Source organism: Sabulicella rubraurantiaca, assembly GCF_017355885.1.
In the GTDB taxonomy this organism is placed as follows: Bacteria; Pseudomonadota; Alphaproteobacteria; order Acetobacterales; family Acetobacteraceae; genus Roseococcus; species Roseococcus rubraurantiacus.
Window position 1 is genome coordinate 51,134 of sequence record NZ_JAFEUU010000013.1, and the last position, 53,677, is coordinate 104,810.

General features: G+C 70.3%; 56 protein-coding genes and 1 tRNA gene (1 of these 57 only partly in view). 34 read left to right on the top strand and 23 right to left on the bottom strand.

Annotation, left to right across the window (positions count from 1 at the left end; translation table 11 throughout):
• Window positions 1-108: 108 nt before the first annotated feature.
• From coaE to JTJ31_RS18930, 4 genes are all read right to left on the bottom strand, one after another.
• Window positions 109-708, bottom strand: a complete 600-nt coding sequence (gene coaE / locus JTJ31_RS18915) for a dephospho-CoA kinase (protein ID WP_207540293.1) — start codon at window positions 706-708, stop codon at window positions 109-111.
• Window positions 705-1,529 (bottom strand): shikimate dehydrogenase, encoded by an 825-nt coding sequence (locus JTJ31_RS18920; protein ID WP_207540294.1) that lies wholly within the window; start codon window positions 1,527-1,529, stop codon window positions 705-707. The genes coaE and JTJ31_RS18920 overlap by 4 nt, the downstream gene beginning before the upstream one ends.
• Before the next feature lie 136 nt (window positions 1,530-1,665).
• Window positions 1,666-2,094 (bottom strand): PaaI family thioesterase, encoded by a 429-nt coding sequence (locus JTJ31_RS18925; protein WP_207540295.1) that lies wholly within the window; start codon window positions 2,092-2,094, stop codon window positions 1,666-1,668.
• A 3-nt stretch (window positions 2,095-2,097) separates the two neighbouring features.
• Window positions 2,098-2,844, bottom strand: a complete 747-nt coding sequence (locus tag JTJ31_RS18930) for a class I SAM-dependent methyltransferase (protein ID WP_207540296.1) — start codon at window positions 2,842-2,844, stop codon at window positions 2,098-2,100.
• Between the two features lie 66 nt (window positions 2,845-2,910).
• Here JTJ31_RS18930 and mutM point away from each other — a divergent pair, with 66 nt between their 5' ends.
• The 7 genes from mutM to gyrB all read left to right on the top strand — a co-directional run bounded on the left by mutM (window position 2,911) and on the right by gyrB (window position 11,637).
• On the top strand, window positions 2,911-3,807 hold the full coding sequence (gene mutM, locus JTJ31_RS18935) for a bifunctional DNA-formamidopyrimidine glycosylase/DNA-(apurinic or apyrimidinic site) lyase (protein WP_207540297.1): 897 nt from the start codon (window positions 2,911-2,913) through the stop codon (window positions 3,805-3,807).
• A gap of 8 nt (window positions 3,808-3,815) precedes the next feature.
• Window positions 3,816-4,589, top strand: a complete 774-nt coding sequence (locus JTJ31_RS18940) for an enoyl-CoA hydratase (protein ID WP_207540298.1) — start codon at window positions 3,816-3,818, stop codon at window positions 4,587-4,589.
• A gap of 106 nt (window positions 4,590-4,695) precedes the next feature.
• On the top strand, window positions 4,696-4,971 hold the full coding sequence (gene rpsT / locus JTJ31_RS18945) for a 30S ribosomal protein S20 (RefSeq protein ID WP_207540299.1): 276 nt from the start codon (window positions 4,696-4,698) through the stop codon (window positions 4,969-4,971).
• A gap of 241 nt (window positions 4,972-5,212) precedes the next feature.
• Window positions 5,213-6,673 (top strand): chromosomal replication initiator protein DnaA, encoded by a 1,461-nt coding sequence (gene dnaA, locus JTJ31_RS18950; RefSeq protein ID WP_207540361.1) that lies wholly within the window; start codon window positions 5,213-5,215, stop codon window positions 6,671-6,673.
• 96 nt (window positions 6,674-6,769) lie between these two features.
• Complete coding sequence (dnaN, locus tag JTJ31_RS18955; protein ID WP_207540300.1) at window positions 6,770-7,897, top strand: DNA polymerase III subunit beta; 1,128 nt, start codon at window positions 6,770-6,772, stop codon at window positions 7,895-7,897.
• Window positions 7,898-8,009: 112 nt separating this feature from the next.
• Complete coding sequence (gene recF, locus JTJ31_RS18960; protein ID WP_236020436.1) at window positions 8,010-9,152, top strand: DNA replication/repair protein RecF; 1,143 nt, start codon at window positions 8,010-8,012, stop codon at window positions 9,150-9,152.
• Window positions 9,153-9,207: 55 nt separating this feature from the next.
• Window positions 9,208-11,637, top strand: a complete 2,430-nt coding sequence (gene gyrB, locus JTJ31_RS18965) for a DNA topoisomerase (ATP-hydrolyzing) subunit B (RefSeq protein WP_207540301.1) — start codon at window positions 9,208-9,210, stop codon at window positions 11,635-11,637.
• A gap of 51 nt (window positions 11,638-11,688) precedes the next feature.
• Here the strand turns inward: gyrB and JTJ31_RS18970 are convergent.
• The 3 genes from JTJ31_RS18970 to JTJ31_RS18980 form a co-directional block, all read right to left on the bottom strand.
• Window positions 11,689-11,764, bottom strand: a tRNA-His gene (locus JTJ31_RS18970).
• A 42-nt stretch (window positions 11,765-11,806) separates the two neighbouring features.
• Window positions 11,807-12,130, bottom strand: coding sequence for an NIPSNAP family protein (locus JTJ31_RS18975; protein WP_207540302.1), 324 nt, complete (start codon window positions 12,128-12,130; stop codon window positions 11,807-11,809).
• A gap of 98 nt (window positions 12,131-12,228) precedes the next feature.
• Window positions 12,229-13,035, bottom strand: a complete 807-nt coding sequence (locus tag JTJ31_RS18980) for a ferredoxin--NADP reductase (RefSeq protein WP_207540303.1) — start codon at window positions 13,033-13,035, stop codon at window positions 12,229-12,231.
• 56 nt (window positions 13,036-13,091) lie between these two features.
• Here JTJ31_RS18980 and JTJ31_RS18985 point away from each other — a divergent pair, with 56 nt between their 5' ends.
• The 4 genes from JTJ31_RS18985 to JTJ31_RS19000 all read left to right on the top strand — a co-directional run bounded on the left by JTJ31_RS18985 (window position 13,092) and on the right by JTJ31_RS19000 (window position 17,059).
• A complete protein-coding gene (locus JTJ31_RS18985; protein ID WP_207540304.1) occupies window positions 13,092-13,799 on the top strand; it encodes a GNAT family N-acetyltransferase in 708 nt (235 codons plus the stop codon).
• A 96-nt stretch (window positions 13,800-13,895) separates the two neighbouring features.
• Window positions 13,896-15,269: an esterase-like activity of phytase family protein gene (locus JTJ31_RS18990; RefSeq protein ID WP_207540305.1), complete on the top strand. Its 1,374-nt coding sequence runs from the start codon at window positions 13,896-13,898 to the stop codon at window positions 15,267-15,269.
• A gap of 66 nt (window positions 15,270-15,335) precedes the next feature.
• Window positions 15,336-16,541: an amidase gene (locus JTJ31_RS18995; RefSeq protein WP_207540306.1), complete on the top strand. Its 1,206-nt coding sequence runs from the start codon at window positions 15,336-15,338 to the stop codon at window positions 16,539-16,541.
• Window positions 16,538-17,059, top strand: a complete 522-nt coding sequence (locus tag JTJ31_RS19000) for a GNAT family N-acetyltransferase (protein ID WP_207540307.1) — start codon at window positions 16,538-16,540, stop codon at window positions 17,057-17,059. Before JTJ31_RS18995 ends, JTJ31_RS19000 begins: the two co-directional genes overlap by 4 nt.
• Here the strand turns inward: JTJ31_RS19000 and JTJ31_RS19005 are convergent, their stop codons facing one another.
• A complete protein-coding gene (locus JTJ31_RS19005) occupies window positions 17,060-18,052 on the bottom strand; it encodes a GDP-mannose 4,6-dehydratase (RefSeq protein WP_207540308.1) in 993 nt (330 codons plus the stop codon). It abuts the gene before it with no gap.
• A 63-nt stretch (window positions 18,053-18,115) separates the two neighbouring features.
• Between JTJ31_RS19005 and JTJ31_RS19010 the strand changes: the two genes are divergently transcribed.
• The gene (locus tag JTJ31_RS19010; protein WP_207540309.1) at window positions 18,116-19,072 is read left to right on the top strand and encodes a Bug family tripartite tricarboxylate transporter substrate binding protein; all 957 of its coding nucleotides are present in this window, start codon (window positions 18,116-18,118) and stop codon (window positions 19,070-19,072) included.
• 15 nt (window positions 19,073-19,087) lie between these two features.
• Here the strand turns inward: JTJ31_RS19010 and JTJ31_RS19015 are convergent, their stop codons facing one another.
• A complete protein-coding gene (locus tag JTJ31_RS19015) occupies window positions 19,088-19,267 on the bottom strand; it encodes a hypothetical protein (protein ID WP_207540310.1) in 180 nt (59 codons plus the stop codon).
• Window positions 19,268-19,427: 160 nt separating this feature from the next.
• Between JTJ31_RS19015 and JTJ31_RS19020 the strand changes: the two genes are divergently transcribed.
• Together JTJ31_RS19020 and JTJ31_RS19025 are read left to right on the top strand one after the other, a co-directional pair.
• Window positions 19,428-21,515: a sensor histidine kinase gene (locus tag JTJ31_RS19020; RefSeq protein WP_207540311.1), complete on the top strand. Its 2,088-nt coding sequence runs from the start codon at window positions 19,428-19,430 to the stop codon at window positions 21,513-21,515.
• A 50-nt stretch (window positions 21,516-21,565) separates the two neighbouring features.
• Window positions 21,566-22,177: a response regulator transcription factor gene (locus JTJ31_RS19025; RefSeq protein ID WP_207540312.1), complete on the top strand. Its 612-nt coding sequence runs from the start codon at window positions 21,566-21,568 to the stop codon at window positions 22,175-22,177.
• Window positions 22,178-22,229: 52 nt separating this feature from the next.
• On the opposite strand, the gene JTJ31_RS19030 is transcribed toward JTJ31_RS19025, so the two are convergent.
• The 3 genes from JTJ31_RS19030 to JTJ31_RS19040 are packed head-to-tail and all read right to left on the bottom strand — an operon-like array spanning window position 22,230 to window position 23,787.
• A complete protein-coding gene (locus JTJ31_RS19030) occupies window positions 22,230-22,499 on the bottom strand; it encodes a YMGG-like glycine zipper-containing protein (protein ID WP_236020437.1) in 270 nt (89 codons plus the stop codon).
• Window positions 22,500-22,517: 18 nt separating this feature from the next.
• Window positions 22,518-22,769 (bottom strand): GlsB/YeaQ/YmgE family stress response membrane protein, encoded by a 252-nt coding sequence (locus tag JTJ31_RS19035; protein WP_207540313.1) that lies wholly within the window; start codon window positions 22,767-22,769, stop codon window positions 22,518-22,520.
• A gap of 4 nt (window positions 22,770-22,773) precedes the next feature.
• Window positions 22,774-23,787, bottom strand: a complete 1,014-nt coding sequence (locus tag JTJ31_RS19040) for a YihY/virulence factor BrkB family protein (RefSeq protein ID WP_207540314.1) — start codon at window positions 23,785-23,787, stop codon at window positions 22,774-22,776.
• A 161-nt stretch (window positions 23,788-23,948) separates the two neighbouring features.
• Between JTJ31_RS19040 and JTJ31_RS19045 the strand changes: the two genes are divergently transcribed.
• On the top strand, window positions 23,949-24,215 hold the full coding sequence (locus JTJ31_RS19045; RefSeq protein WP_207540315.1) for a hypothetical protein: 267 nt from the start codon (window positions 23,949-23,951) through the stop codon (window positions 24,213-24,215).
• A 96-nt stretch (window positions 24,216-24,311) separates the two neighbouring features.
• Here JTJ31_RS19045 and JTJ31_RS19050 read toward each other — a convergent pair whose 3' ends face one another.
• From JTJ31_RS19050 to JTJ31_RS19065, 4 genes are read right to left on the bottom strand one after another with little or no spacing between them, the layout of a single operon-like run.
• Window positions 24,312-25,289, bottom strand: coding sequence for a S1C family serine protease (locus JTJ31_RS19050; RefSeq protein WP_207540316.1), 978 nt, complete (start codon window positions 25,287-25,289; stop codon window positions 24,312-24,314).
• A 22-nt stretch (window positions 25,290-25,311) separates the two neighbouring features.
• Complete coding sequence (locus JTJ31_RS19055; RefSeq protein ID WP_207540317.1) at window positions 25,312-25,794, bottom strand: CinA family protein; 483 nt, start codon at window positions 25,792-25,794, stop codon at window positions 25,312-25,314.
• Window positions 25,791-26,219 carry a phosphatidylglycerophosphatase A family protein gene (locus tag JTJ31_RS19060; protein WP_207540318.1) on the bottom strand — a complete coding sequence of 143 codons (429 nt, stop codon included), beginning with the start codon at window positions 26,217-26,219 and terminating at the stop codon, window positions 25,791-25,793. The genes JTJ31_RS19055 and JTJ31_RS19060 overlap by 4 nt, the downstream gene beginning before the upstream one ends.
• Complete coding sequence (locus JTJ31_RS19065) at window positions 26,207-28,129, bottom strand: lytic transglycosylase domain-containing protein (protein WP_207540319.1); 1,923 nt, start codon at window positions 28,127-28,129, stop codon at window positions 26,207-26,209. The genes JTJ31_RS19060 and JTJ31_RS19065 overlap by 13 nt, the downstream gene beginning before the upstream one ends.
• A gap of 110 nt (window positions 28,130-28,239) precedes the next feature.
• Here JTJ31_RS19065 and dapA point away from each other — a divergent pair, with 110 nt between their 5' ends.
• The 13 genes from dapA to JTJ31_RS19130 all read left to right on the top strand — a co-directional run bounded on the left by dapA (window position 28,240) and on the right by JTJ31_RS19130 (window position 41,519).
• A complete protein-coding gene (gene dapA / locus JTJ31_RS19070) occupies window positions 28,240-29,136 on the top strand; it encodes a 4-hydroxy-tetrahydrodipicolinate synthase (protein WP_207540320.1) in 897 nt (298 codons plus the stop codon).
• On the top strand, window positions 29,136-29,621 hold the full coding sequence (gene smpB, locus JTJ31_RS19075; RefSeq protein ID WP_207540321.1) for an SsrA-binding protein SmpB: 486 nt from the start codon (window positions 29,136-29,138) through the stop codon (window positions 29,619-29,621). Before dapA ends, smpB begins: the two co-directional genes overlap by 1 nt.
• Window positions 29,622-29,871: 250 nt before the next feature.
• Window positions 29,872-31,395 (top strand): calcium-binding protein, encoded by a 1,524-nt coding sequence (locus JTJ31_RS19080; RefSeq protein WP_207540322.1) that lies wholly within the window; start codon window positions 29,872-29,874, stop codon window positions 31,393-31,395.
• Window positions 31,396-31,438: 43 nt separating this feature from the next.
• On the top strand, window positions 31,439-32,548 hold the full coding sequence (locus tag JTJ31_RS19085) for a glycosyltransferase family protein (protein WP_207540323.1): 1,110 nt from the start codon (window positions 31,439-31,441) through the stop codon (window positions 32,546-32,548).
• Window positions 32,541-33,413: a hypothetical protein gene (locus JTJ31_RS19090; RefSeq protein ID WP_207540324.1), complete on the top strand. Its 873-nt coding sequence runs from the start codon at window positions 32,541-32,543 to the stop codon at window positions 33,411-33,413. Before JTJ31_RS19085 ends, JTJ31_RS19090 begins: the two co-directional genes overlap by 8 nt.
• 92 nt (window positions 33,414-33,505) lie before the next feature.
• Window positions 33,506-33,631, top strand: a complete 126-nt coding sequence (gene ykgO / locus JTJ31_RS19095; protein WP_007003646.1) for a type B 50S ribosomal protein L36 — start codon at window positions 33,506-33,508, stop codon at window positions 33,629-33,631.
• 98 nt (window positions 33,632-33,729) lie between these two features.
• Window positions 33,730-34,263: a hypothetical protein gene (locus tag JTJ31_RS19100; RefSeq protein WP_207540325.1), complete on the top strand. Its 534-nt coding sequence runs from the start codon at window positions 33,730-33,732 to the stop codon at window positions 34,261-34,263.
• 99 nt (window positions 34,264-34,362) lie between these two features.
• Window positions 34,363-35,802, top strand: coding sequence for an FAD-linked oxidase C-terminal domain-containing protein (locus JTJ31_RS19105; protein ID WP_207540327.1), 1,440 nt, complete (start codon window positions 34,363-34,365; stop codon window positions 35,800-35,802).
• Window positions 35,799-37,007, top strand: a complete 1,209-nt coding sequence (locus JTJ31_RS19110) for an FAD-binding protein (RefSeq protein ID WP_207540332.1) — start codon at window positions 35,799-35,801, stop codon at window positions 37,005-37,007. Before JTJ31_RS19105 ends, JTJ31_RS19110 begins: the two co-directional genes overlap by 4 nt.
• 12 nt (window positions 37,008-37,019) lie before the next feature.
• Window positions 37,020-38,321 carry a glycolate oxidase subunit GlcF gene (glcF, locus tag JTJ31_RS19115; RefSeq protein ID WP_207540333.1) on the top strand — a complete coding sequence of 434 codons (1,302 nt, stop codon included), beginning with the start codon at window positions 37,020-37,022 and terminating at the stop codon, window positions 38,319-38,321.
• Window positions 38,318-39,295: an ADP-glyceromanno-heptose 6-epimerase gene (gene rfaD / locus JTJ31_RS19120; RefSeq protein WP_207540334.1), complete on the top strand. Its 978-nt coding sequence runs from the start codon at window positions 38,318-38,320 to the stop codon at window positions 39,293-39,295. The genes glcF and rfaD overlap by 4 nt, the downstream gene beginning before the upstream one ends.
• A gap of 7 nt (window positions 39,296-39,302) precedes the next feature.
• Window positions 39,303-40,229 (top strand): GDP-mannose 4,6-dehydratase, encoded by a 927-nt coding sequence (locus JTJ31_RS19125; protein WP_207540335.1) that lies wholly within the window; start codon window positions 39,303-39,305, stop codon window positions 40,227-40,229.
• A gap of 33 nt (window positions 40,230-40,262) precedes the next feature.
• Window positions 40,263-41,519 carry a LysM peptidoglycan-binding domain-containing protein gene (locus JTJ31_RS19130; RefSeq protein ID WP_207540336.1) on the top strand — a complete coding sequence of 419 codons (1,257 nt, stop codon included), beginning with the start codon at window positions 40,263-40,265 and terminating at the stop codon, window positions 41,517-41,519.
• On the opposite strand, the gene JTJ31_RS19135 is transcribed toward JTJ31_RS19130, so the two are convergent.
• Window positions 41,471-41,875 (bottom strand): hypothetical protein, encoded by a 405-nt coding sequence (locus JTJ31_RS19135; RefSeq protein WP_207540337.1) that lies wholly within the window; start codon window positions 41,873-41,875, stop codon window positions 41,471-41,473. The genes JTJ31_RS19130 and JTJ31_RS19135 overlap by 49 nt on opposite strands.
• A 46-nt stretch (window positions 41,876-41,921) precedes the next feature.
• On the opposite strand from JTJ31_RS19135, the gene JTJ31_RS19140 reads away from it, so the two are divergent.
• Window positions 41,922-42,602, top strand: a complete 681-nt coding sequence (locus JTJ31_RS19140; RefSeq protein ID WP_207540338.1) for a phosphatidylserine decarboxylase — start codon at window positions 41,922-41,924, stop codon at window positions 42,600-42,602.
• The gene (locus JTJ31_RS19145) at window positions 42,602-43,477 is read left to right on the top strand and encodes a CDP-alcohol phosphatidyltransferase family protein (protein WP_207540339.1); all 876 of its coding nucleotides are present in this window, start codon (window positions 42,602-42,604) and stop codon (window positions 43,475-43,477) included. Before JTJ31_RS19140 ends, JTJ31_RS19145 begins: the two co-directional genes overlap by 1 nt.
• Window positions 43,478-43,508: 31 nt before the next feature.
• Here JTJ31_RS19145 and JTJ31_RS19150 read toward each other — a convergent pair whose 3' ends face one another.
• From JTJ31_RS19150 to JTJ31_RS19160, 3 genes are read right to left on the bottom strand one after another with little or no spacing between them, the layout of a single operon-like run.
• Complete coding sequence (locus JTJ31_RS19150; protein WP_236020438.1) at window positions 43,509-44,747, bottom strand: CaiB/BaiF CoA transferase family protein; 1,239 nt, start codon at window positions 44,745-44,747, stop codon at window positions 43,509-43,511.
• Window positions 44,744-45,496 carry a CoA-transferase gene (locus JTJ31_RS19155; protein WP_207540340.1) on the bottom strand — a complete coding sequence of 251 codons (753 nt, stop codon included), beginning with the start codon at window positions 45,494-45,496 and terminating at the stop codon, window positions 44,744-44,746. Before JTJ31_RS19155 ends, JTJ31_RS19150 begins: the two co-directional genes overlap by 4 nt.
• Window positions 45,493-46,302 (bottom strand): CoA transferase subunit A, encoded by an 810-nt coding sequence (locus tag JTJ31_RS19160; RefSeq protein ID WP_207540341.1) that lies wholly within the window; start codon window positions 46,300-46,302, stop codon window positions 45,493-45,495. The genes JTJ31_RS19155 and JTJ31_RS19160 overlap by 4 nt, the downstream gene beginning before the upstream one ends.
• Window positions 46,303-46,396: 94 nt before the next feature.
• On the opposite strand from JTJ31_RS19160, the gene JTJ31_RS19165 reads away from it, so the two are divergent.
• Window positions 46,397-47,224: an MBL fold metallo-hydrolase gene (locus JTJ31_RS19165; RefSeq protein WP_207540342.1), complete on the top strand. Its 828-nt coding sequence runs from the start codon at window positions 46,397-46,399 to the stop codon at window positions 47,222-47,224.
• A 12-nt stretch (window positions 47,225-47,236) separates the two neighbouring features.
• Here the strand turns inward: JTJ31_RS19165 and JTJ31_RS19170 are convergent, their stop codons facing one another.
• Entirely contained in the window at window positions 47,237-48,451 is a 1,215-nt protein-coding gene (locus JTJ31_RS19170) for an aminotransferase (RefSeq protein ID WP_207540343.1), read from the bottom strand.
• Between the two features lie 36 nt (window positions 48,452-48,487).
• Between JTJ31_RS19170 and JTJ31_RS19175 the strand changes: the two genes are divergently transcribed.
• Window positions 48,488-49,018 (top strand): GNAT family N-acetyltransferase, encoded by a 531-nt coding sequence (locus tag JTJ31_RS19175; protein ID WP_207540344.1) that lies wholly within the window; start codon window positions 48,488-48,490, stop codon window positions 49,016-49,018.
• On the opposite strand, the gene JTJ31_RS19180 is transcribed toward JTJ31_RS19175, so the two are convergent.
• The gene (locus tag JTJ31_RS19180) at window positions 49,015-50,682 is read right to left on the bottom strand and encodes a gamma-glutamyltransferase family protein (protein ID WP_207540345.1); all 1,668 of its coding nucleotides are present in this window, start codon (window positions 50,680-50,682) and stop codon (window positions 49,015-49,017) included. The genes JTJ31_RS19175 and JTJ31_RS19180 overlap by 4 nt on opposite strands.
• Before the next feature lie 47 nt (window positions 50,683-50,729).
• Between JTJ31_RS19180 and JTJ31_RS19185 the strand changes: the two genes are divergently transcribed.
• Both JTJ31_RS19185 and JTJ31_RS19190 read left to right on the top strand, forming a co-directional pair.
• On the top strand, window positions 50,730-51,524 hold the full coding sequence (locus JTJ31_RS19185) for an enoyl-CoA hydratase-related protein (protein WP_207540346.1): 795 nt from the start codon (window positions 50,730-50,732) through the stop codon (window positions 51,522-51,524).
• A gap of 67 nt (window positions 51,525-51,591) precedes the next feature.
• On the top strand, window positions 51,592-53,214 hold the full coding sequence (locus JTJ31_RS19190; protein WP_207540347.1) for a histidine kinase famiy protein: 1,623 nt from the start codon (window positions 51,592-51,594) through the stop codon (window positions 53,212-53,214).
• Here JTJ31_RS19190 and JTJ31_RS19195 read toward each other — a convergent pair.
• Window positions 53,186-53,677, bottom strand: the 3' portion of a protein-coding gene (locus JTJ31_RS19195) for a nucleoside 2-deoxyribosyltransferase (RefSeq protein ID WP_207540348.1). The gene runs 42 nt beyond the window's last position; 492 of the gene's 534 nt are visible here — the last part of the coding sequence; its start codon lies off the right edge, out of view — the gene reads right to left on this strand; its stop codon occupies window positions 53,186-53,188. The genes JTJ31_RS19190 and JTJ31_RS19195 overlap by 29 nt on opposite strands.

A 53,677-nucleotide genomic window follows, 5' to 3' on the forward strand; every position in this document is an offset into this window, starting at 1 on the left:
GCGCGCGCGTTCCGCGCGCTTGGCTTGCGCGCCTCGGACATGGTGCGCTGGTTGATGGGTTGCGAGGCGCGCGGCTTGCCCTTTGGGCGGCGCGGATTGGGGCGTGTGTCATAGCCCTTCCTTTCGCAGCAGGCGGCGCAGCTGGGCGACGGTGTGGAAGTGGGACAGGCCGGTGCGGATCACGTGGGTGGCGCGGCGGCGCTTCTCGGCATCTGGCGTCTGGCGGGCGCGGATCGCTTCCAGACGCGCCTTCGTCATGCCGGGGCGGCGCAGCACGCGCTGGGCTTGCACCTTGGCCGGCGCGGAAACAACGAAGATGGCGTCGAAGGGGAGGAGGCTCTTGCGGGTCTTGCGCGTCTCGAACAGGAGCGGGATGTCCAGCACCGCCGCCCGTGCGCCATGAGCCCGCGCGCGGGCCAGGAAGCGCGACTCGGCCCGGCGCACCAGCGGGTGGACAATGCGCTCCAGCCGGGTCAGTGCCGCGGGGTCGGGCAGGACGACGCGGCGCAGCGCCTCGCGGTCCACCGCGCCGTCGCGCACCGTGCCGGGAAAGGCGCGGTCGATAGGCCGCACCGCCGCGCCGCCCTTGGCCTGCAGGGCGTGCACCGCCTCATCCGCATCGAAGACCGGGATGCGGCGGGAGCGGAAGACGCGGGCAGCCGTGGACTTGCCCATGCCGATGCCGCCGGTGAGGCCCCACACCTTCATCGCGGTGGGATATCGGCGGCCACCGCCTCACGCAGCGCGTCATCCACCACCGGGTCGGGGCCGAACCACGCATGGAAGCCGGGGCGCGCCTGATGCAGCAGCATCCCCAGCCCATCCACGCCGCGCAGGCCGCGCCCGCGCGCTGCGCGCAGCAATGGCGTTTCCAGCGGCACATAGACGATGTCCGCCACCACCGCATGGTCGGGCAGGGGGGCAAGGTCGAGTTCCAGGGGCGGCTGCCCCGCCATGCCGAGGCTGGTGGCGTTCACCAGCAGCGCCGCGTCTTCCAGCTTCGGCTGCTCCGCCACCTCCACCGGCCCGCCCAGCGCTTCCGCCAGCGCCTCGGCCCGCGCGCGGGAGCGGTTGACGAGGAGGAGGCGCGGGCAGCCCGCGTCGAGCAGCGCCGCCGCGATGGCCCGCGCCGCGCCACCCGCCCCCAGCACCACGGCGGGGCCGGAGGCGGGGTCGTAACCGCCCAGCGACTGGAGGAAGCCGTAGCCGTCGGTGCAGTCGCCCTCGATGCCCTCTTCGCGGAAGATCAGCGTGTTCACCGCCCCGGCGCGGCGGGCGCGCGGCGTCAGCATGTCGGCCAGGGCGAAGGCGGCTTCCTTGTGCGGGATGGTGACGTTGCAGCCGCGAAACCCGGCGAGGCGCAGCCCGCGCATCGCCTGCGCGAAATCCTCCGGTCGCACCGGCAGCGGCACATAGGCGGCATCCAGCTCGTGCCGCACGATCCAGTGCCCGTGAAGGCGGGGCGAACGCGAATGCGCCACCGGCCAGCCCGTCACCCCCGCCAGCATCGCCTTGCCGGTCAGGGGCATGGGCTGCTCCCACCGCGCGAACAAGGCCGTCCGGCCGCAAAGCGGCCGGCGCCGCCAGGCCAACCGTGCAAGCGGCACGCCCGTGGCGCGGCGAAGCCCAGCCGGCGGAGCCGGCGCCCGGCGCCTGAGGTCACAATCAAATGGCGACGCTCGGAACGAGCGTCGCCTGCATGGCGGCGCAGAGCACCTCTGCCCCGTCCTCGCCGCGCATCCACACCTCGGCGCGGGCCACGGTCAGGGTGCGGCCCGGCTTCAGCACCTCGGCGCGGGCAATGGCCAGCACGCCGCGCGCCGGGCGCAGGAAGTTCACCTTCAGCTCGGCCGTCAGCACCTCCTGCCCCGCCGGCAGCAGGGAAAGCGAGGCGTAGCCGCAGGCATTATCGGCCAGCGTCGTCAGCACCCCGGCATGGAGGAAGCCGTGCTGCTGCGTCAGCGTCTTGCGGAACGGCGCCTCGATTACGCAGCGGCCGGGCCGCACCTCGGCGATGCGGGCCTCGATCACGCGCATCAGCCCCTGCTGCGCGAAGCTCGCGTCGATACGGCGCTGCAGTTCCTCATGGGGCATGCGTCAGAGCTTCCAGCCGGTGTGGAGGGCGACGATGCCGCCCGACAGGTTGCGATAGGCCACGCGCTCCAGCCCCGCCTCGCGCATCATAGCGGCCAGCGTCTCCTGGTCGGGGAAGGTGCGGATGCTCTCGGCGAGGTAGCGATAGCTTTCCGCATCGCCTGCCAGGCGCTGGCCCATGCGCGGCAGCACCTTGAAGCTCCAGGCATCGTAGAGCGGCTGCAGCGCCGAGATCTCCAGGCGGGAGAATTCCAGCACATGCGCCCGTCCGCCGGGCTTCAGCACGCGCCGCATCTCCCGCAGCACCGCGTCCTTGTTCGTGCAGTTCCGCAGGCCGAAGGCCATAGTGATCTTGTGCACGGAGGAATCCGGCAGCGGCAGGCGCTCCGCATCGGCGCAGAGGAAGTCCAGCCCGGCGACGAGGCCACGCTCGGCCGCCCGGTCGCGCCCGACGCGCAGCATCTCGTCATTGATGTCGGAGCAGATGACGCGCCCCGCCCCGCGCGGCAGCGCCAGGAAGGAGATGTCTCCCGTCCCGCCCGCGAGGTCGAGCAGCACCTCATTCGGGCGCGGCGCCACGGCGTTGATAAGTATGCGCTTCCACACCCGGTGGATGCCGAGCGACATGGTGTCGTTCATCAGGTCGTAGCGCGGGGCCACGCTGTCGAAGACGCGGCGGACCAGCCCCGCCTTCTCCCCGGTCGGGACCTCGCGGAAGCCGAAATCGGTGGTGCGGTCGTCTGCTGTCATGCCCGGCCAGCATAGGCGGGACGCGCCGCCCTTGCCACCCGCGCCGCCCCGCGCCAAACCGCCCCGATGCCTGAGCTTCCGGAGGTCGAGACGGTGATGCGCGGCCTCGACGCCGTGCTGACCGGAGAGGTGATCCGCACCGCCGAGACGCGGCGCGACGGGCTGCGCTGGCCCTTTCCGGACGGGATGGCGGCGATGCTGCAGGGCGCGAGGGTCGAAGGCTTCCGGCGCCGCGGCAAGTACATGCTGATGCGGCTGGCGGACCGACCCTCGCTGCTGATCCACCTGGGCATGTCGGGGCGCATGGTGGCGCGGCGCCTAGGCGCGCCGCCCGTCCCCTCGCTGGGCCCGCACGGCGCTGTCTCCGACGCGCGCGGCCACAACAGCCCGCCCGAGGCGCACGAGCATGTCGTGATGGAGACCGAGGGCGGCTGGCGGGTCGGCTTCGTGGACCCGCGCCGCTTCGGCTGCATGGATTTCGCCCCGCGCGAGGCGGAGGACAGCCACCCCCTTCTCGTCGGCATGGGGCCGGAGCCGCTGGAGGAAGGGTTCGACGTCCCCGCGCTGGAGGCGGCCCTGGCGGGGCGGCGCACCCCCATCAAGGTGGCGCTGCTGGACCAGCGCATCGTCGCGGGGCTGGGCAACATCTATGTGTGCGAGGCGCTGTTCCGCGCCGGCATCGCGCCCACGCGCCTGGCCGCCACCGTGCCCGGTCCGGACGCCACGCGGCTTGTGCCCGCGATCAAGGCCGTGCTGCAGGAGGCCATCGCGGCCGGAGGCTCCTCTCTGCGCGACTATGTGCGCGCGGATGGCGAGGTGGGGTTCTTCCAGGAGCGCTTCGACGTCTACGACCGCGAAGGCCAGCCCTGCCGCCTCTGCCCCGGGCCGGATTCCTGCCCCGGCATCGCCCGGCTTGTGCAGTCCGGCCGTTCGACCTTCTACTGCCCGCAAACCCAGACATAGGGACGCCCATGGCCTTCGAGATGATCCTGACCGAGACGCATGGCCGCACGGCCCTGATCCGCCTCAACCGCCCGCAGGCGCTGAACGCCCTGTGCGACGGGCTGATGGCGGAGATGGCCGAGGCCCTGGCCGGGTTCGACCGGGACGACAACATCGCGGCCATCGTCATCACGGGCAGCGAGAAGGCCTTCGCCGCGGGCGCCGACATCAAGGAGATGAAGGACCGCACCTTCCCCGGCGTGCTGGCCGAGGATTTCATCGGCAAGTGGGAGGCGGTGACGACGATCCGCAAGCCGGTGATCGCGGCCGTCGCGGGCTTCGCCCTGGGCGGCGGCTGCGAGCTGGCGATGATGTGCGACATGATCATCGCCGCCGACACGGCGAAGTTCGGCCAGCCCGAGATCAACCTGGGCATCATCCCCGGCGCCGGAGGCACGCAGCGCCTGACACGCGCCGTGGGCAAGAGCAAGGCGATGGACCTGGTGCTGACCGGCCGCATGATGGACGCGCAGGAGGCGGAGCGCGCCGGCCTCGTCGCCCGCATCGTCCCGGCCGCCGACCTCCTCACGGAGGCGCTGAAGGTCGCAGAGAAGATCGGCCAGCTCTCCGGCCCCTCCGTCGCCACCGCGAAGCAGGCGGTCAACGTCGCCTTCGAGACGACGCTGCGCGAGGGGGTGCGCTTCGAGCGCGGCGTTTTCTATGCCCTCTTTGCCACGGAAGATCAGAAGGAAGGCATGGGCGCCTTTGCCGAGAAGCGGAAGCCCGCCTTCCGCAACCGCTGAGGCACCGTGCGCTTGACGCGGCGGGGCAGGGGTCCTAGAACCCCGGCCTCCCGCGGCGGGCAAGTCCCGCTCCCGTACACTCAAGAAGCAAGTTCACCGATCGCCCATGGCCAACACCGCTTCCGCGCGCAAGCGCATCCGCCAGACCGAGAAGCGCACCGAGCGCAACCGCATGCGCCGTTCGCGCGTGCGGACCTTCCTCCGGAAGGTTGAGCTGGCCCTGGCCGGTGGCAACAAGGAAGAGGCGCAGTCCGCCTTCCAGGCGGCGGCGCCCGAGATGCAGCGCGCCGTGACCAAGGGTGTGCTGCACCGCAACACCGTGGCCCGCAAGCTGTCGCGCCTGTCCGCCCGTATCAAGGCGGCAGCGCCCAAGACGGCCTGATTCCAGCCAAGTAACCATCGGCGAAGCTGCAATCACCGGTAAGCCAACTGGCTTTCCGGTGATTTCGCTTGCCTGCGTTGTAACCCTTCTGAAACGCGTCTTGTTTGCCACAGGTCCCGTCTCTCCCCGTTATCCACAGGGGGGAGGCGTTTTTTTCCGGGGCCGAACGCGTTAGCCTGACCAGAAGGGACCCTTGGCATCTCGCCGAGGGTGGTGCTGTCGAAAGGGGCCGATGAGCGGAATGGAGACAGCGCCGGACGATTTCTCCCACCTTGGGGCCGAAGCCGTTTCCGTTGCGGCCGGTGACCTGTCCACCGCCTGGGCCCGCATCCGCGGCCGGCTGCGGCAGGAAGTGGGGGATGTCGAGTACCGGACCTGGCTGCGCCAGATGACGCTCCAGGGCGTCGAGGACGGCACGGCCCTCATCTCCCTGCCGACCCGCTTCCTGCGCGACTGGGTGCGCGACCATTACGGCGATCGCCTGCGCCTGCTGGTCCAGGCCGAGATGCCGGGGATGCGCGGCGTCGAGCTTCGCGTCGCCTCCGCCCGCCCTGCTGCGGCCGAAGCCGCCACCCCCGCCGAGGCGCCGCTGGCGGAGAGCCTCCTGGTCCCGCCCGCGCCTCCGCCCGCCATGGCCGTCCCGGCCGCCGCGAGCAACGGGGCAGGGGGGAATGAGTGGGTCGCGCCGCTCGACCCGCGCTACACCTTCGACACCTTCGTGGTGGGCAAGCCCAACGAGTTCGCCCATGCCTGCGCCCGCCGCGTCGCCGAGGCGCCGGCCATGGCAGGGTTCAACCCGCTCTTCCTCTATGGCGGGGTGGGGCTGGGCAAGACGCACCTGATGCACGCCATCGCCTGGGCGCTGCGCGAGGGGAACCCGCACCTCCCGGTCGCCTACATGTCGGCCGAGAAGTTCATGTACCGCTTCATCGCCGCGCTGCGCTCGCACAATACGACGGAGTTCAAGACCCAGCTCCGCTCCGTGCAGGTGCTGATGGTGGACGACCTGCAGTTCCTGATCGGCAAGGACAACACGCAGGAAGAGTTCTTCCACACCTTCAACGCGCTGATCGATGCCGGCAAGCAGATCATCCTTTCCGCCGACAAGGCGCCGACCGACCTTTCCGGCATCGAGGACCGCCTGCGGACGCGACTTTCCGCCGGCATCGTGGCCGACCTTCACGCCACCACCTATGAGCTGCGCCTGTCCATCCTCCAGGCCAAGGCGCACGATGCCGGCGTGGAGATCCCGCCGCGGGTGCTGGAGTTGCTGGCCCGCAAGATCGCCTCCAACGTGCGCGACCTGGAGGGGGCGCTGAACCGCCTCGTCGCCCATGCCCAGCTCTTCGGGCGGCCGATCACGCTGGAAACCGCGCCGGAGGTGCTGGCGGACATCCTGCGCTCCCATGATCGCAAGCTGTCCATCGACGACATCCAGCGCAAGGTGGCCGAGCACTACAACATGCGCCTGACCGAGATGGCCTCGGCCCGCCGCTCCCGCGCCGTGGCGCGGCCGCGCCAGGTGGCGATGTACCTGTCAAAGCAGCTGACCCAGCGCTCCCTGCCCGAGATCGGCCGGAAATTCGGCAACCGGGACCACACGACGGTGCTGCACGCGGTGAACAAGGTGACCGAGCTCATGGAGGCGGACGCCGCCTTCGCCGAGGAGGTCACGCTGATCCGCAAGATGCTCGAGACCTGAGCAGGGGGGCGCAGCGCGCCCCTTGGGGCCGCAAGGCCTTCCTGCTAAAGGGAATCCGGAAAATCGGCACGAGAAGTCTCTGGGGGACAGGGCACCATGAAGTTCAGCGTCGAGCGCGCCATCCTGCTCAAGGCCCTGGCCCACACGCAGTCGGTGGTGGAGAAGCGCAACACCATCCCCATCCTCGCCAATGTCCTGCTGGATGCGCGCGAAGGCGGTCTGAAGCTGACGGCCACCGACATGGAGATCGCCATCGTCGAGGAAGTGCCCGGCGTGCAGGTCAGCCGCCCCGGCCGCACCACCGCCCCGGCCGCGACTCTGTATGAGATCGTCCGCAAGCTGCCCGACAGCGCGACGATCGAGCTGGACCACAAGGGCGGTGACGCGCCGCTCGCCCTGCGCGCGGGCCGTTTCCAGACCAGCCTCTCCGTCCTGCCGGTCGAGGACTACCCGGCCATGACCGAGGGGGCGCTGCCGCACGGTTTCCGCCTGGAGGCGGCGCGTCTGCGCGGCCTGATCGACCGCACGCGTTTCGCCATCTCGACCGAGGAGACGCGCTACTACCTGAACGGCATCTACCTCCACGCCGCCGAGGTTGAGGGCCGCAAGGTGCTGCGCGCCGCCGCGACGGACGGGCACCGCCTCGCCCGCGTGGAAGAGGACTTGCCCGAGGGCGCGGGCGGGATGCCCGGCGTCATCATCCCGCGCAAGACCGTGGCCGAGCTTCGCAAGCTGGCCGAGGAGACGCGGGACGAGGTCGAGATCCGCCTCTCCGAGACCAAGATCTCCTTCCGCATAGGGCCGGTCGTGCTCACCTCCAAGCTGATCGACGGCACCTTCCCGGATTATGAGCGCGTCATTCCCAAGGCGAATGACAAGGTGATGGAGGTGGACACCAAGGGCTTCGCCCAGGCGGTGGACCGCGTGGCCGCCATCTCCAGCGAGCGTTCCCGCCCGGTGAAGCTCTCCCTCGGCAAGGACTACCTGGAACTGACGGCCAACAGCGCCGAGGCCGGCAATGCGCGGGAGGAGCTGGACGGGGACCTCGTCCGCTACGACGCCGCGCCGCTGGAGATCGGCTTCCAGGCCCGCTACCTCGCCGACATCACCGGCCAGGTCGGGGAGACGCTGGTCTTCCGCTTCTCCGATGGCTCCGCCCCCACGGTGGTGCAGGACAAGGCGGATGACGCCGCGCTCTATGTCCTGATGCCGATGCGCGTGTAGCGCCACGGCGTTGCTGCGAAATGCAGCGGGGATCCCCATATACGGGCATTGATCCTCGCAACGGGCGCCACCCGGCGAAGCCACGCTTCGCCGGGCCGCCGAAGGCGTCTGGTTGGACACTTCCCCCGAACTTCCCATTCCCCGTCTCACCCGGCTGCGGCTGACCCGGTTCCGCTCCTACCTCGCGGCGGAGTTCCGGCTGGGCGGGCGTCTGGTGCTGCTCACCGGACCGAACGGCGCCGGCAAGACCAATCTGCTGGAGGCGATCAGCCTGCTCGCCCCCGGGCGCGGGCTGCGCGGCGCGCGTCTGTCCGACGTGGCGATGCGCGGCGCCCCCTCTTGGGCCGTGTCCGGCCGCTTCGAGGACGGGGCCGGGGGGTTCGAGGTCGGCACCGGCGCGCTGGATGAGGCGACGGCAGAACGCCGGGCCTTCCGCTTGGATGGCGAGAAGCTTCCGACCCAGGCCGAGCTGGCGGAGCGCCTCGCCATGGTCTGGCTGACCCCGCAGCAGGACCGGCTCTTCGGCGATCCGGCCAGTGCCCGCCGCCGCTTCCTGGACCGCCTTGTCCTGGCCTTCGAGCCACGCCACGCGCGGGAGGTCGGCGCCTATGAGCGCGCCATGGCCCATCGCAACCGCCTCCTCGCCGAAGGCGGAGCAGACCCGGCCTGGTTGGGCGGGCTGGAGGAGGCGTTGGCCCGGCACGGCACTGCCATCGCCGCGGCGCGCCGGGCACTGGTGGGGCGGCTGGATCAGGCACTGGAAGGCGGGGTGGCAGGGGCCTTCCCGGCCGCCCGCCTAGCCCTGGAATGCCCGGCAGCCGGCCTCCTGGACACCATGCCCGCGCTGGAGGCCGAGGAGGCGCTGCGCGAGGGGCTGCGCGAAGGCAGGCGGCGCGACGCCGCCGCCGGCGCCACCCTGACCGGCCCGCACCGCGCCGACCTGCTCTTCACCCATGCGGAGAAGGACCTGCCCGCCGCCCTGTGCTCCACGGGCGAGCAGAAGGCGTTGCTGGTCTCCACCGTCCTGGCCCATGCCGGGCTGATGACGGCGCTGCGCGGCACCGCCCCCCTCCTGTTGCTTGACGAGGCGGGGGCGCATCTGGATTCCGGGCGCCGGCGGGCCCTGGTCGGGGCGCTGGCGGCCCTGCCGGTCCAGGCCTTCCTGACGGGGACGGAGTCGGCGGCCTTCGCGGGGGCGGAAATCGAGCATTTCCTTGTGGAATCGGGGGAAATCCGACCGGCCCCCCTGCCGTAACCCCCCCCGCAATGCCATATAAGGCAGGAGTTTTCCGCGGGTTTTCCTATCCTCGATGAGCGACATCTCTCCCATCCCCAACGGGGACGACTACACCGGTGCATCCATCACCGTGCTGCGCGGCCTCGAGGCCGTGCGCAAGCGGCCAGGCATGTATATCGGCGACACGGATGATGGCTCGGGCCTGCACCACATGGCCTTCGAGATCATCGACAACTCGGTGGACGAGGCGCAGGCCGGTTTTGCGAGCCGCGTGGACGTGGTGCTGAACGGCGACGGCTCCGTCACCGTGCGCGACGACGGGCGCGGCATCCCGGTGGACATCCACGCGGAGGAAGGGGTGAGCGCGGCCGAGGTGGTGCTGACGCGCCTCCATGCCGGCGGCAAGTTCAACCAGAACTCCTACAAGGTCTCGGGCGGCCTGCACGGCGTCGGCGCGGCGGTGGTGAACGCCCTGTCCGAGTGGATGGAGGTCCGCATCCGCCGCGAGGGCAAGGAGCACTTCATTCGCTTCGAGCACGGCGACACGGTGGAGCCGCTGCGCGTGGTCGGCGAGCAGGGCGACCGCTCCAACGGCACGGAGGTCACCTTCAAGCCTTCCGCCGCCACCTTCACCAAGACCGAATACGACTTCGCGGTGCTGGAGCGGCGGCTGCGCGAGCTCGCCTTCCTGAACAGTGGCCTGCGTATCACCCTGCGCGACGACCGGCATGTCCCGGCGCAGGAGGCGGAGTTCTGCTTCGAGGGCGGGCTGCGCGCCTTCGTGGAGTGGCTGGACAAGGGCAAGGAGCCGCTCTTCAAGCCGCCCATCAGCGTGGCCGCCAAGGAAGGCGAGGGCATCCGCGTCGAGCTGGCGATGTGGTGGACCAGCTCCCCGCGCGAGGTGATGCTCTGCTTCACCAACAACATCCCGCAGCGCGATGGCGGCACGCACCAGGCCGGGTTCCGCCAGGCGCTCACGCGCGTGGTGGCCAAGTACGCCGAGGAATACGCGAAGAAGGAGAAGGTCGAGCTGTCCGGCGAGGACATGCGCGAAGGCCTGACCTGCGTGCTCTCGGTGAAGGTGCCCGACCCGAAGTTCAGCAGCCAGACCAAGGACAAGCTGGTCTCCTCCGAGGTGCAGCCCGTGGTGCAGGTGGCCGTCGCCGACGCGCTCTCCCATTGGTTCGAGACGCATCCCAAGGAGGCGAAGCACGTCCTCGACCAGGTCGTGCTCTCCGCCGTGGCGCGCAAGGCGGCGCAGCTGGCGCGGGAGAAGGTGGGGCGCAAGAACGCGCTCGACATCAGCACGCTTCCTGGAAAGCTGGCCGACTGCCAGGAGAAAGACCCGGCACGAAGCGAGATCTTCATCGTCGAGGGTGACTCGGCCGGTGGTTCCGCCAAGCAGGGGCGCAACCGCGCCAACCAGGCCATCCTGCCGCTGAAGGGCAAGATCCTGAACGTGGAGCGGGCGCGCATCGACAAGATGCTCTCCTCCGCCGAGATCGGCACGCTGATCACGGCGCTGGGCACGGGCATCGGCCCGGGCGACCCGAACAAGGGCGGGTTCTCGGCCGACAAGCTGCGCTACCACAAGATCGTCATCATGACGGACGCGGACGTGGACGGCTCCCACATCCGCACGCTGCTGCTGACCTTCTTCTTCCGCCAGATGCCCGAGTTGATTGAGCGCGGGCACCTCTTCATCGCGCAGCCGCCGCTCTACCGCGCAAAGCGCGGGCAGGAGGAGCGCTACCTCAAGGATGACCGCGCGCTGGAGGATTACTTGCTGGAGAAGGCAGGGCACGGGGCGCGGCTGGTCCTGGGCGACGGGACCGAGGCTTCGGGCGACGACCTCGCCGCCGAGGCGGAGCGGCTGCGCCAGGTCGCCTCGCGCATCCGGCGCCTCGCGGCCGAGGTACCGACGGAGATCGTCGAGCAGGCAGCGCTGGCGGGCGTGCTGACCCCCGATACGCAGCGTGCCCTGGAGGGCGCGCCCGACCTCGCGGCGCGGCTGGACGCCATGGCACCCCCGGCCGAGCGCGGCTGGAAGGTGACGGTGGACGAGGCCGGCATCCACCTGCACCGCGTCGTGCGCGGCGTGGCGGAGCGCCACCACCTGACCGCCGCCGCCCTGCGCTCCGCCGAGGCGCGCTGGCTGGACGAGCGGCGGGATGCGCTGCGGGCGGCCTATGGCCAGGGCGCGAAGCTCGTGCTGGAGGCGAGCGAGGCGCCGCTGCGCGGCCCGCTGGCGGCGCTGGAGCGTCTTCTGGCTCAGGGCCGCAAGGGGCTGACCATCCAGCGCTTCAAGGGGCTGGGCGAGATGAACCCCGACCAGCTCTGGAAGACCACGCTGGACCCGGCGGTGCGGACTCTGCTGCAGGTGCGGGTGGACGACGCCGAGGATGCGGAGAGCGTCTTCTCGACCCTGATGGGCGACGTGGTGGAGCCGCGGCGCGAGTTCATCGTCGGCAACGCGCTCAAGGTGGCCAACCTCGACGTGTGAGGCCCCGCAAAGCGAAAGCCCCGCCCGAGGATGAACCTCGGACGGGGCTTTTGGGGCGATCGACGGGACTCGAACCCGCGACATCCAAGACCACAACCTGGCGCTCTACCAACTGAGCTACGACCGCCGCAGTGGGGCGCTGGATAGTCCCCGCGCCCCCAAGCGTCAACTACTCCTCCCAGCGAACCTTCGTGAAGTCGGCGGGCATCAGCAGCTTGCTTTCCTGGGTGGCGATGAAGGGCCGCACCTTCGCCAGGTAGTCCAGCCAGTTCTGTTGCGCGAAGAGCTTGGCGCGACGCTCGGCGCGCTCCTCGAAGGATTCGTAGGCCCACATGTGGATCACCTGGTTCAGCGGCCCGAACTCGGTGGTGTAGTAGCCGACGAGGCGGCCCAGGATGGGCTTCTGGATGGCCAGCCCTTCGGCGGCATAGGCCTTTACGTAGTTCCCGATCGTGCCGGGATGCATGGTGTAGATGCGTTGCTCGACGATCATCGTCCTCTCCCTCGCTGGCCGGTCGCGCCCCGGGAAGGGGCGGCGCGGTGCTTCCCGTTCTGGCAGGAAGCGCCCGCGTCGCGGAGAGGGGGGCGGCGCTATTTCGTGACGAAGGCCTTCTCGACCACGAAGGTGCCCGGCTCGCTGTTGTTGCCCTCGACGAAGCCGCGGGCTTCCAGCAGCGCCTTGCAGTCGGCGTTCATCGCCTCGCTGCCGCAGATCATCACCCGGTCCTGCGCGGGATCCAGCGTCTCGACGCCCGCCTCGCGCTCCGCCGCGCCGGTCTCCAGACGGGCCGTGATGCGGCCCTGGACGGGGAAGGGCTCGCGCGTCACGGCGGGCAGGTAGACCAGCTTCTCGCGAACGAAATCGCCCAGCAGCTCATGGTCGCGCAGCTCGCCCGTGATGTAGTCGCGATAGGCCAGCTCCTTCACCTCGCGCACCGTGTGCGCCAGGATGATGCGGTCGTAGCGCTCATACACTTCCGGGTCGCGGATCAGCGACATGAAGGGGGCGATGCCGGTGCCGGTCGCCAGGAACCACAGGTTCCGTCCGGGCAGCAGGTTGTCCGGGATCAGCGTTCCCACTGGCTTGCGGCCGATCAGCACCTTCTCACCCACCTGGATGTGCTGGAGGCGGGAGGTGAGGGGGCCGTCCTGCACCTTGATGGACAGGAACTCCAGGTGGCCCTCCCAGGCGGGGGAGACCATGGAATAGGCCCGCACCAGCGGCTTGCCGTTCACCACCAGCCCAATCATCGCGAACTGGCCCGAGGTGAAGCGCAGGGCCGGGTCGCGCGTGCAGGTGAAGGAGAACAGGCTGCCGGTCCAGTGATGGACGGAGGTCACCTCCTCGGCGAAGAAGCCGGGGGGGGCGGCGGCGATCGGGTCGTAGGCGATGTCCATGGCCCTGGGGTTTTGCGGCCCGTGACGCCGGCGCGCAAGCGGGGCAACCTGTTTCCATGGAATACCAGCCCCCCGCCGACCCCGCGACCGACCCCCCCGTAGGGCCGGTGGTGGACCCGACGCCCCGCCCCATCCCGGCCCGCATCCCGCATCGCGGCTGCGCCGTGACGCTGGAACCGCTGCATGTGCGCCACGCGGCGGAACTCTGGCAGGCGGCGCAGACGGATCGCTCGGGCGCGGGCTGGGCTTATCTTGGCTATGGTCCGTTCGGCGACGCGGCGGCGATGCGCGCCCATGTCGCCGCCTTTGCGGCCCAGCACGACCCCATGGCCTGGGCGGTTCGGCCGCATCTTTCCGGCACGGCGGATGGCTGGCTGACCCTGATGGAGATCCACCCGTCCCAGGCGCATATCGAACTGGGCCATATCTGGTTCTCGCCCCGGATGCAGCGCACCCGCGCGGCGACCGAGGCGATGTTCCTCCTGATGCGCCACGCCATGGACGATCTCGGCTATCGGCGCCTCACCTGGAAGTGCAACGCGCTGAACGCGCCCTCGCGCCGGGCGGCGGCCCGGCTGGGCTTCACCTATGAGGGGACGCTGCGCGCGCATCTTCAGGTGAAGGGGCGGCGTCGCGACACTGCCTGGTTCTCCATCCTGGAGGAGGAGTGGCCGTCGCGGCGCGCAGCGATCGAGGCGTGGCTGGATGACGCGAACTGGGATTCGGATGGCCGCCCCCGCGCCTCCTTGCGGCAGACGGGGTAACGGGCCGGGTTTGACCCGGCTGACACGCGGCCGTCACGGCGCTGCAACAGGGAGGGGCTAGGCCATGCCCGGTTTCCAACCAACCGGGAGTAGTTGATGCGCCGAAGCCTCCTCGCCACCGCGGCGAGCCTCGCCCTTTCCCTGCCCGTCCTGGCGGACCAGCGCTTCGAGGTGACCCTGGCCGGCCACGCCATGCTTCCCGGCGCAACCTTGCTGGCGCCGCCTGCCGACGCGCCGGAATATTTCTACCTCTCCGGCCGCTTCACCGGTGCTTCCCGGGTCGAGCAGCCCGGCAGCGTCCCTTCCGTGACCCTGCCGGGCTATGGCGCGCGCCCGACCGGGCTGTCGCTGCCCTTCCAGGGCCAGCCGCTTCAGGGCTTCTCGGGCATCAAGCCGGCGGGTGACGGCTCCTATTGGGTGACGGGCGACAACGGCTTCGGCAACCGTCGCAACTCTCCCGATGCGCTGCTGATGATCCATCGCATCCGCCCGGATTTCGGAGCCGGCAGCGTGGCGGTGGAGCGCACGATCTTCCTGTCCGACCCGAACCGCGTCGCGCCCTTTCTGGTGGCGACGGAAGCGACGCCCAGCCGCTACCTGACCGGCGCGGATTTCGACCCGGAGAGCCTGCAGCCCCTGCCGGACGGCACCTTCCTTGTCGGCGAGGAATTCGGCCCCTACCTGCTGCATTTCGACGGTGAGGGCCGCCTGCTGCGCATCGTCGAGACGCGGCTGGATGCCGAGGTGCTGCGTTCGCCGGACCATCACGCCCTGTCCATCCCGCCCCAGCCGGGCGCGACCATCCCGTTCCGCGCCCGCCGCTCCGGCGGCTATGAGGGCCTCGCCCTGACGCCGGATGGCCGCACCGCCTGGGCGATGCTGGAGCAGCCACTTTTCGCCGCCGGGGAGAACCGCTCCGAGGGCGCCTTCCTGCGCGTGCTGGAATTCGATGTGGGCCGCATGGAATGGACGGGCCGCACGGTGCGCTTCCGCCTCGCGGAAGGCGCGACGGCGATCGGCGACTTCAACTTCATCGACGAGCGCCGCGCCTTGGTGATCGAGCGCGACAATGGGGAGGGCGACCCCTCCCTGTCCTGTGCTCAGGGCATCGAGTCCACGCATGAGCGCCCCTGCTTCGCCAACCCGGCGCGGGTGAAGCGCGTGACGCTGGTGGACATGGGCAGCACGGATGCGGAGGGCTTCGTCCGCAAGATCGGCCATGTGGACCTGATGGCGATTCGCGACCCGCAGAGCATCGCGCGCCACCGCGGTGACCGCGCCCCCGGCGCCGAGGAGACGGTGCTGCGTTTTCCCTTCTTCACCATCGAGAATGTCGCGATGGTGGATGCGGACCACATCATCGTCGGCAACGACAACAACCTGCCCTTCAGCGCCGGCCGCCACCTTTCGCGGGTGGATGACAATGAATTGGTGCTGCTGCGCGTGCCCGAATTGCTGCGGGCGCACTGACTTGCGTCACCTGCGGGGGAGCGACATAGACTGGATAAGGCCCTTCTTCCCCGCAGGATTCGCGCGATGCCTCCCGAGGACACCGTTCAGGCCTTCATCCCCGGGACGCGTGCCGTCCTGGCGCCCACCGGCCTCGGTGTGCTGAACGGGCTCGACTTCGCCGCGAAGGATCTGTTCGACATCGCAGGCTGGCCCACGAGCGGCGGCAACCCGGACTGGGAGCGGACGCACCCCGCCGCCGTCGCCACGGCTCCCGCCGTGCTGGCGCTTCTGGAATCCGGCGCACGCCTCGCGGGCAAGACCAAGACGGTGGAGCTGGCCTATGGCCTGACCGGCGAGAATGTCTGGCACGGCACGCCGCTCAACCCCGCCGCGCCCGGTCGATTTCCCGGCGGCTCTTCCTGCGGCTCCGCTGCGGCCGTGGCGGCTGGCCTCGTGGATTTTGCCCTGGGCACTGATACGGCGGGCTCGGTCCGCATCCCGGCCTCTTATTGCGGAATCTTCGGCATCCGGCCGAGCTGGGGTGCGGTGAGCTTGGCCGGGACGATGGCGCTCGCGCCCTCCTTCGACACATGCGGCTGGTTCGCCCGCTCCGCCGCCGTGCTGCGACGGGTGGGGGAGGCACTTCTCCCGGAGGACGCGCCTTCCACCCCGCGCCGCCTCGGACCGGCGATCAAGCTGCAATCCGCATGGATGAACGCGGAACCGGCCACCGCCGCCGCGCTGACCCCGTCGCTGGAAGCCGTCGAGCGCGTGCTGGGCCTGGGCGAAGCGATCCGCGCAGAGACAGGGCCCACGAGGCTGCGCCGCGCCTATGAGGCGGCGCGCTGCGTCCAGGCGCAGGAGGCCTGGGTGACCCACGGCCCCTGGATCGAGGAAGCGAAGCCGCGCTTTGGCCCTGGTGTCGCCGAGCGCTTCGCTGCCGCCAAGGCTATGGATCCGGAGAAGGCGGCCGATGGGCGGCTGCATCGCCGCCGCTTCGCATCCTCCATGCGCTCCCTGCTGCAAGGCGGCGCGGTGCTGGTCTTCCCGACCTCGCCCGGCCCGGCCCCGCTGCTCGGCGCCTCGCTGGCCGAGCAGGATTCGGTGCGGGAGCGGACGATGGGCGTGACCGCCAATGCGGGGCTGGCCGGGCTGTGCGAGGTGACGCTGCCCGCCGCGCAGGTGGATGGGGCGCCGGTCGGGCTGTCCTTGGCGGCGGCGCCGGGGCATGACCGTGCGCTGCTGGAACTGGCCGAGCGAATTGCGGCCGAGCTTGGGATCGGGGAATGATGATTCGTGACGCCCGGCCGGAGGATCTCCCGGCCATCACTGCCATCTACGCCCATCATGTCCGCACCGGCACCGGCACCTTCGAGGAGGAGCCGCCCGGCGAGGCCGAGATGGCATCGCGCCTCGCCAAGGTGCAGGGGGCTGGCTGTTCCTGGCTGGTGGCGGAGCAGGACGGGCAGGTGACGGGCTATGGCTACTACGCTCAGTTCCGCGACCGCAGCGCCTATCGCTTCACGGCGGAAGACAGCATCTACGTGCGCGACGACGTGCGCGGCATGGGGGTGGGCAAGGCGCTGGTGCAGGCGCTGCTGGAGCGTGCGGCCGCGCAGGGCTTCCGGCAGATGCTGGCGGTGATCGGCGACAGCGGCAATGCCGGCTCCATCGGCCTCCATTCCTCGCTCGGCTTCCGGCAGGTGGGGACGATGAAGGCGGTCGGGCTGAAATTCGGCCAGTGGGTGGATGTGGTGACGATGCAGCGGGCCCTCGGCGAGGGCGAACGGAGCCTGCCGGACGCCTGATCAGGCGACGCGACGCCTTCCCTTGCCGCCCAGCCGCTCGAGGTCGGCTTCCACCATCTCGGCCACCATCTCCTCCAGCGTGATGCGCGGCGCCCAGCGCAGGACGCGCCGCGCCTTGCTGGCGTCGCCGTGCAGCACGTCCACCTCGGCGGGGCGCAGATGCGCGGCATCCACGCGCACATGCCGTTCCCAGTCCAGCCCGGCATGGGCGAAGGCGAGGCGGCAGAATTCCCGCACGCTGGTCGAGCGCCCGGTGGCGACGACGTAATCGTCGGCATGCTCCTGCTGCAGCATCAGCCACATCGCCTCCACGTAGTCGGCGGCATGGCCCCAGTCGCGCCGCGCATCCAGATTGCCCAGCACCACATGGTCCGCGAGGCCGAGGCGGATGCGCGCCACCGCGTCGGTGATCTTGCGCGTCACGAACTCGATGCCGCGCAGCGGGCTCTCGTGGTTGAACAGGATGCCGGAGGACGCATGCAGGCCGAAGCTTTCCCGGTAGTTCACCGTCATCCAATGCGCAAAGGCCTTGGCGGCGGCGTAGGGGGAGCGCGGGTAGAAGGGCGTCCGCTCATCCTGCACGGGCGCCTGGATCTTGCCGTACATCTCGCTGCTGCTGGCCTGGTAGAAGCGCGCACGCGGTGCGGCGATCCGCACGGCTTCCAGCATGTTCGTCGCCCCCATGCCGGTGACCTGACCGGTGAGCAGCGGCTGCGTCCAGGACGTCTTCACGAAGCTTTGCGCCGCGAGGTTGTAGACCTCGTCCGGCCGCGACATCTCGACCGCACGCAGGATGGAGGACAGATCCATCAAATCGGCGTCGAGCATCACGACATCGGATTCGATGCCGAGCCAGCGCAGCCTTTCACCGATGGCGTCGGAGGAAGCGGACCGGCGCAGCAGCCCGTGGACGCGGTAGCCCTTGCCGAGCAGCATCCGAGCCAGATAGGCCCCGTCTTGGCCGGTGATGCCGGTGATGAGCGCACTCTTCATGGTTTCACGCTACCAGAAGCCGCGACGGGCGGTTAGCCTGTCCCGAACTGGGAGGATCATGACATGCGCCGCATCCTGGCCGCCCTCGCGGCCGGCCTTCTCGCCTTGCCAGCCTGGGCACAAAGCTTCCCTGATCGCCCGATTCGCCTCGTCGTGCCCTTCGCTGCCGGCGGCGCCACCGATGTCGGGGCGCGCGTCCTCGCGGAAGCCATGTCGCCGCATCTTTCCCAACCCATCGTGGTGGAGAACCGGACGGGCGGCGCTGGGCTGGTGGCGAGCGAGGCCGTGGCCCGTGCCCCGGCGGATGGGCACACCATCCTGATCAACAACACCAGCCATTCCGTCCTGCGCCTCGTAGTGCCCAATGCACCGATCGACGTGACGCGGGTCCTGACGCCGGTGACGGTGCTCAGCGAGATGCCGATGGTGATGCTGGTGGCGAACAACCACCCGGCGCGCGACCTGCGCGAATTCATCGCCATGACGCGCGCGAATCCCGGCCGGTGGGATTACGGCAGCACAGGCGGTGGCGGGACGCTGCAGATGGCGGCGCTGCTCTTCCTTCGCGCCGCGGGGGTGGAAATGAACGAGATCCCGTATCGCGGTGGCGCTCCGGCCACGATGGATCTCGCAGCGGGGCGCATCGCCATGGTGTTCGACGTGGCGCTGACCGGCGTGCAGTCGGCGCGGGGCGGGCAGGCGCGGGCCTTCGCCGTCACCAGCGCTGCGCGGTCCCCAGCCTTGCCGGATGCGCCGACGCTGCGCGAGGCAGGGCTCGATGCGGAGATGAATGTCTGGCAGGCGCTGTTCGTCGCCAGCGGCACGCCGGCGCCTGTGCAGGCGGCACTGCACCGCGCGGTGGCCGCCGCGCTATCGGGCGAGGCGGTGCAGCGGCGATTCCGCGAGCTTGGCGTGGACCGCATCCTCGCCAACACGCCGCAGGAGGCGGCGCGCTACGTGGCGGCGGAGGTGGAGCGCTGGGAGAACCTGCTGCGCGGGCGGATCACTCCCGGCGGTTAAGCCGTGGGAGACGCCTCAGCCCTGCTCGGTCCTGCGACGGGATTCGCGCAGCCAGATGACGCTGAGGCGCTTCGCCGAGGCGGCAACAGGCTTGACCGACGGCATTTCGCCAAAGTCGGACTGTGCCGCCGCGCGAGCAGGTTGCGCGGGCTTGCCCGTCACGTTCCTGTCCTTCTCGCCACGCTTGCTCGCCATGCGTCTATTTTGGTGCTTCCGCTAAAGCCTGACATTCGGGGGGATTACTTACGAAGCGTAGAATGGAGCAGAATTACCCAATATGGTCGTCTCTGAAATCCAAAAAACTCGAAGCCTTCGGCAACATCTACTCGCAGTCATGCTTGTGGCGTCGTTGCCCATGCTGGCGCTTGGGGGCTTCACCGTCATTGAGCTTGCGGGAAGGCTGCGAGCCAGCCAGCAGGAGCGGCTGAACGTCGCGGCGGGCGCCGCGCGTCACGTCGTCGAGCGGGAGTTGGAGGGGGCGGTGCTCGTCCTCTCGACCCTCGCGGGCTCCCTCCTGCTCGATGATCCACGCACGAATCTGCAGGATTTCCATTCCCGCGCAGCGCTGGCGGCCGAGATGCTGGGGACCTGGGTCGTGCTGCATGACCGAGAACCTGATCGCCAGCTTCTGGACACGCGCTATCCCGTCGGGACGAGCCTGCCACTCGCGCCGCCGGAGAAGCCTGCCCGGCAGGCTATGGAGACGGGACGGCCGGCCATTGCGGCGTTGGGGCAGGGACAGGAGATCGTGTCGGTCGCGGTTCCAATCATGCGTGAGGGACGGGCCATCGGGGCGCTGGCCGCGCCCCTGGACATGCTGCGCCTCGTGCGGCTCCTGGAGGAGCAGCAGAAGGCCAGCCCGGGGCTCACGCTCTTCGTGCTTGACAGCAGCATGCGCCAGATCGCCGCCACCTCCATGGAGCCGCTGCTGGACCAGTCGGCGATGGCCGAGGTCGCCGCTCAGGGTGACCGGATCGCGCGCGTGCTCGGGCCTGCCGGGCCCGTCGTCGTGGCCTTCAACCACACGGAGGATGGCGGCTGGGTGGTGGGTGCCGCGGAGTTGGAGGCCAGTTTCGTGGCCTCGTGGCGCGACCCCGCGGTGCGGCTGCTGCTAATCGCAGGGCTGGTCCTGCTGGCCGGCTTCGTGATCGTGACTTGGCAGGCACGCCGTCTCGCCCAGCCCCTCGCACGACTCGCGGCCGGGGAGGAGCGTGAGCAGGGCGCTGCCCGCGTGCAGGAGTTCGAGGAACTAGAAGGCGCGGTGCGCTCCATGCAGGAGGCGCTGCGGCGTGAGGCGGCGAATGCGGACCGCGCGGCGGCGGCAAACCTTCAATTGGCGCGCGAGGCGGAGGATGACCGCCGCCTCCTGTCGTCCGTGATGCACAGCATGCCAGATTCCGTCTTCGTGAAGGATCTGGCGCTGCGTTACGTGCTGATCAACGAAGCCGGCGCTGCGATGATCGGCCGGCCCATCGAGGAGGTGATCGGGCGCTCCGACGCCGATCTCTTTCCGCCCGCCATCGCCGCCGAGGTGTCGCGCGTGGACCGGCTGGTGATGGATGCCGACCTGGCGCGCGAGCAGGAGGAGCGGATCGAGCGCCTCGACGGGACCGAGACCTGGTTCATGTCGGTGAAGGCGCCCTGGCGCGACAGCAGCGGCGAGATGGCTGGTCTGATCGGCGTTGCGCGCGACGTGACGGAGCGCAAGGCGACGGAGCGGCGGCTGGCCAAGGCGGAGGCGGCGATGCGCCGCATCGCCCGCGCCGACAGCATGGCCGCGATGAGCGTCGGCCTCGCGCATGAGCTGAACCAGCCCCTGACCGCCGCCAGCAACTACCTGCGCGCCGCCCGCCGCCTCGCCGCCGGGGAGGCGCCCGATGCCGCGCGCCTCGACATGGCGCGCGAGGCGATGGCCGAGGCCGCGGATCAGGTGATCCGCGCCGGCGCCATCATCCAGCGGCTGCGCGACTTCATCGGGCGCGGCGAGACGGAGCGCCGCCGGGTGGACATGGGCGGGATGGCGCTGGAATCCGTCACTCTCGCCCGGGCGGCGCGCGGACCGGGCGCAGCGGCCGTTCCCGTGGTGATGGACGGGCGCAACCACGTCGTCATGGGCGACTTGGTCCAGCTGCAGCAGGTGACGGTGAACCTGCTCCGCAACGCGCTGGAAGCCACGGATGCCGAGCCGGAGCCCCGCGTTATCCTCCGCCTGTCACGCGCCGAGGGAGAGGTGCGGCTGGAGGTGGAGGATAACGGCCCCGGCATTCCGCCCGACGTGATGGAGCGCCTCTTCGAGCCCTTCCAGTCCACCAAGGCCGACGGGATGGGAATTGGGCTGTCGATCTGCCGGGCCATTGTCGAGGCGCATCACGGACGTCTGGAAGCCTTGCCCGCAGATGGGGGCGGGACGGTCATGCGCGTTTCACTAGCGGAAGCGCCTTGAGCCTCGCGCACAACGCGTGTTCATATGACGTGCCATGCAAGGTGGGGACGATGGAACCGGTTCTGCACGTTGTAGATGACGAGGAGGCGGTGCGCCGCTCCCTGGCTATGCTGCTCATGGCCGCCGACTACAATGTCGAGACTTACGGCGATGCCGCAGCGCTGCTGAACGCCGCCTCGCGCGGCACGGGCCTCGCGCCTGGCTGTCTGATCCTCGACGTTCGGATGCCTGGGATGGACGGGCTCTCGCTGATGGAGGAACTGAGCAAGCGCGGCATCACCCATCCCGCCATCGTCGTGACGGGCCATGCCGACGTGCCGCTGGCCGTGCGGGCGATGCGCGTGGGGGCCATCGACTTCCTGGAGAAGCCCTACACGGAGGAGCGCCTGCTGGAAGCGGTGAAGGCGGCGCTCGCAGCAGGGGATGAGGCGACTCGCCGTCGCTCCGCGGAAACGCGCGCCACGGCCCAGGTCAGCGCGCTGTCCCCACGCGAGAAGGAGGTGCTGGAATGCCTCGTGCAGGGCATGGCGAACAAGGTGGTCGCGCACAAGCTCGGCATCTCGCCCCGCACGGTGGAGGTGCATCGCGCGAACCTGATGGACAAGCTCAACGCGCGTTCCCTGCCTGAGCTGGTGCGGATCGGTCTCGCAGCCGGGATGTAGCGCAACAAAAAAGGGCCGGCTCGCGCCGGCCCCCTTCCAGATACCGTCGGGCTCAGTAGCGACGATAGCCGCGGCCATAGCCGTAGCTGGGCGGCGTCGGCGTGGTCGCCGCGCCGATAGCCGCGCCACCGAGGCCGCCCGCCACAGCGCCGATCGCCGCGCCGGTTCCGCCACCCGCGAGGCCGCCGATGGCTGCGCCGCCACCGGCGCCGATCAGGCCGCCGCCAACAGCGCGCTGCGTCGGGTCATAGGGGTTGGTGCAGGCCGTGGCACCAAGGGCAACGACGCCGAGGGCCGCCATGCGAAGCTTATTGGCAATCATACTAATACCTCCTCTTGATCAAGCCCGACGCCGCAACGCGCCAACGATGGCGAGCAGCACGACAGCGCCGATGGTGGAAATGATGAGGCTCGGGAGCCATCCTTCGTAGGCAACCCCGAGCATTCCTGCCAGGAACCCACCCAGAAGGGCACCGACCAGGCCGACGATCAGGTTCGTCAGCAGGCCATGGCTGCGGTTCATGATCTTCTCGGCGATCCAGCCGGCCAGCAGGCCGATGATGATCGCACCGATCAGTCCAACTCCGCTCATGTGTTCAGGTCTCCTTTCGCGCGGGGCTGCGGGCAACGAAGCGGCGCAGGAGCGCGAGCGCGCCGGCGGCCGCCGCCGTCTTGACGAGGCTACCGGCCTCGATCGGTTCAGGGCGCGGGGGCGCAGGCGGGGCGTTCTTCGCCTCCTGGCGCGCGCGCGCATCCTCGGGGCGTGCTTCCTCCTTGCCGGACCAAGCGCGCGTGAATTCCGCGCCGAGCAGGAAGATGAGCGCCGAGTAGTAGATCCAGAGCAGCACCACCACGAGCGTGCCCGCGGCGCCATAGCCCTGCGCCGCGCCGGAGGCGCCGATATACATGCCGATCAGCGTCTTCCCGATGGTGAACAGCAGCGCGGTGACGAAGGCGCCCACCAGCACGTCACGCCAGTGCAGGCGGCGGTCGGGCAGCACCTTGTAGATGGCGGCGAAGAGACCGGTGATGACGGCGATCGACAGGGCGATATTCGCCACCCAGAGCACGGGTTCGAGCCAGGGGATGCGCGCGCCGATCCAGTCGCTGAAGGCCGAGAGTGCGGCCGAGGCGGCAAGCGAGACGAGGAGCAGGAAGGCGGTGGTGGCAACGAGCCCCATCGCCGCCGCCTTGGCGCGCACGAAGGCGGTGATCGTCTCCGTCACCGTGTCGGCGTCGGGTGTCTGGGTCTTCCAGATGGCGTTCAGCGCACCTTGCAGCGCACCAAATGCGCCCGACGCGGTGAGCACCAGGGTGACGATGCCGATCAGCAGCGCCCATCCGCCGCGCGCATCGCCCAGGGCGTTGTCGGCCATCTCGCTGACCGTGCCGGCGGCCTCGCGGCCCAGCATGTCCTGCATCTGCGTGGCGAGGGCCTGGTGCACCTGTTCCTCGCCGAAGATCATCCCGGCGACGCCGGTCGCGATGTAGAGCAGGGGACCGAGCGAGAAGAGGGTGAAATAGGCGATCCCCGCCCCGCGCGTGAGGCAGTCATCGGCGAGGAAGCCGGTGATCGTGTCCTTGGCAATGGTGAATGCGCGGGAAAGCATGAGTGTCCTCGTTTCACCCCTGCGAACGACGGAACGTCGCTGCGAGTTTCCGATGCACGCAAGCATCCGATCGGTGAGGCCGATGACACACATCGGCGATTGGCCGCTTCCGCTCCGGACGCGGCGCTGGGACGACATGCGCTTCACCATGGGAGAATGTCGTGACCCGCCCCGCCCTGCTTCTCACCGCCGCGCTGCTGCCCGCCTATGCCGCCGTGGACCCGCCGCGCTCCTACAACAACATGGAGCGCGCCTGTTTCCAGCATGGTGGCGCCTTCGCGATCCGCGTGAAGGTGGAAGGCACGACGACCGAAGGCGCCCAGCGCCATCTGTTCCAGGGCACCGGGTTGGAGGCGTCGCGCTGCTGGGAAATGAAAAGCTTCAGCCGGATCCGCTTCGAGGTGACGTGGCTGAAGGGCCTGTCCTAGACGCCGCTCTGCACCTTCGACGTGGCGGCGCCCGGCTACCGCACGCACGGCACGAGGGGCACCGCCTTCAACCCGATCTGCTCCTGACGCGGCGCGTCAGTGCAGGCGCGGCGCCTTCAGGTGGCGTGAGCGGTCGCCGCTGGTCACGGTGATGTCCAGCCGCTCCGTTCCGCGCGCCAGGGACAGGCGCACCTTCGCCCCCGCCGAGCCGGCCTGCCGCACCGCCGTCCAGAGCGAGGCGAGGTCGTTCACCTCGCGCCCCTCGACGGCGAGGATGCGGTCATCGGGCTGCACCCCTGCCTGCTCGGCTGGCCCGCCCTTGGCCAGGGAGCCGACGCCGACCTGGTCGTCCTCCTCCGTCGCATAGAGTCCTAGCCAGGGCCGCACGGGGCGCCCGGTGACGCCGGTGCGCCGCATGGTCTCCAGTACGGGCAAGAGCGGAGCGACGGGCACGACCATGTTCAGGTCCACGCGGTTGCGCCCGCCGCCCTGCTGCAGGATCAGCGATCCGACGCCGACGAGGCGTCCATCCGGTCCGAACAGCCCGGCCCCGCCCCAATGGGGATGGGCAGGGGCGGTGAAGATCGCGTTCTCTAGCAGGTATTCCCACTGGCCCGCGAAGGGCTGGCGCGCCGCGACGGCACAGGCCACCGCATGCTCCGCCCCACCCGAGGCCGCGAGCACGCATTGCGCGCCCTGCGTCAGCGCCTCGCTGTCGCCCAGCTCCGCCACCTCGGATTCAGGCGGCAGCGGGCCAAGCGCCTGCACGAGGCCGAGGCCCGACTCGAAATCGGTGGCGAGCGGCGTGCCCTGCACCACGCGCCCGTTCGAATCGGTGATCCAGATGGTTTCCGCTTCAGTGATCAGGTAGCCGATGGTCAGCAGCAATCCCGAATGGTCGATCCACACGGCCGAGCCTTCGCGCTCCGTGCCCAGCGTGGCGGCGGAGGTGGCATCGGGCGGCATGAGGGAGCGCAGCGAGACCACGGAGCGCAGGCGCTGCGCCAGGGGCCAGGAAAACTCGCTGGGCTCGGGGCGGAAGGCCTCGGGCACTTCCCAGTCATCGTCGGACATGGCCCCTATATAACGCGCGTCGTCACAGCAGGGAGTGCGCGATCCGGAATGCCTCGCGCACCGTGGCCGCGCGGATGCCGGCGCGGTCGCCCGGAAACACGCAGCGCCGGTGGATGGTGCGTCCCTCTATCGCAGCTGCGAGATGGACGAGGCCGACTGGCTTCTCCGCGCTGCCGCCGCCAGGCCCGGCGACGCCGGTGCAGGACAGGGCGATGGCGGCGCCCGAGCGGAGCAGGGCGCCTTCCGCCATGAGGCGCGCCACCTCCTCCGACACCGCGCCGACGCGGGCGATGATCTCGGCAGGGACGCCTAGCAACGCGGATTTCGCCCCGTTGGAATAGGTGACGAAGCCGGCAAGCACCGTGTCCGAGGAGCCTGGGATGGCGGTGAGAGCGGCGGCGATCAGCCCCCCTGTGCAGCTCTCCGCCGTCGCCAGCGTGGCACCCTGCGCCCGGCAGGCGGAAAGCAGCGCCTCGGCCTCGCGCAGCATCGCGTCTTCCATCATGGCAGGATCATCCTCAGCCCTAGCACCACCAGCCCGGCGAGAAGCCCGGCCATGAGGTCGTCCCCCAGCACGCCCATCGTGCCGCCGCGCCGGTCCAGCCAGCCGATCGGGCCTGGCTTGCCAATGTCGAAGGCGCGGAACAGGGAAAAGGCGATGGCGGAAGCGAGGAGCCCATCGGCAAAGGCGAGGGCGAGCGACATGCCTGCCGCCTCGTCCACCACGATCCAGCCCGGATCGGTCTCAGCCTCCGGCAGGCGCGACACCGCCCAAAGCCCCACGATTGTGAAGAGCGTCGCCGCCAGCAATGCGGCCCAGTTCGGGGCGAGGGCCAGGGGAAGCACCGTGGCCGAGCCCCAGCTGCCAGGGCCAGGGCGCAGGAAGCCGACGCCGCCGACCGACGCGACAGCCCGCGCTAGGCCGGCCATGCGGCCATCGGGTGCGGCTGGCTCTGCGTCGCGGGGTCCTTTGCGCGGTAGATCGCCACGTTCTCGATCACGCGCTGCACGTAGTTGCGCGTTTCCGAGAAGGGGATCAGCTCCATCCAGTCCAGCATGGGCCGGAAGCCCGAGCGCGGGTCGCCATAGGTGCCGAGCCACTCATCCACGCGGGCCGCGCCGGCATTGTAGGCGGCGAAGGCCAGCGGCATGGCGCCGCCATACCGCTCCAGACGGTCGGCGATGTAGGCTGAGCCGAGGCGCATGTTGTGCGACGGGTCATTCAGCATGGTCGGGTTGTGCGGCACCCCGATCCGCCGCGCCACCGATGCCGCGGTAGCGGGCAGGAGCTGCATCACGCCGCGCGCATTCGCGGAACTGACCACGTCGATCTCGAAATTGCTTTCCTGCCGGGAGATGGCGAAGACCACCGCGGGCTCTGCCCCGCCGCCGGGGGCCGGGTAGGGGGAAGGCCAGCCATCCTCCACCAGCATCGCGCCCTGGGCGCCGCCGCGCCGCGCCACCCACACCGCATGGTCCGGCCGCCCGATCCCGGTGGCGAGGCGCGCGACGAGGAGACGGTCGGCATTGTCGGCGGAAAGCTCCTCCAGCCGCAGCAGGAAGGGGCGGGCGCGCCGCCCCTCACCGAGATCGGCCATCAGGAGGACAAGGCGCACCAACTCGCGCTGGAGGAAGGCGCGCGCCTCCGGCTCGGCGGGGCGGGGAATGGCAAGGCCGGTGATGCGGCGCGACAACGTCGCCGGGTCCTCGCCCAGGGCGAGCGCGGCCATCTGGCCATAGAAGGTGACGGGGAAGCCCGCCGCCTGCTGCCAATGGGCGCGGGCGCGTGATGCATTGCGCTCGGCGCGGCCCTGCCAGTAGAGCGAGCGCGCCTGGGTGATGGCGGAGCGGCTGCCTTCGCCCACCATGCGGAAATGCGGCATGGCGCGCGCCGGATCCTCCAAGAAGCGCAGCGCGATGAAGCCGGCCAGGAACTCCGCCTCCTGGCGCGCCTCGCCGGGAATGGTCTGGCCGTGCTGCGACGCCACCTGATAGGCGGTGCGCGGGTCGCCGAGGCGCAACAGCTTGCGCGCCAGCACCTGCCGCTCCGTCCAGATGGCGCGTTGCGCGATGGGTGGCAGGTCGCGCTGCGCGGGCATGGCGGCGGCCCAGAGCGCGGCCGCCTCGGCATCGCGATCCGCGCGGCGCAGGCTCTGCGCGAGGGTGAGGGTGGCGCCGGCATCGCGCGCGGAGGCCGGGGCTTCGGAAGTATCCGTCCCCGTGGCGAGGCGAAGCTCCGCCAAGCGGGCGCGTACCGGGTCCAGCAGCGGCGCCACGCGCTGCGCGCCGCCCAGGTCGCGCGCGAAGAACAGCCGGTTGAAGCGGCGCCAATGCGCATCGGCATCCAGGAGGTTGCCCACGCGCGCCAGGAAGTTGGGCTCGGCCAGGGCGTCGGAGCCGGTATCGTCGCCCCAGGCGCGCCGCGCCGCCTCGCGCGCCGCGTCCAGCCGTCCCGCATTGATCAGCGCGCCGGCATGGCGCGCCGCGCCGTCCAACGTTCGCGCCGGGCGCGGCGCGTGGAAGCGCAGCACCAGCGAATCATCGGCGTCGAGGGCCAGCATCTCCTCCGCCCGGGTCTGCAGCGCATTCTGCTGCGGCCAGTCGGGCGCGGATTCGATGAAGCCCACGATCTCGGCCGCGCTGGACGCACCGCCGCGCTGCGTCAGCCGCATCCAGGCGACGAGCTTCGCGAGCAGCGGGTCTGCGCTCTCGGCGAGGGCGGCCGCCTCCGTCCATCGTCCCGACTGGGCGGCGAGAAGGGCGGCGCGCCCCGCCTCACGCCCGGTCTGGGCGAAGGCAGGCAGGGCAAGGCTGGAAAGGAGGAGCGAGCGGCGGAGCATCCCGCACTTGTAGAGCAAGCGGAGGCGTCGCGGCGAATCCGGCGCTTGTTGCGGGGGCGCGGCAAGCCTAGTTAGGGAAGCACAGGATCCCGCACACGGACAAAACGCCCATGAAGTCCTCCACCCTCGCCCTGCGGGGCTCGCTCACTGCCCTCATCACGCCCATGCGGGAGGATGGGAGCGTGGATGAGCGCGCCTATGCCGAGTTCATCGAGTGGCAGATCGGCGAGGGGACGGAAGGGCTGGTGCCGGTGGGCACCACGGGCGAAAGCCCGACCCTGAGCCATGACGAGCACAAGCGCGTCGTCGAGATTTGCGTCGAGGTGTCGCGCGGCCGCGTTCCGGTGGTGGCCGGCACGGGCAGCAACAGCACGTCCGAGGCGATCGAGCTGACCGCGCATGCGCGCGAGGCGGGCGCCGATGCCGCGCTGGTGGTGACGCCCTACTACAACAAGCCGACGCAGGAAGGGCTGTACCGGCACTTCATGGCCATCGCCGATGCGGTGGACCTTCCGGTGGTGATCTACAACATCCCCGGCCGCTCCGTGATCGACATGACGCCGGAAACGATGGGGCGTCTGGCGAAGCACCCGAACATCATTGGGGTGAAGGACGCGACGGCGAAGCTGGACCGGCCGCTGGCGCAGCGCCGCGAATGCGGGCGCGACTTCGTGCAGCTTTCCGGCGAGGACCACACCGTCCTCGCCTTCATGGCGTCGGGCGGCCATGGCTGCATCAGCGTCACCAGCAACGTGGCGCCGCGGCTCTGCGCGCAGATGCACCGCGCTTGGCGCGAGGGTCGCGTCGCCGAGGCGATGGAGATCCAGGACCGCCTCGCCCCCCTGCATGATGCGCTTTTCGTCGAGACCTCGCCGGGGCCAGTGAAGCATGCCGCGGCGCTGCTGGGTCATGGCACGGCGCATTGCCGCCTGCCGCTGGCGCCGGTCGCCGAGTCGACGGCGCGGCAGGTGGAAGGGGCGATGCGGGGCGCCGGCCTGCTGAACTGATGGCGGAACCACGCAAGAAGCCACTGATCAGCCATGGCACGGCGGCACAGAATCGCCGCGCCCGCTTCGATTACAAGGTCGGCGACACGATCGAGGCGGGGATGGTCCTGCTGGGCCCGGAGGTGAAGAGCCTGCGCGCCGGCCGCGCCAGCCTGGGCGAGGCCTGGGCGGGCGAGCGCGACGGCGAGATCTGGCTGTTCGGCTGCCACATCAGCGAGTGGCAGGCGGGCAGCGTGGTCGCGAAATTCGATCCCGTCCGGCCCCGCAAGCTGCTGCTGCACAAGAAGCAGGTCCGGGAGCTGACCGGTGCCGTGACCCGAGAGGGCGCGACTCTGGTGCCGCTGGAAATCCGCTTCAACGAGAAGGGCCGGGCCAAGTGCATCATCGCCCTGGCCACCGGCAAGAAGCAGCACGACAAGCGCGCGGACATCGCCAAGCGGGACTGGCAGCGCGACAAGGCGCGCCTCATGCGCGACAAGGGCTGAGCCGAAGGCGACGTCATTTATCATTTCCCTCACATGCTGAGAGAAAATGCAACTTTTAGTTGCGATAATCGGAGTTGAGCGCAGCTAGAAATATGCTGTCCAAAAATGTAAGTGATTCTTCTCGCGAATTCATCCAGATACGCACATCTACGTGTTGACCAAACGTTAACCACCTCTGATAAGCGCTACCGGGTGCAGTGCAACAGACGAGAGTCCAGGTGGCCTCGGCTGCAAGTGAGAGGGTGGTACGATGGCGGATGTGACCCTTCCGGGCGCCGGGGGCGGGACAATCAATGTCAATATGCCCGAGGCGGTGAGGGAAAAGCTCCAGGAGAAGCTTAGCGACCGCCCCGGGGCACAGCATGTGCCGGGTGGCTCACTGCCGGCCTTCGGTGTGCCGGCGACCGTCGTCTTCAACGGCAACACGCCGTTCAGCGGACCGGTCAACCTGAACTCCAACGTGAAGACGGTGATCGTCGAGAACGACCAGCCGGTCACGGTGAACGGCGGGACGGTCGGCGATGCGCTGGTGGTGACCGGCGAGGGCGGGCTCAATGCCAGCTTCATCAACGGCAGCGCCTCCGTCTTCGCCGGAGGAGGCAACAACCAGATCGATTCGTCGTGGGATGGCTCCCGCACCGAGGTGTTTACCGGTGCGGGCAATGACCACATCCGCCTGAACAGCGGTTCCGGCACCGTGGACGGCGGCGGCGGCAGCAACAAGGTGATGGCGAAGGGCAATTTCGGCGTCACCACGGGCAGCGGCAATGACGAGTTCTGGATTGCCGAAGGCAGCAACACGGTCTCCGCCGGCGGCGGCGACAACCGCATGCATCTACAGACCGGCAACAACACGGTGACGCTCGGCGAAGGCGCCGACACGCTCATCGTCGCTGGCGGCACCAGCACCATCTCTGCCGGCGCCGGCAACGACCAGATCTGGGTCGACGGTGGCAGCCACACCATCAACATGGGCGCGGGCAAGGACACGGTCCAGTTGCGTGGTGGCACGGGCAGCGAAGTGCGGCTCGGCGAGAGCGGCACGGTTTCCGCCCTGCAGGGCAACAACACCATCCACGCCGGCACCGGCAACGCCTGGATCACCGGCGGCACGGGCAACATGACGGTCTATGGCGGCGCCGGAAACACGACAGTCCACAGCAAGACGGGTCAGCTGAACTTCATCGGCGGCGCCGGCAGCGATACCGTGAATGGCGGCACCGGCAGCGCCACCATCACCGGCGGCGCGGGCGGCGGCTACTATGTCGGCGGCGCAGCGGGCAACAGCAGCCTGACCGCCGGTTTCGGCAAGACCACCCTGATCGCGGGTGGCAACGGCGACACGCTGGTTGCGGCCGGCGCCGATGGAGACGTGCTGAAGGCGGCGTCGGGCAACGTCACCCTGCTCGGTGGCACCTCGACCGGCCAGAACTGGTATGTCGGCAAGGACGGCGACGCGACGATGAGCATCGTCGGCGGCTCCGGCAACGAGTTCTTCGTCATGGGCCGCGGCAACGCCACGGTGACTGGTGCCGAAGGCAACGATGTCTTCCAGTTCTTCAAGAACGCGGGCGGCATCAACACCAACACCGTCACCATCAGCGACTTCACCATCGGTGTGGACCGCCTGTCCCTCCAGGGCTTCGGTGCGGTGGCGGATGCGGTGACGAACCACGTCTCCGGCGGCGGCTCGACCACCCTGACCCTGTCCGATGGCACGACGCTCGTGCTGAGCGGAGTCGAGGAGAGCAACCTGTCCAAGCTGACCGCCTGACGGGCGCCCAGCCGTCTATTTCATGGCCGAGGCGAAGTATCACATGCCCGGTTCGGAGGGTTCCCCCCTCCGGCCGGGCATCGTGCTTCTGATCACCCACGACGAGGGTGGCGGCACCGAGCGCTTCGTGCAGGAGCGGGCCGCGGTGCTGGTCGCTGCGGGGCAGACCTGCTGGTTTCTCCGCCCCGACGCCTTTGGCGGCCCTGCGCGGCTGGAACGGCCGGGCGAAACGCCGCTGCTCTTCGAGCATGGCCGCGATCACGCGGCGCTGCTGGCCCTCCTCCGTCGCTCCGTCACGCAGGTGGAGGTGCATCACCTCCGCAGCCATGCGCCCGGCTTCAAGGCGCTGCCGCTGGAACTCGGCCTGCCGATCTACGTGTTCGTGCATGACTGGGCGCTGATCTGCCCCCGTGGCACGCTGGTCCGCCCGGAGGGTGGATTCTGCGGCGAGGCGTCACCGGAGGCCTGCAAGTCCTGCGTGTCCGACTACGCGATGATGCCGGTCGTGGCCCCGGGTGGCGTGGCGGCGCTGCGCCAGGACTGGGCGGCGCTGCTGCGCGCGGCGGAACGCGTGGTTGTGGCGACGCGCGACGGCGCGCGGCGAATCCGGCGCCATTTCCCCGGCGCGGAGCCGGTGATCGAGAAGTGGGAGGAGGCACCGCCGCCACCCATGCCGCCGGAACATTCCCCGTGGCCACGAATCTGCGTTGCCGGGCGGCTGGCGCGGTACAAGGGATTCGAGGTCCTGCGCGACTGCGCCGCCGATGCGGCCGCGCGCAACCTGCCCATGGATTTCGTGCTCGTCGGACGGTCGATGGACGACGCGGCGCTGCGTGCCACCGGCCGCTGCGCGGTGACGGGCGAATACGCGGAGGGAGCTGGCGAGGCCTGGGTGCGGGCCCAGCGCGCTGCCATCGGCTTCATTCCATCGATCTGGCCTGAAACCTGGTGCTATGCCCAAACCGTTCTGAGTTCGGCCGGGCTGCCCATCGCCGCCTTCGCCCTGGGCGCCCAGGGCGAGAGGGTGGCGGCATCCGGCGGGTTGGCCTTGCCCCTGGGCTTGCCGCCCGGGCGCATCAATGACCTGTTTCTGGCGCGCATGGCAGGCTTGACCGTGCCGAGCCAGAGGGAGAGACAGCCGCTCCATGCCTGACCAGAATCAAGACCGGGTCCGCGATGTGCGCGTGGCTGCGCATACCCTGGTCCTTCCCCGTGGCAAGTTCTGCATCTCGGTGGCCGAGGTTTCGCCCGGCGTTCCCGCCGCGCAGCTTCCCGGCCTCGCCATCTCCGTCATTCCCGGCGAGGGCTCGGCCGTCGAGATTGCCCAATTCCCCGGCAATCCCTGGCTGCGGCAGCCGGGCGATGCGCTGCTCGTAACCGTGGGCAGCGATGAGGCGCGCCTGTTGCTCACCAGCTACAACCTGATGGAAGGGCAGGGGGCGAAACCGCCGCGCATGCAGGTGCAGCGCCTCGACGTGCCGGGCCAGGCGAGCCTCGGCCCCGCGCCCGAATCGGCAAGGACTGCGGAACCGCCACCCGCCCCTGCCGTCGCCGCAGCCGCCCCGTCCGGCCAGCAGGCGGTGCTCGTGCACATTGCCCGGGTGGGCGACAAGTCCGGCGCCCTTGGCGAATGGCTGGGCGTCCGGCAGCCCGGCTGCGTGATCGAGGGCTTGCAGGTCACGCCGCCTGAAGGCGTCCCGGCCGAGGATCTGGAGTATCAGGTCGTGCTGGGGAAAGGATGGACCTCGCCCTGGTCGCAGGGCGGCGAGTTCTGCGGCAGCCGCGGCATGACGCTGCCCGTCCAGGGGCTGCGCGTCGCCCTGCGCGGCGCGAGCGCGGAGCGCTACACGGTGAGCGTGGAGGGGGTGACCGCCAGCGGCGAGACCCTCGGCCCCGTCGGCAATGACGAGCTGTGCGGGCTGGAAGACCCCGAGCCGCTGGTCCAGCTGCGGCTGCGATTCGAGGAGCGCGTGGCCGCTCCGTCCCCGAAGCGCCGTGCGGCGAAGGCGAAGCGCTGACGGGTTGACTCAAGGGGAAAGGGTGCTTATTCGCCCGCAGACCGGGGATGGCGCAGGCCATCCCCGAACCGTTTTTTTGGCGCGAGTTTCCCATGAAGATCCGCAACAGCCTGAAGTCCGCGAAGACGCGGGACAAGAACTGCGTGGTGGTGCGCCGCCGTGGCCGCCTCTACGTTCTCAACAAGAAGAACCCGCGCATGAAGGCCCGCCAGGGCTGAAGCTGCTCCGGGCCTCGGGCCCGGACGGACCAAGCGGGGCTGCAACCCCATTGGATGCATGTCGTTTCCCCTTCACTTCTCTTGGAAGGAGATGCGACATGAAAGCCATCCTGCTCGCCGGTGCGGCGGCCCTGCTCGTTTCGGGCGCGGCCTCCGCGCAGAGCTCCGGTTCCTCGCGGTACAGCGCGTCGGGCAATGATGCCCGCAACACCACCTCCATGACTGCCCAGGCGGACAGCATGTCCGGCGAGCGCAGCGCACGCTCCGAGCGCCGGGCGGAACGCCGCGCGGCCACCACCAGCAAGTCCCGTCGCAGCACCCGGCCGGAAGACCAGGCCTATATGGGTGGCGGCATGATCCTCGAGAATGGCCAGCCCGTGGGCGGCGGTGCCGGAATGGGTGGCAGCGCTGGGATGGGCGTGGGCGGCATGTCTGCGCCGGGCGGCTACATGCCGGGCTCCGGCACGGTGGGCCAGGGCCGTGGCGGCCCCGGAGGCTTCCGTCCGGACAACAGCCCCGGCGGCGTTGACGGCAGCGTTACCCCCGGCCCGCGTCCCCTCGGTTCCGGCGTGATGCCCGGCGGCACTGGCACTGGCCGCGCCGCCGGCACCGGGCCGGGCGGCGGCAACTAAGCCACCACGCCCGACAACAAACTGGGCCGGTCCCACGCGGGGCCGGCCCTTTCGCGCATGATGCTTGCGGACGGCACGGCGCAGGGACATTTTGGCCCCATGATCCGCCTCCCGCCGCCGAAGCCCGAGATCCTCGCCCGCCGGGACGCGATCCTGGCCGACCTCCGGCGCCTCCTGCCCGAGGACGCGGTGATCGGCGAGGCGATCCGGCTGCGCCCCTACGAGACGGACGGGCTTTCCGCCTACCGCCAGATGCCGCTGGCCGTGACGCTTCCCCGCACGACAGAGGAGGTGGCCGCGGTGCTGCGCTACTGCCACGCCCACGGCATCCGCGTGGTGCCGCGCGGCGCCGGCACCTCGCTCTCCGGTGGGGCGCTGCCGCTGGAGGATGCGGTGGTCATCGGGCTGATGCGGATGAACCGCATCCTGGAGGTGAACTACGCCGACCGCTACGCGGTGGTGGAGGCGGGCGTCACCAACATCGGTATCACCAAGGCGGTGGAGGGGGATGGCTTCTTCTACGCGCCCGACCCGTCCTCGCAGCTCGCCTGCATGATCGGCGGCAACGTGATGATGAACTCGGGCGGCGCGCATTGCCTGAAATACGGCGTCACCGCCAACAACCTGCTCGGCCTGACCTTCGTGACGATCGAGGGCGAGGTGGTGCGCATCGGCGGGCAGCATCTCGACGCCGCCGGCTATGACTGGCTCGGCCTTATCACCGGGTCCGAGGGGCAATTGGGCATGGTGACGGAGGTGACGGTCCGCATCCTTCGCTCGCCCGAAGGGGCTCGGGCGATGCTCGCCGCCTTCTCCTCTGTGGAGGTGGCGGGGCAGGCGGTGGACGCAATCATCGGCGCCGGCGTCATCCCCGTCGCGCTGGAGTTCATGGACAAGCCCTGCATCCACGCCTGCGAGGCATTCGCCCATGCTGGCTACCCCCTGGATGCCGAGGCGATGCTGATCATCGAGGTGGAAGGCAGCGTGGCCGAGCAGGACATGTTGCTGAACCGCATCAAGAAGATCTGCGCCCGCTTCGACCCGATCAGCCTGAAGCTGGCCGAGAGCGCGGAACAGTCGCTGGCGATCTGGAAAGGGCGCAAGGGCGCCTTCGGGGCGGTGGGACGCATCTCGCCCGACTACCTTTGCATGGACGGCACCATCCCGACCGGCGAGCTGCCGCACGTGCTGAAGCGCATCAGCGAGATGAGCGCGCATTACGGCCTCGGCGTCGCCAACGTCTTCCATGCGGGCGACGGCAATCTCCACCCCCTCATCATGTTCGATGCCAATGACGCGGAAAGCTTCCGCAAAGCCGAGGCCTTCGGCGCCGACATCCTGAAGCTCTGCGTCGAGGTGGGCGGCTGCCTGACCGGCGAGCACGGCGTGGGCGTGGAGAAGCGCGACCTGATGGTGGCGCAGTTCACTTCGAGCGAACTGGCGCTCCAGCGCGCGGTGAAGTCGGCCTTCGACCCCGGCTGGCTGCTGAACCCGGCCAAGGTCTTCCCCCTCGAAGGGAACGAGGCGCTGGCAGCATGAGCGCCGCCCTCGACAAGGTGACAGCCCCCGACACGGAGGAGGGCGTGGCCGAGGCCGTGCGCGCCGCGCTGGCGTCGCGCGAGCCGCTGGCAGTCGAGGGGCGCGGCACCAAGCGCGCCATGCTCCGCCCGGTCCAGGCCGCGCGCACCCTCTCCACGCGCGCACTCTTTGGCATCACCCTCTACCGCCCGACGGAACTCGTGATCTCGGCGCGCGCCGGCACTCCAGTCGCGGAGATCGAGGCGGCGCTGGCCGAGAAGAACCAGAAGCTGATCGCCGAGCCGCCCGATCTGCGCGCGCTGTTCGGCGTTGAGGAGGGCGCGACGCTGGGCGGTGTGGTGGGCGCCAATTTGTCCGGCCCGCGCCGCATCACCGGCGGCGCGATGCGCGACCACGTGTTGGGTATCCGCGCCGTTTCGGGCGAGGGCGAGGTCTTCCGCTCCGGCGGGCGGGTGCTGAAGAACGTCACCGGACTCGACCTCTGCAAGCTGCTGACCGGGGCCCATGGCACGCTGGGCGTGCTGACCGAGGTGACGCTGAAGGTGCAGCCGGCCGGCGAGGCAACAGGCACGCTGGCCCTGCGCGTCGCGGGGTTGGAGGAAGGCATCGCCGCGCTCTCGGCCGCGCTCGGCTCACCCTTCGGTGTGTCGGGCGCCGCGCTGCTGCCCGAGGGCCATGCGCCGCTCGGCCTCGACGGGCCCGTGGCGCTGGTGCGGATCGAGGATTTCGCCGAATCGGTCACCTATCGCTTGGGGCAGCTGCGCGCCGCGTTGTCCCGCTTCGGCGAGGTGTCCGTGCTGGAGGGCGCGCCGTCCCGCGCGGCTTGGCGCGCGGTGCGCGACGCCGTGCCGCTCGGCGCCCAGCCGGAGGAGGCGGTGTGGCGCATCTCCGTCGCGCCGTCCCGCGCGCCGGCTGTCTCCGCGGCGCTGCGCGAGGCCTTCCCGGCGCGGCTGCTGCTCGACTGGGGCGGCGGGCTGATCTGGGTCGCCGGTCCCGCGACGGCAGATTCTCACGCGGCGGTGATGAAAGCCGCCGCTTCGGCCGGCGGCACCTTTACTCTGTTCCGCGCGCCAGAGGCCCTGAGCGCCGCGCTTCCCGTCCTGCCGGAGGAGCCGGCTGCGCTGGCGTCCATCGGCCAGCGCGTGAAGGCGGTGTTGGACCCTGCCGGAATCCTGAACCCCGGTCGGATGCGCGCCGGGGCCTGAAAAGAACGAGACATGCAGACCAGCTTCACCGCCGAGCAGCTCCGGGATCCGGACACCGCAGAGGCGAACAAGATCCTCCGCACCTGCGTGCATTGCGGCATGTGCACGGCGACCTGCCCGACCTTCCTTCTCCTGGGGGATGAGCTGGATTCGCCGCGCGGGCGCATCTACCTGATCAAGGACATGCTGGAGAGCGGCCGTCCCGCCTCGGAGCAGGAGGCGCGGCACGTGGATCGCTGCCTGTCCTGCCTGTCCTGCATGACCACCTGCCCCTCGGGCGTGCATTACATGCACCTCGTGGACCATGCGCGGCGCCACATCGAGGAAACCTATGTCCGTCCCTGGCCGGAGCGGGCGTTGCGCGCGGTGCTGGCGCGTGTCCTGCCGCGTCCTGGCCTGTTCCGCCTTTCCCTGCGCGCCGCCGCCCTGGCGCGGCCCCTGGCGCGGCTGATCCGCGGGCGCGGCACCACGGCACAGCGCCTACGCGCCATGCTGTCCCTGGCGCCGGCCACACTGCCGCCGCGCTCGCCGATGCAGGAGGTGGCGCTGCATCCGGCGGAGGGCACGCGGCGCGGCCGCGTCGCGCTGCTGACTGGATGCGCGCAGAAGGTGCTGGACCCCACGATCAACGAGGCGACGATCCGCCTCCTCACCCGCATGGGGATCGAGGTGGTCGTGCCGCGCGGCCAGGGCTGCTGCGGCGCGCTGACGCATCACATGGGCCGGCACGACCCGGCCATGGCGGCGGCACGTGCCAATCTCCAGGCCTGGGGCGCGGAGATTGAGGGGCAGGGGCTGGACGCGATCGTGATCAACGCCTCCGGCTGCGGCACCACGGTCAAGGATTACGGCTTCATGTTCCGCGAGGAGCCAGAAGCCGCGCTGGCAGCGAAGGTCTCCTCCCTCACGATGGACGTGACCGAGGTGCTGGAACGCTTCGACTACCGCCCTTCGCGCGAGGCGCCGGGGCTGACGGTAGCCTATCATTCCGCCTGCTCGCTCCAGCATGGGCAGAAGATCACGACGCTGCCGAAGGAGTTGCTCGCACGCGCCGGCTTCGCGGTGAAGGAGCCGACGGAGCCGCATATCTGCTGCGGTAGCGCCGGCACCTACAACCTGCTGCAACCGGGCATCGCCCAGGCACTGCGGGCGCGCAAGCTGGACAACATCTCGCGGCTTGACGCCGATCTCATCGCCGCCGGCAACATCGGCTGCATGACGCAGTTGTCCGGCGACGCGCTGCCGGTGGTGCATACGGTCGAGCTGTTGGACTGGATGGCCGGCGGGCCGAAGCCGGCGAAGCTGCCGGCATGATCCTGGTCACGGGCGGGGCCGGATTCATCGGCTCCCATGTCGTCGCCGCGCTGAACGACACAGGCCGCACCGACGTGGTGGTGAGCGACTGGCTGCGCGACGGACCCAAGTGGCGCAACCTTCGCAAGGCCGTCCTCGCCGATTTCGTGCCGCCGGAGGAACTGGCGTCCTGGCTGGAGGGGCGGAAGCTGGAGGCGGTGGTGCATCTCGGCGCCAATTCCGCCACTACCGCGACGGATGGCGACGACGTGATGCGGCGCAATTTCCGCTTCTCGCTCATGCTGCTCGACTGGTGCGCGGCGCAGCGCGTCCCGCTCGTCTATGCCAGCAGCGCCGCGACCTATGGCGATGGCGAGGCGGGCTTCGACGATGCCGATGACCTCGCCGCGCTGCGCAGGCTGCGGCCGCTGAACCTGTATGGCTGGTCCAAGCATCTCTTCGACCAGGCGGTCGCGGCGCGGTGCGAATCCGGCGGCGCGCTGCCGCCCGCCTGCTGGGGGCTGAAGTTCTTCAACGTCTATGGCGCCAACGAACATCACAAGGGTGAGATGCGCTCCGTCGTCCACAAGGTGTTCGAGACGCTGCGCCGCGGCGAGGAGGTGAGGCTGTTCCGCTCCCACCGCCCCGACTACCGCGATGGCGAGCAGCTGCGCGACTTCGTCTTCGTGGAAGACGTCGTCGCGGTGATCCGCTTCCTGCTGACGATGGGGGAGGGGACAGGGCTGCTGAACGTGGGCGCGGGCATCGCGCGCTCCTGGGTCGACCTCGCGCGCGCGGTTGGCCTGGCGATGGGGGTGGAGCCGGAGATCCTTTTCATCGACATGCCCGAGGCGCTGCGCGGCAAGTACCAGTACCGCACCGAGGCAGATTTGGGCCGACTGCGCAAAGCCGGCTTCAACGCCCCGATGACATCGCTGGAGGAGGGGGTGGCTCGCACCGTCGCCATCCTGGCCAGCGCCGACCCGCATCGCTGACGGAGCGATGCGGACCGCCCTTGTCACCGGCGCCACGGGGTTCATTGGCCGGCACCTCGTCCGCCGCCTGCGCGAAGGCGGCTGGCGCGTCGTCGCCACCGGTGGGCCGGACACGCCGGCCGGGGAGGCGGTCGCGCTCGACATCCGGGATCGCGAGTCGCTGCTGGCGCTGATCCGTGCCAAGGAGCCGGATGTCATCCATCACCTCGCGGGGCAGAGCCTGCCGGCGCTCGCCTTCGCCGAAGCCGGACCAACCCTGGCGGCGAACGTGCTGGGCACGGCCGTGCTGTTGGAGGCGGTGCGCGATTCGGGCGTGGCGCCGCTGGTCGTCGTCGCCTGTTCCGGCACCGCCTATGGGGCCAGCTTGGGGCAGGAAGCAGTGCGGGAGGAGGCAGCGCTGCTGCCGCTGACCCCCTATGCGGTCAGCAAGGCGGCGCAGGACATGTTGGCCTTCGCTGCGCATCGCGCCGGTTCGGTGCGGACGGTGCGGGCGCGCATCTTCAACACCACCGGCCCGGGGAAGCAGGGCGACGTACTGAACGACCTTGCCGGCAGGATGGCGACGCTGGCGCGGAACGGCGTGCGCGAAGGCGGCATGCGCGTCGGCAACACGGCGAGCCGCCGCGCCATCCTGGATGTGGAGGATCTCGCCGAAGCCTTGTTCCTGCTGGGCGAGGCCGGCGAGGCGGCCGCGGGCGAGGCCTTCAACATCAGTGCGCCCGAGGCGGTGACGGTGGCGTCGCTGATCCGATGCCTTGAAAGGGTCAGCGGCATCGCGCTGCGACCCGAGCCGGACCCCGCCCTGTTCCGTCCGGCGGACGAACCGCTACTCCTGGGCGACACGACACGAATTCGTGCGCTGACCGGCTGGAAGCCGCGGATTTCACTGGATTCCACGATCCGGCACATTTACGAGACTGTATTGCTCAATTAACACTCCTGCCAACTGGGAGAAGGAAGGCGCGGCTTGAGCCGTCTGGCCTGGATCGCAGTGGCGGGCACTGGTGCGCTGGCCTCTGCCTGGATGGGCGGCTGGCTGCCGCTTGGGGTGCCGCCGGTTTCCACAACGCCTGCCTTGCCCATGGCAATGGCGCCGGAGGCGCCGCGCGAACCAGCGGCACGCACCGAGCCATCCCTCCTGTCCGCGTCCCGCACCGCCTCGCCCGAGGCTTCGCTGCAAACATCCCCGGCCGCTGCGCCGCGCCCCGAGCCGCAAGGCAGAACCACTTCACGCTCCGAATCGGCCGAGGTCGCTCGCCCCGCGCCGCCGCGCTTCGATGTGGCGCGGCTGGGCCGCAACGGCATGCTGGTGGCCGCCGGCCGTGCCATGCCCGGATCCGAGGTGACGCTGCTGGACAATGGCCGCGAGATCGGCCGGGGCCGCGCCGATGCGCGCGGCGAATGGGTGATCCTGCCCGACGCGCCGCTCGGCTCTGGCGCCCGGGAACTGACCCTGGTGATGCGCCCGCAAGGCGGTGAGCCCATTCCTGGCGAGGCCAGCGTCGTCCTGCTGGCGCCCGAACCTGCCGCTGCCCTGGCTGCCGCTGCGCCGGGCCAGACGGAAGGGACGCGGGAAAACCCCACCGGTGATGCCGCGCGCGCGGAGCGCGCAGCCGAGGCCGCGCCGCGCAGGGAAAGGCCGCTGACCGAAGGTTCCGCCTCCCAGGCTGCGCCGGGCCCGCTGACGCTGCTCGTGCCGCAGGCCCAGGCCGCGCCGGTGGTGGCGCTGCAGGCTCCATCCCGCGCCCGGCTGGCGCTGGATCTCGTGGATTACGGAGTCGAGGGTGACATCCGCTTCGCCGGCTCCGCCCCGCCGGGGGCCGTGGTGCGGCTCTACGTGAATGACCGGCATCTGGGCGACGCCACAGCGGATGCGGCAGGGCGCTGGAGCTTCACCGCCGGCAGCCGGCTGCCGCCCGGGCGCTACACGCTGCGCGTGGACCAGCTGGAAGCCAATGGCCGCGTGGCGTCGCGGGTGGAGCAGCCCTTCCTGCGCGAGCCGCCCCCGGTGATCGCCGCGGCGGCGGCCGCGCCGGCGGATTCCCGCCACATCGTCCAGCCCGGCCACACGCTCTGGCGCATCGCGCGCGAGAATTACGGCCGCGGCGCCCGCTTCACCCTGATCTACGCCGCCAATCGCGAGCAGATCCGCGACCCGCACCGCATCTTCCCGGGTCAGGTCTTCGCCTTGCCCACCCCAGCGGATTCCAGCCGCTCCAGATAGGGGTCGAGGGACAGGGCGAAGCGCACCATCTCGCTCAGCAGCCCGGGCGCGGTGTCGCGCGGCTCGGCCTCCGTTTCCAGCCGTAGCCGGTGGTCCGGGGTGACGCGCAGCGCCCAGCCGGGCGGCATCTCGGGCGGCAGGCGGCGCACCTCCTCCAGCGTCCAGCTCCGGTCCGCCCCGGGCTCTGCCGTCGAAGGAATGCGGCCGGCCATGGCGGAAAGCCGCAGCCGCTCCCGCTCCAGCCGCGCCTCGCAGGGGCGGCCGCGCCAGGCGAAGCGCAGGGCGGGCGGCCCGTGACCTTCCCGCGGGGCCAGCGTTCCGTCATGTGCGACCGAGAAGGAGCGAAGGGCCAGCATGGCTTCAACTTGCCCCAGCCAGATGAACGGACCATAAACCGCGCCCATGTCGCTCCGAAACAGCATGAGCCTCGTCCTCGCGCCGCCGCACCCGGCGGGGCGGCCCTTCCTCTGGGGCGGCGCCGCCGTCGCCGTGCTGGGAGGGCTGATCCTGGGGGCCTGGCTGTTCTGGCTGGGCGCCGCCTTCACTGGCTTCTGCCTGTATTTCTTCCGCGACCCGCGCCGCGTGCCGCCGCCGCGCCCTGGCCTCGTCCTCGCCCCGGCGGATGGCAAGGTGGTGCTGGTCGGCCCCGCCGTGCCGCCGGCCGAGCTGGAGATGGGCAGCGCCCCGCGCCAGCGCGTCGCCATCTTCCTTTCCGTGCTGGACGTGCACGTGAACCGCTCCCCGGTGCTGGGGCGGGTGGGGCGCATCGTCTACCGCGCCGGCGCTTTCTTCGACGCCTCGCTGGACAAGGCGAGCGAGCACAATGAGCGCAACGGGCTGCGCATCGACCTCCCCGATGGCGGCAATCTCGGCTGTGTGCAGATCGCGGGGCTCGTCGCACGGCGCATCGTCTGCACGGCGCGCGAGGGCGACCAGATCCTGGCCGGCGAGCGCTTCGGCATCATCCGCTTCGGCTCCCGTACCGATGTCTACCTGCCTGAGGGGGTGAAGCCCCTGGTGACGCTGGGCCAGACCATGATCGGCGGCGAGACGGTGCTGGCCGAACTCGGGACCCGGGGCTGATGGCGGACGGGGCGCCGCGAGCCGGGCTTCGCCGGCGCCTGGGCCGGTTCGGCGGTCAGGCCAAGGGCCGCGCGCCGAGCCTGAACCGGCTCATCCCGAACATCCTCACCATGATGGGGCTCTGCGCCGGGCTGGTGGCGATCCGCTTCGCATTTGATGGACGCTTCGCCCAGGCAGCCGCCTTCATCGTCGCGGCGGGCGTGATCGACGGGCTGGACGGCCGCATCGCGCGGCTGCTGAAGGGCACGTCGCGCTTCGGGGCGGAGTTCGACAGCCTCGCCGACTTCCTGTCCTTCGGCGTGGCGCCCGCCCTGGTCATGTACCTCTGGACGCTGAACCAGGTTGGGCCGATCGGATTCGTGCCCTGCGTGATGTTCGCCGTCTGCTCCTCGCTGCGCCTCGCGCGGTTCAACGCCGCCTCCATCGTCGAGCCGGGGACGGTGCCCGCGCCGCGCCCGGCCTTCGCTTCCAATTTCTTCACCGGCGTTCCGGCGCCGGCAGGTGCGGGCTTGGCGCTGTTTCCGCTCTTCGCCTCGCTGGCCTTCGGCGAATGGGGGTGGACGGCGACGGCCGAGGCATTCCGCCGGCCTCTCTTCGCCGCCGTGATTTTGCTGGTGGTGGGGGCGCTGATGGTCTCCACCCTGCCATCCTGGTCGTTCAAGAAGGTGAAGGTCGCGCCGCGCTTCGTCCTGCCGCTGCTGCTCGGCGTCGGCGGCTTCGTGGCGGTGCTGGTGACGGAGCCCTGGGCGGCGCTGGCCGCGGCCGGGCTGATCTATGCCGGGATGCTGGTCTTCTCCGCCCGCGCCTATGCCCGCCTCGCGCGGGAATACGAGGCGGAGGTGATGCGCGGCGAGGCAGCGCACCCGCCGGGCTGAAGCGCCTCCAGCCCGGCTTCGAATGGCGGCGTTACTTCCGCCGCGCTTCCACCAGCACGCCAGCCTCAGCGAGGCGGGCGATCTCCTCCTCGCTGAAGCCCTTGGACGCCAGCACCTCGCGCGTGTGCTCGCCGAAGCGGGGCGGCTTGGCGGCGGTTCCACCTGGGGTGCGGGACAGCTTGATCGGCGTGCCGAGGCCGCGGAACCCGTCCTTCTCCGTCACCATGGCGCGGTGCGCGGTGTGCGCGGCGCGCATCGCCTCGTCCACGCCCAGCACCGGCCCAGCCGGCAGCCCGGCGGCCAGCATGCGCTGGCAGAGGTCATGCCCGTCCTCGCCCGCGAAGCGCTCCTCCAGGATGGCCATCAGCGCCGGGCGGTTGGTGACGCGGCCTCCGTTGGTGCGGAAGCGCTCGTCATTCGCCAACTCGTCGAGGCCGAGGAAGGCGCAGAACTTGCGGAAGGTCGGGTCGTTGCCGACGCCCACGAAGATCTCGCAGGTCTTCGTCTGGAACTTGGCATAGGGGGCGAGGTTCGGGTGCGGATTGCCCGTCGCCACCGGCCGCTTGTTGTTCAGGAAGAAATTGGCCGCGTGCGGATGCAGCAGCGCCATGCCGCAATCATGCAGCGTCATGTCGCAATACTGGCCCTGGCCCGATCTGTCGCGCTCGTGCAGCGCCATCAGGATGGCGATGGCGCTGAACAGTCCGGTGGCGATGTCCACGATCGGCGTGCCGAGGCGCGTCGGGCCGCTATCCTCCGTGCCGTTGATGGACATGAGTCCGACCATGGCCTGCAGGATGGCGTCATAGCCCGGGAAGCCGCCGAGCGGCCCGGTGGCGCCGAAGCCGGAGACGCGGCAATGGATCAGGCGCGGGAAGCGCTTGCTCAGCACCGCCTCGTAGCCCAGCCCCCATTTCTCCATCGAGCCGGGCTTGAAGTTCTCGATCAGCACGTCCGCGCCTTCGAGCAGGCGCATCAGCACCTCGCGCCCCTCGGGCTTGGCGAGGTCGAGGCCGACCGACTTCTTGTTGCGGTTCACGCCGATGAAGTAGGAGGCGTCGCCATCCTCGTTGAAGGGCGGGCCCCAGTCGCGCACCTCGTCGCCCTGGGGCGGCTCCAGCTTGATCACCTCGGCGCCGTGATCCGACAGGATCATGGTGCAGTAAGGGCCGCCCAGCACGCGGGTGAGGTCCACCACGCGCAGCCCGGTCAGGGCGCCCGGCCCGGTGCGGAGAGCCTTGCCCTCGGTCACGGTCATGACGTCCATCATGCGGCCGCCTTCCTTTCGAACACGCGCGAACAGAACTCGGGGTAAGTTTCCAGCATCTCGTCGCAGACCGGGCCGCGCAGCAGTGCCAGTTCCTCCGCCGTGGGGGCGGGGGTTTCGCCCAGCGAGGGCGCGACGTCGAAATCGAAGCCCGTCTCGGCGCGGATATTCTCCAGCGTCTCGCCGGGGTGCAGCGTCTCCAGCGTGAAGCGGCCGCGCGCCGGGTCGAAGCCGAAGACGCAGCGCCCGGTCACCAGCGCCTGTGCGTGGCCGCGCCGGAACACACCGGGCTCGCTGACGCCGGGGGCGGAGATATGCGCGACGCGATCCACCAGCACGCGGGGCGAATGCTCCTCGCGGAATAGGATGGTTCGGCCGGCCATGAAATACATGAAGGCCGAGCCGAAGGAGCCGGGAAAGCGCACGTCGCGCCCCGGCCACTCGCCCGTGCCGATCAGGTTGAGATTGGCCTGTCCGTCGATCTGCCCGCCGCCCAGGAAGAACAGGTCGATGCGGCCCTGGCCGGTGAGGTCGAACAGTTCGCGCGTGCCTTCCGTGAAGGGATTGCCGCTGCGCTTGTGCAGCAGCGACAGCCGCACATGTTCCCCCCTTGGCGCACCCTGCTTGGACACGAGCCAGCATGCGGCGGCGGGAATGGGCGAGGCCGCGCCCACCGCGATGTGCCGCGTCGGCCGCGCGCGGATCAGCCGCGCGAGCGTGACGGCGAGGAGCTCCTCCGGCTTGTGGCTCATGCCGCCGCCCTCTGCGCGAAGACGTGCTCGGCCATCCATTCGTTGAACCCTGCCTCGGTGCGGGCGGCGCGGGCATAGGCGGCGACGTGGTCGGCGTCGAAGCCGTACTCGTCCAGCAGCGCCACGGGATGCGCTCCGCGCTCCGCCACGGCCACCGCCTCGATGTAGGTGCCGCTGATCGTGCCGGGGGCGAGGCGCTCATCCTCCAGGAAGTTTCCTTCCACGACGCGCTCCACCGTCACCAGCACGCGCTTGCTGGCATGGGCCAGGGTGGCGCATTCGCGGCGGCGGCCGACCCACACATTGCCCAGGCTGTCGGCCATGACGGCGTGGAAGGCCGCGACGTCCGGCGACAGGGCGGGCAGGGCGACGATGCGCTCTCCATCGCCGAAGGGGCTGTCCATTACCACCCAGTCCGGCCGGTTCGCCAGGATGTCGGAGCCGATCAGGCCGCGCAGCGGCATGAAGGGCACGCCCTTCTCAGAGGCCTGGAGCATGGTGTGGATGGCGGGGCAAGTGGCATCCACCACCTTGAGCGTCCCGGCCTTCACCGCGGCGGAGAAACGCGGCGCGAATCCCGCCTCGCCTAGCGACACGGCGCTGGTCTGCACCTCGGCCACGCAGCCCGCGCCGATCAGCAGGTCGGTCGCGAAGCCGGAGACGGGCACGCCCAGCAGGCGCAGCCCCTTGGAACCGCGCCGGATCAGCGCCTTGGCAAGTGCGACGCTCGGCAGGGAGTTATCGGGGGGAAGCGCAACGAGCGCGCCATCTGGCACGCTGGCTGCCATCTCTTCGAGGGTTGTCATCGCCCGCTTCCTCCTGCGCTCGCCAACCGTTTCCCCGGCTTAGGCCCGTGCCGCCCCCGGTGCAACCGCGCTCCGGTCGTTCCGTTCGCGACCCATGAAGATTCACGCGATCAACTGCGGCTGGATGCGGCCCTGGGGCGGCCTCCTGTGGGACCGTCACAGCACCGGTGTCGGCCCGGCCAGCCTCGCCTGCCGCTGCGTGGTGGTGGAGAGCCCGGAGGGTCCCATCCTGGTGGATACCGGCTTTGGTCCCAGCGACGCCTCGGAGCCCGAGCGGATTCACGCCCTGATGCGGATGATGGACCGGCCGGACATCCAGCCTCACCGCTCTGCCCTGGCGCGCGTGCGGGCCCTGGGCTTCACGCCGGAGGATGTGCGCCACATCGTCATGACCCACCTGGATTTCGACCATGCGGGCGGGCTCACCGACTTCCCCTGGGCCAAGGTTCACGTGACAGCGACGGAATTGCGAGCGGCACGGGCGCGGGACGGGATGAAGGCGCGGATGCGCTGGAGTCCCCTGCAGCTCCGCGCCGATTTCGTGGAGCACGAGGCGCCGGGCGAATCCTTCTTCGACATGGCGACGCTGGGCGGGCTGCCGGCGGGGCTGCGCTTCGTCCCGCTGCCGGGCCATTCGCCGGGCCATGCCGCCGTGGCCATCCCGGCAGAGAAGGGATGGGTGCTGCATGCCGGCGACGCCATCTTCGATGCCCGCGAACTGGAAGGGCCCGGCAAGGCGCCGCCCCTGACCCTGGCCTATGAGAACGCGATGCAGGTGGACCCCATCGCGCGCCACGCCAGTGCCGAGGCGCTGCGCCTCCTGCGCCGTCAGGCGCCGGAGGACATCACCATCCTCTGCACCCACGACCCGGTGCTGCACCCCAGCGTGCGGCTGGCCGCAGAGCCGGGCTTGAACGACTGAACGCAGCCTGGGCTAGCGGCTCCGTTCCGCGTCCGGGCTGCGGGCGAAATCGGCGAGGCGCGCCGCAGCTTCCTCATGCCGCTCCGGCGGCAAGCAGGCATGGGCGAGACGCAGGTGCCGGTCATTGCCAGGTCCGAAGAAGCAGCCGGGCAGGGTGACGAGCCCATGGCGCGCCGCCAGCGCCTCGGCCGCCGCGCGCCCGTCCAGCGCTCCCTCAGGGATGCGGAGCCAGGCGAAGAATCCGCCCGCCGCGTCCACCTGGAAGCCGGGCACCCGCTCCAGGGCAGCCAGGAAGGATCGGCCAGCCTCGCGCATCGCCCGCGCCCGTTCGTCGCGCCATTCCTGGAGGGCGGGGATGGCCCAGGCCAGCGCCGCCTGGGGCGGGCGCGGCGGGCAAAGCTGGATGTTGTCCACCGCCTTCATGAAGGCGGCGCGGAAGACCGGGCCGGCCAGCACCGCGCCCATGCGATGCCCCGGCACGCCATAGGCCTTGGAGAAGGAGTAGATCTGCACGATGAAGTCGCGCCAATCCGCGCGGCCGAACAGCGCATGCGGCGCGCCATGCCCTTCAGGCAGGAAGTCGCGATAGGTCTCGTCCAGCACCAGCCACAGGCCGCGCTCGCGGCACAGCTCCGCGAAGCGAGCGATGCGCTCGGCGGGGATGGGGGCGCCGGTCGGGTTGCTCGGCGTCACCAGTACGATGGCGCGGGTGTTGGGGCCGATCAGCGCCGCCGCCGCATCGGGATCGGGCAGGAAATCCGGTCCTGCGGGGAGCGGATGCGCCGACACGCCCCGCAGGGCAAGTGCCATCTGGTGGTTAAAGAACCAGGGCAGGGGCAGGATCACCTCGTCCCCCGGCGCGACCAGCGCCATCATCGCCAGGGTGAAGCCGAGATTGGCGCCGGCGGTGATGCGCACGTCATCCGGCCGGGCGTCGCCGCCATAGACCCGCACCGTCTCCGCCGCCACCGCCTCGCGCAGTGCCGCCTCGCCTTCCAGCGGGCCATAGCCGCTCAGCACCGGATCGCTGCTGGCCGCGCCCAGCTTGGCGAGGAGTTCGGGATGCGGCGGGCCGGCGGGGACAGCCTGGGTCAGATCGAGAAGTGGGCCGTAGCGGCCGTCATAACGTCCGGCCCAGTCCCGGCAGGCGGGGATGGGCGGCGTCCCGATCCGCTCCGCCGTGGCGGAAAGGCGGGGGACGCGGTACACGAGGTTGTCGAGCGGCATGGTGCCGCAACGTCCGAAAACGCATTGCGCTGCACCATGATCTCGTTGGAGACCCCGCGCCTCGTGCTGTGCCCGCTTCGCCACACGGATGCGGAGGAGTTCGCCGCGCTGAACGGCGACACGGCGGTGATGCGCCACTTCCCCGCGAGGCTGAGCCGCGACGAGAGTGACGCCATGCTGGCGCGGCTGGAGGCGCGGTGGCGCGAGGATGGCATCGCCTTCGCCGGCGCCTTCCTGCGCGAGACGGGTGCGCTTGCGGGCATGGTGGGGCTGATGCACGTCCGGCCCGACATGCCCTTCGCCCCGGCCGTGGAGATCGGCTGGCGCATCGCCACTGCGCATCAGCGGCAAGGGCTGGCGGAGGAAGCAGCGCGCGCCTGGATCGCGCATGGCTTCGGCGCGCTGGGCCTGTCGGAGATCATCGCCTTCACCGTACCGGCGAACGAGCCATCGTGGCGGATGATGGAAAAGCTCGGCATGCAGCGTGGAGGCGAGTTCGATCACCCCGGCCTGCCGGAAGGCCACGCGCTGCGCCGGCACCTGCTCTACCGGTTGGCGCGGCCCTAGGCCGCGACGCAGCCCGCCGGGCGGCGGATATCGGCTCCCGCCGCCACCAGCCCATCGCCGGGCAGGCTCAGCACCGCCTCGACGCATCCCGCGAGCCAACTTGTCTCCGGCCATTCCTGCATGCGGTGCCCGCGCGCGGCCAGTTCGTCGCGCACGGCCCGTGGGATGCGTGCTTCCGCCGCCAGCAGGCCCGGATGCGCCTCGAAGGGGGCGAAGCTGCTCGGCGCGGCGTAGGAGGCGACGCGGGGTGCTTCGATGGCTTCCTGTAACTCCATTCCGAAGGCGAAGACGTTGTAGGCCACCTGCATCATCGCCTGGATCTGCACGTCGCCGCCCGGCGTGCCGAAGGGCATGATCCCGCCTTCCGCCGTCGCGATCATCGCCGGGTTCGGCGTCAGGCGCGGCCGCTTGCCGGGCGCCACACCGGATTTGTGGCGCGGGTCCGGCCGCGACTGGCAGCCGCGATTGGAAGGGATGAGCCCCAGCCCCGGCACCACCGGCGAATCCCAGGACCCATCCGAAGGCGTGGCGGAGAAGGCGTTGCCCCAGCGATCCACCACCGCGACATATGAGGTGTCGGCCTCCAGCTTCGGCGCCTCCTTCGCCACCGGGCTGGGCTCGACCTCGCCGGGCAGGGAAGGGTGGGCGCGGTCCATGCGGATCTCCCGCGCCCGCGCCGCCGCATGCTCGCGGGAGAGTAGTCGCTCCAGCGGCACCTCGACGAAATCCGGATCACCGAAATGCATCTCGCGATCGGCCAGCGCCGCCTTCACGCTTTCCGCAACGATGTGCAGGTAGTCGGCCGAGTTGTGCGCGTGCTCGGCGAGGCCCGCCGCCTCCGCCACCATCATGGCCTCGATCAGCGCCGGTCCCTGGCACCAGGGACCGCAGGCCAGCACTTCATGCCCGCGCCAGGAGCGGCGCACCGCCGGCAGGACAGGGGCGCGATGCGCCGCCATGTCCTCCATCGAGAGCCAGCCGCCTTCCTCCTGCACGAAGCGCGTGATCGCCTGCGCGATGTCGCCGCGATAGAAGGCGTCGCGCGCGGCGGCGAGGCCGCGCAGCCGGTCGGTGTGGCGCGACGCTTCGTCGGCGAGGAAGCGCAGCGTGCGCGCGAGGTCGGTCTGCACGAAGCGCGATCCCAGGCGTGGCGGCTCGCCGCCGGGAAGGAAGATCGCTGCGTTGCTCGGCCAGCGCGCGTATTCGTCGCGATGCCCCTGCACGGTCTGCCGCAGGATGGCGGGGGTAGCGAAGCCCTCCTCGGCCCAACGAATGGCGAAGGACGCCGCCTCCTCGAAGCGGATCGTGCCATGGCGCTCCAGCGCGGTGATCCAGGCATCGGGCGCGGCCGGCACCACGGTGCGGCGCACGCCGTGCGGGATGGCGCCGCCATGCTCGCGCATGAACACGTCGGGCGGCGTCGCTGCCGGCCAGCGCCCCAGCCCCGCGATCGTCTCCACCCGCCCGTCGGCGAGGCGGATCATGATCGGCGCCACGCCCGCCACGTTCACGAGGTCCGGCACCACCACGCCCAGCACGATGCCCGCGGCGACCCCCGCATCCACCGCGTTGCCGCCACCCTCCAAGACCGTGAGGGCCGCGGCGGCGGCGAGGTGATGCCCGGCGGAGGCGGCGTGGCGGGAGCCATAAAGGGTCGGTCGCATGGGTCGAGGCTAGCCCATCCCGCGATGATCGGCGATGTTCCGCAGCCATGGACGAGTCGCCCCTCCTGCTCGCGGTGGATCACCGCGGCATCGCCACCGCCACGCTGAACCGCCCCGCCCTGGGCAATGCCTATAACGGCGCGATGCTGGAAGCCCTGATCGGCGGGCTGGAGAAGCTGGCGAAGGACGACGCGATCCGCGCGCTCGTGATCCGCGGCGCGGGCAAGCATTTCCAGGCCGGTGCCGACATCCACTGGCTCGGCGCCGCGGCGAGCGCCCCGCCGGATGAGGCACTGGCCGCCTCCATGCTCACCACGCGCGCGATGCAGCGGCTGAATGAGTTCCCGAAGCCCACATTCGCCGTCATCCACGGCGCCTGCTTCGGCGGCGGAACGGGCATCGCCTGCTGCGTGGACGTCGCGCTGGCGACCACGGAGGCCAGCTTCGGCATCACCGAGGTGCGCGTCGGCGTCGCGCCCACGCCCATCTCCACCCACATGGTCCACGCCATGGGGCTGCGCCACGCCCGGCGCTACGCCATCACCGGCGAGCGCTTCGGCCCGGAGGAGGCGATGCGGATCGGCTTGGTGCACGAGGTGCTGCCGCCGGACCAGGTGGAGGCGCGGCTGGAGCGCATTCTGGCCGACACGCTGCTCTCCGCCCCCACCGCCATCGCCGCCACCAAGCGCTCCCTGCTGGAGTCCAACGGCCTCGCCCTGAGCGAGCGCGAGGTGGTGATCCTGTCGCAGGAAAGCTGGATGCAGCGGAGCGGCGCCGAGGGGCGCGAGGGCCTCGCCGCCTTCCGGGAAAAGCGGCGCCCGCGCTGGGCGCCGCCCGCGTGACTGGACGCCGAACGACGGGCGCCCGCGCGCGTTTCGTTCTCGTGGCGGCATGGGGAAAGCAAGCGGCATGACGGGGTACGACACGGAGACGGGAGCCATTGGCGGCCCGCCCCCCGTCATCGACGACACGAGCCCACCCGACGGCGACAAGGCGCATAACGATATCTTCTTCGCGGCGGTCGAGACGACGCGGATGCCGATGATCGTCACCGACCCGCGCCAGCCGGACAATCCGATCGTCTTCTGCAACCCGGCCTTCATCCAGATGACCGGCTATACGATGGAGGAGATCCGGGGCCGCAACTGCCGCTTCCTCCAGGGACCTGACACCGACCGCTCGGTTGTCGCGGAGGTGCGCCAGGCCATCGAGGCGCAGCGCGAGGTCTCGGTGGAGATCCTGAACTACCGCAAGGACCGATCGGCCTTCTGGAACGCGCTGTTCATCTCGCCGGTCTATGATCAGGGAGGCGAGCTGATCTATTTCTTCGCCTCCCAGCTCGACATCTCGCGCCGTCGCGACGCGGAGGAAGCGCTGCGCCAGGCGCAGAAGATGGAGGCGCTGGGCCAGCTGACCGGCGGCATCGCACACGACTTCAACAACCTGCTCCAGGTCATCATCGGCTACACGGATGCGCTGCGCGACGCCGGAACGCGCAACAATCCGGCACGGCTGGACAAGGCGGTGGAGGCCATCTCCCAGGCCGCCGCGCGCGGCGCGACACTGACGCAGCAGCTTCTCGCCTTCGCGCGCAAGCAGCGGCTGGAGGGCCGCCCAGCCAGCCTGAACACGCTGGTCGAGGGGATGGCGCCGCTGATCGAGCGCACGGTGGGCGGCACCATCCAGGTGAAGCGCCAACTTGCGCCCGGCTTGCCGAATGTGCGGGTGGATGCCACCCAGGCGGAGCTGGCGCTGCTGAACATCCTGCTCAATGCGCGCGACGCCATGCCCGATGGCGGGCGGATCGAACTGGAAACCAGCCAGCGCAGCATCGATGCCGAGGACGCGGCGCTGTTCGGTGAGATCCAGCCCGGCGACTACGTGGTGCTCTCCATTACCGACACCGGCACGGGCATGTCGCCCGAGATCCTGCGCCGCGTCACCGAGCCTTTCTTCACCACCAAGGAGCAGGGCAAGGGCACGGGGCTTGGCCTATCCATGGTCTATGGCTTCGCCAAGCAATCCGGTGGCGCGCTGCGCCTGTATTCCGAGCCGGGGATCGGCACCACGGTTCGGCTGTTCTTTCCTGCCATCAAGTCCGATGCGCCGCGCGGTGCCGGCCCGGCCCGCCCGCTCGACCCGCGCCCGGGGCGCGAGACCGTGCTGCTGGTGGAGGACCAGCAGGATGTCGGCGACCTTGCCGAGACGGTGCTGGAGGATTTCGGCTACCAAGTGCTGCGCGCCTCCAACGCACAGGAAGCGCTGGCGGTGCTGGAGGGCGAGAAGCGCGTGGACCTGCTCTTCACCGACCTCATCATGCCGGGTGGCATGAACGGGGTGGTGCTGGCGCGGCTCGCACGGCGGTCGCGGCCGCGGCTCAAGGTGCTGCTCACCACTGGCTATGCGGAGATGAGCCTGGAGCGGATCGAGGCCGGCGGCTCGGAGTTCGACGTGATCCAGAAGCCCTATCGCCGCTCCGAACTGGCGGCGAAGGTGCGCATGGTCATAGACGGCCCGACCGGCGTGGGCTGAGGCGGCGCAGCGCCTCCTCGAAAGGAGTGAAATCGCGCCACGGGTCGGAGGCGGCCATGCGGACCATGACCCCGTCCGACGCCGCAATGGCGCCTTCCAGCATCAGATTCTCGCCCAGGCCGAAATCCTCGACCATCAGCCCCTCCGCGTCGCGCCACGTGCCGCTATCCTCCTGGCAGGTGACACGCTCGCGCAGCGTGGCTGCCGTCGCCAGATAGCCATGCACCGGCCGGCCCAGCCCGTGCATTAGCCCCATCTCGAACACCGTGCCCGGATCGGCCCCCACGCCACGGAAGGGGGAGAGGTTCGCAAGCAACGCGTCGCAGCCCCGCAACAGGGCCTCGCAGCGCGCGTGGATGGCGCGCCAGTCGCGCACATCGGTGAGGGGCGGGTCGAGGGGAAACACGCCCTCGATGCCATGGGCGGTGCAGAGTGCCTTCTTCGCGGCGCCGATGGCATCGGC

Coding starts and splice junctions, on each gene's coding strand:
- JTJ31_RS19190 (WP_207540347.1), top strand. CDS start 51,592: ATGACGGGGTACGACACGGAGACGGGAGCCATTGGCGGCCCGCCCCCC.
- JTJ31_RS19010 (WP_207540309.1), top strand. CDS start 18,116: ATGCGCCGCATCCTGGCCGCCCTCGCGGCCGGCCTTCTCGCCTTGCCA.
- JTJ31_RS18990 (WP_207540305.1), top strand. CDS start 13,896: ATGCGCCGAAGCCTCCTCGCCACCGCGGCGAGCCTCGCCCTTTCCCTG.
- JTJ31_RS18995 (WP_207540306.1), top strand. CDS start 15,336: ATGCCTCCCGAGGACACCGTTCAGGCCTTCATCCCCGGGACGCGTGCC.
- gyrB (WP_207540301.1), top strand. CDS start 9,208: ATGAGCGACATCTCTCCCATCCCCAACGGGGACGACTACACCGGTGCA.
- JTJ31_RS19000 (WP_207540307.1), top strand. CDS start 16,538: ATGATGATTCGTGACGCCCGGCCGGAGGATCTCCCGGCCATCACTGCC.
- rpsT (WP_207540299.1), top strand. CDS start 4,696: ATGGCCAACACCGCTTCCGCGCGCAAGCGCATCCGCCAGACCGAGAAG.
- JTJ31_RS19125 (WP_207540335.1), top strand. CDS start 39,303: ATGCGGACCGCCCTTGTCACCGGCGCCACGGGGTTCATTGGCCGGCAC.
- coaE (WP_207540293.1), bottom strand. CDS start 708: ATGAAGGTGTGGGGCCTCACCGGCGGCATCGGCATGGGCAAGTCCACG.
- JTJ31_RS19050 (WP_207540316.1), bottom strand. CDS start 25,289: ATGTCCGACGATGACTGGGAAGTGCCCGAGGCCTTCCGCCCCGAGCCC.
- JTJ31_RS19140 (WP_207540338.1), top strand. CDS start 41,922: ATGTCGCTCCGAAACAGCATGAGCCTCGTCCTCGCGCCGCCGCACCCG.
- JTJ31_RS18925 (WP_207540295.1), bottom strand. CDS start 2,094: ATGCCCCATGAGGAACTGCAGCGCCGTATCGACGCGAGCTTCGCGCAG.
- JTJ31_RS18980 (WP_207540303.1), bottom strand. CDS start 13,035: ATGGACATCGCCTACGACCCGATCGCCGCCGCCCCCCCCGGCTTCTTC.
- JTJ31_RS19065 (WP_207540319.1), bottom strand. CDS start 28,129: ATGCTCCGCCGCTCGCTCCTCCTTTCCAGCCTTGCCCTGCCTGCCTTC.
- JTJ31_RS19105 (WP_207540327.1), top strand. CDS start 34,363: ATGATCCGCCTCCCGCCGCCGAAGCCCGAGATCCTCGCCCGCCGGGAC.
- JTJ31_RS19025 (WP_207540312.1), top strand. CDS start 21,566: ATGGAACCGGTTCTGCACGTTGTAGATGACGAGGAGGCGGTGCGCCGC.
- JTJ31_RS19035 (WP_207540313.1), bottom strand. CDS start 22,769: ATGAGCGGAGTTGGACTGATCGGTGCGATCATCATCGGCCTGCTGGCC.
- JTJ31_RS19015 (WP_207540310.1), bottom strand. CDS start 19,267: ATGGCGAGCAAGCGTGGCGAGAAGGACAGGAACGTGACGGGCAAGCCC.
- smpB (WP_207540321.1), top strand. CDS start 29,136: ATGGCGGAACCACGCAAGAAGCCACTGATCAGCCATGGCACGGCGGCA.
- JTJ31_RS19080 (WP_207540322.1), top strand. CDS start 29,872: ATGGCGGATGTGACCCTTCCGGGCGCCGGGGGCGGGACAATCAATGTC.
- JTJ31_RS19185 (WP_207540346.1), top strand. CDS start 50,730: ATGGACGAGTCGCCCCTCCTGCTCGCGGTGGATCACCGCGGCATCGCC.
- ykgO (WP_007003646.1), top strand. CDS start 33,506: ATGAAGATCCGCAACAGCCTGAAGTCCGCGAAGACGCGGGACAAGAAC.
- mutM (WP_207540297.1), top strand. CDS start 2,911: ATGCCTGAGCTTCCGGAGGTCGAGACGGTGATGCGCGGCCTCGACGCC.
- JTJ31_RS19145 (WP_207540339.1), top strand. CDS start 42,602: ATGGCGGACGGGGCGCCGCGAGCCGGGCTTCGCCGGCGCCTGGGCCGG.
- JTJ31_RS19175 (WP_207540344.1), top strand. CDS start 48,488: ATGATCTCGTTGGAGACCCCGCGCCTCGTGCTGTGCCCGCTTCGCCAC.
- JTJ31_RS18985 (WP_207540304.1), top strand. CDS start 13,092: ATGGAATACCAGCCCCCCGCCGACCCCGCGACCGACCCCCCCGTAGGG.
- JTJ31_RS19100 (WP_207540325.1), top strand. CDS start 33,730: ATGAAAGCCATCCTGCTCGCCGGTGCGGCGGCCCTGCTCGTTTCGGGC.
- JTJ31_RS19020 (WP_207540311.1), top strand. CDS start 19,428: ATGCTGGCGCTTGGGGGCTTCACCGTCATTGAGCTTGCGGGAAGGCTG.
- JTJ31_RS19180 (WP_207540345.1), bottom strand. CDS start 50,682: ATGCGACCGACCCTTTATGGCTCCCGCCACGCCGCCTCCGCCGGGCAT.
- dnaN (WP_207540300.1), top strand. CDS start 6,770: ATGAAGTTCAGCGTCGAGCGCGCCATCCTGCTCAAGGCCCTGGCCCAC.
- JTJ31_RS19150 (WP_236020438.1), bottom strand. CDS start 44,747: ATGATGGACGTCATGACCGTGACCGAGGGCAAGGCTCTCCGCACCGGG.
- JTJ31_RS19040 (WP_207540314.1), bottom strand. CDS start 23,787: ATGCTTTCCCGCGCATTCACCATTGCCAAGGACACGATCACCGGCTTC.
- JTJ31_RS18975 (WP_207540302.1), bottom strand. CDS start 12,130: ATGATCGTCGAGCAACGCATCTACACCATGCATCCCGGCACGATCGGG.
- JTJ31_RS19165 (WP_207540342.1), top strand. CDS start 46,397: ATGAAGATTCACGCGATCAACTGCGGCTGGATGCGGCCCTGGGGCGGC.
- JTJ31_RS19110 (WP_207540332.1), top strand. CDS start 35,799: ATGAGCGCCGCCCTCGACAAGGTGACAGCCCCCGACACGGAGGAGGGC.
- JTJ31_RS19060 (WP_207540318.1), bottom strand. CDS start 26,219: ATGGCCGGCCTAGCGCGGGCTGTCGCGTCGGTCGGCGGCGTCGGCTTC.
- JTJ31_RS19135 (WP_207540337.1), bottom strand. CDS start 41,875: ATGCTGGCCCTTCGCTCCTTCTCGGTCGCACATGACGGAACGCTGGCC.
- JTJ31_RS19090 (WP_207540324.1), top strand. CDS start 32,541: ATGCCTGACCAGAATCAAGACCGGGTCCGCGATGTGCGCGTGGCTGCG.
- JTJ31_RS19085 (WP_207540323.1), top strand. CDS start 31,439: ATGCCCGGTTCGGAGGGTTCCCCCCTCCGGCCGGGCATCGTGCTTCTG.
- JTJ31_RS19160 (WP_207540341.1), bottom strand. CDS start 46,302: ATGACAACCCTCGAAGAGATGGCAGCCAGCGTGCCAGATGGCGCGCTC.
- JTJ31_RS18940 (WP_207540298.1), top strand. CDS start 3,816: ATGGCCTTCGAGATGATCCTGACCGAGACGCATGGCCGCACGGCCCTG.
- JTJ31_RS19170 (WP_207540343.1), bottom strand. CDS start 48,451: ATGCCGCTCGACAACCTCGTGTACCGCGTCCCCCGCCTTTCCGCCACG.
- JTJ31_RS19055 (WP_207540317.1), bottom strand. CDS start 25,794: ATGATGGAAGACGCGATGCTGCGCGAGGCCGAGGCGCTGCTTTCCGCC.
- dapA (WP_207540320.1), top strand. CDS start 28,240: ATGAAGTCCTCCACCCTCGCCCTGCGGGGCTCGCTCACTGCCCTCATC.
- JTJ31_RS18930 (WP_207540296.1), bottom strand. CDS start 2,844: ATGACAGCAGACGACCGCACCACCGATTTCGGCTTCCGCGAGGTCCCG.
- rfaD (WP_207540334.1), top strand. CDS start 38,318: ATGATCCTGGTCACGGGCGGGGCCGGATTCATCGGCTCCCATGTCGTC.
- JTJ31_RS19005 (WP_207540308.1), bottom strand. CDS start 18,052: ATGAAGAGTGCGCTCATCACCGGCATCACCGGCCAAGACGGGGCCTAT.
- JTJ31_RS19155 (WP_207540340.1), bottom strand. CDS start 45,496: ATGAGCCACAAGCCGGAGGAGCTCCTCGCCGTCACGCTCGCGCGGCTG.
- JTJ31_RS18920 (WP_207540294.1), bottom strand. CDS start 1,529: ATGCCCCTGACCGGCAAGGCGATGCTGGCGGGGGTGACGGGCTGGCCG.
- dnaA (WP_207540361.1), top strand. CDS start 5,213: ATGGAGACAGCGCCGGACGATTTCTCCCACCTTGGGGCCGAAGCCGTT.
- JTJ31_RS19030 (WP_236020437.1), bottom strand. CDS start 22,499: ATGATTGCCAATAAGCTTCGCATGGCGGCCCTCGGCGTCGTTGCCCTT.
- glcF (WP_207540333.1), top strand. CDS start 37,020: ATGCAGACCAGCTTCACCGCCGAGCAGCTCCGGGATCCGGACACCGCA.